At 71.0% G+C, this 55,503-nt stretch carries 59 protein-coding genes, 1 pseudogene and 1 riboswitch (3 of these 61 running past the window's edge); of the genes and pseudogenes, 39 read left to right on the forward strand and 21 right to left on the reverse strand.

Annotated features, from left to right (window positions below):
• The 18 genes and pseudogenes from ACYVIP_RS22580 to ACYVIP_RS22665 form a co-directional block, all read left to right on the forward strand.
• Positions 1-105, forward strand: the end of a protein-coding gene (locus tag ACYVIP_RS22580) for an AMP-binding protein (protein ID WP_460399455.1). It extends 1,596 nt beyond the left edge of the window; the window shows 105 of its 1,701 coding nt (coding positions 1,597-1,701); its start codon lies beyond the left edge, outside the window; it ends in the stop codon at positions 103-105.
• Positions 106-268: 163 nt separating this feature from the next.
• Complete coding sequence (locus ACYVIP_RS22585; RefSeq protein ID WP_460399457.1) at positions 269-1,015, forward strand: class I SAM-dependent methyltransferase; 747 nt, start codon at positions 269-271, stop codon at positions 1,013-1,015.
• 33 nt (positions 1,016-1,048) lie between these two features.
• Positions 1,049-1,657 (forward strand): CDP-alcohol phosphatidyltransferase family protein, encoded by a 609-nt coding sequence (locus ACYVIP_RS22590; protein ID WP_460399459.1) that lies wholly within the window; start codon positions 1,049-1,051, stop codon positions 1,655-1,657.
• A 41-nt stretch (positions 1,658-1,698) separates the two neighbouring features.
• The gene (gene gcvH / locus ACYVIP_RS22595; RefSeq protein WP_460399461.1) at positions 1,699-2,079 is read left to right on the forward strand and encodes a glycine cleavage system protein GcvH; all 381 of its coding nucleotides are present in this window, start codon (positions 1,699-1,701) and stop codon (positions 2,077-2,079) included.
• A gap of 91 nt (positions 2,080-2,170) precedes the next feature.
• Positions 2,171-2,617 carry a glycogen accumulation regulator GarA gene (gene garA / locus ACYVIP_RS22600; protein ID WP_460399463.1) on the forward strand — a complete coding sequence of 149 codons (447 nt, stop codon included), beginning with the start codon at positions 2,171-2,173 and terminating at the stop codon, positions 2,615-2,617.
• A gap of 28 nt (positions 2,618-2,645) precedes the next feature.
• Entirely contained in the window at positions 2,646-3,383 is a 738-nt protein-coding gene (gene ftsR, locus ACYVIP_RS22605; protein ID WP_460399465.1) for a transcriptional regulator FtsR, read from the forward strand.
• A gap of 170 nt (positions 3,384-3,553) precedes the next feature.
• A complete protein-coding gene (locus ACYVIP_RS22610) occupies positions 3,554-4,027 on the forward strand; it encodes a bifunctional nuclease family protein (RefSeq protein WP_075127943.1) in 474 nt (157 codons plus the stop codon).
• A 180-nt stretch (positions 4,028-4,207) separates the two neighbouring features.
• Positions 4,208-4,774 (forward strand): MerR family transcriptional regulator, encoded by a 567-nt coding sequence (locus ACYVIP_RS22615; RefSeq protein ID WP_460399468.1) that lies wholly within the window; start codon positions 4,208-4,210, stop codon positions 4,772-4,774.
• Positions 4,775-4,818: 44 nt separating this feature from the next.
• Positions 4,819-4,920, forward strand: a riboswitch (glycine riboswitch).
• A 145-nt stretch (positions 4,921-5,065) separates the two neighbouring features.
• Positions 5,066-7,930, forward strand: coding sequence for an aminomethyl-transferring glycine dehydrogenase (gene gcvP, locus ACYVIP_RS22620; protein ID WP_460399470.1), 2,865 nt, complete (start codon positions 5,066-5,068; stop codon positions 7,928-7,930).
• Between the two features lie 46 nt (positions 7,931-7,976).
• A complete protein-coding gene (locus tag ACYVIP_RS22625) occupies positions 7,977-8,522 on the forward strand; it encodes an AAA family ATPase (RefSeq protein WP_460399472.1) in 546 nt (181 codons plus the stop codon).
• 60 nt (positions 8,523-8,582) lie between these two features.
• On the forward strand, positions 8,583-9,158 hold the full coding sequence (locus ACYVIP_RS22630; RefSeq protein ID WP_460399474.1) for a DUF4143 domain-containing protein: 576 nt from the start codon (positions 8,583-8,585) through the stop codon (positions 9,156-9,158).
• A pseudogene (locus ACYVIP_RS22635) lies at positions 9,119-9,292 on the forward strand (Scr1 family TA system antitoxin-like transcriptional regulator); the annotation flags it as partial. The gene ACYVIP_RS22630 and the pseudogene ACYVIP_RS22635, both read left to right, overlap by 40 nt.
• Positions 9,293-9,356: 64 nt before the next feature.
• On the forward strand, positions 9,357-9,509 hold the full coding sequence (locus ACYVIP_RS22640; RefSeq protein ID WP_460399676.1) for a hypothetical protein: 153 nt from the start codon (positions 9,357-9,359) through the stop codon (positions 9,507-9,509).
• Complete coding sequence (locus tag ACYVIP_RS22645) at positions 9,485-9,667, forward strand: DUF397 domain-containing protein (protein ID WP_460399678.1); 183 nt, start codon at positions 9,485-9,487, stop codon at positions 9,665-9,667. The genes ACYVIP_RS22640 and ACYVIP_RS22645 overlap by 25 nt, the downstream gene beginning before the upstream one ends.
• A 105-nt stretch (positions 9,668-9,772) precedes the next feature.
• Positions 9,773-10,165 (forward strand): hypothetical protein, encoded by a 393-nt coding sequence (locus tag ACYVIP_RS22650; protein WP_460399476.1) that lies wholly within the window; start codon positions 9,773-9,775, stop codon positions 10,163-10,165.
• Positions 10,166-10,798 (forward strand): DUF3558 domain-containing protein, encoded by a 633-nt coding sequence (locus tag ACYVIP_RS22655; RefSeq protein ID WP_460399478.1) that lies wholly within the window; start codon positions 10,166-10,168, stop codon positions 10,796-10,798. It begins immediately after the preceding gene.
• Positions 10,798-12,036, forward strand: a complete 1,239-nt coding sequence (locus tag ACYVIP_RS22660; protein WP_460399480.1) for a hypothetical protein — start codon at positions 10,798-10,800, stop codon at positions 12,034-12,036. The genes ACYVIP_RS22655 and ACYVIP_RS22660 overlap by 1 nt, the downstream gene beginning before the upstream one ends.
• A gap of 15 nt (positions 12,037-12,051) precedes the next feature.
• On the forward strand, positions 12,052-12,816 hold the full coding sequence (locus tag ACYVIP_RS22665; protein WP_460399482.1) for an ESX secretion-associated protein EspG: 765 nt from the start codon (positions 12,052-12,054) through the stop codon (positions 12,814-12,816).
• Here the strand turns inward: ACYVIP_RS22665 and ACYVIP_RS22670 are convergent.
• The 6 genes from ACYVIP_RS22670 to ACYVIP_RS22695 all read right to left on the reverse strand — a co-directional run bounded on the left by ACYVIP_RS22670 (position 12,803) and on the right by ACYVIP_RS22695 (position 17,771).
• Positions 12,803-13,282 (reverse strand): SecDF P1 head subdomain-containing protein, encoded by a 480-nt coding sequence (locus tag ACYVIP_RS22670; protein WP_460399484.1) that lies wholly within the window; start codon positions 13,280-13,282, stop codon positions 12,803-12,805. The two genes, ACYVIP_RS22665 and ACYVIP_RS22670, sit on opposite strands and share 14 nt — an antisense overlap.
• A gap of 2 nt (positions 13,283-13,284) precedes the next feature.
• Complete coding sequence (locus ACYVIP_RS22675; protein WP_460399486.1) at positions 13,285-14,094, reverse strand: 3-methyladenine DNA glycosylase; 810 nt, start codon at positions 14,092-14,094, stop codon at positions 13,285-13,287.
• A gap of 89 nt (positions 14,095-14,183) precedes the next feature.
• Positions 14,184-15,233 (reverse strand): hemolysin family protein, encoded by a 1,050-nt coding sequence (locus tag ACYVIP_RS22680; RefSeq protein ID WP_460399488.1) that lies wholly within the window; start codon positions 15,231-15,233, stop codon positions 14,184-14,186.
• Complete coding sequence (locus ACYVIP_RS22685) at positions 15,230-16,558, reverse strand: hemolysin family protein (protein WP_460399491.1); 1,329 nt, start codon at positions 16,556-16,558, stop codon at positions 15,230-15,232. Before ACYVIP_RS22685 ends, ACYVIP_RS22680 begins: the two co-directional genes overlap by 4 nt.
• A gap of 55 nt (positions 16,559-16,613) precedes the next feature.
• Positions 16,614-17,180, reverse strand: a complete 567-nt coding sequence (locus ACYVIP_RS22690) for a TIGR03086 family metal-binding protein (protein WP_460399493.1) — start codon at positions 17,178-17,180, stop codon at positions 16,614-16,616.
• Positions 17,181-17,195: 15 nt separating this feature from the next.
• A complete protein-coding gene (locus ACYVIP_RS22695; protein ID WP_460399495.1) occupies positions 17,196-17,771 on the reverse strand; it encodes a TetR/AcrR family transcriptional regulator in 576 nt (191 codons plus the stop codon).
• A gap of 139 nt (positions 17,772-17,910) precedes the next feature.
• Here ACYVIP_RS22695 and ACYVIP_RS22700 point away from each other — a divergent pair, with 139 nt between their 5' ends.
• From ACYVIP_RS22700 to ACYVIP_RS22720, 5 genes are read left to right on the forward strand one after another with little or no spacing between them, the layout of a single operon-like run.
• Positions 17,911-19,134, forward strand: coding sequence for a glutamate-cysteine ligase family protein (locus ACYVIP_RS22700; RefSeq protein ID WP_460399497.1), 1,224 nt, complete (start codon positions 17,911-17,913; stop codon positions 19,132-19,134).
• Positions 19,131-20,456: an ergothioneine biosynthesis protein EgtB gene (gene egtB / locus ACYVIP_RS22705; protein ID WP_460399499.1), complete on the forward strand. Its 1,326-nt coding sequence runs from the start codon at positions 19,131-19,133 to the stop codon at positions 20,454-20,456. The genes ACYVIP_RS22700 and egtB overlap by 4 nt, the downstream gene beginning before the upstream one ends.
• Positions 20,457-21,230: an ergothioneine biosynthesis protein EgtC gene (egtC, locus tag ACYVIP_RS22710; protein WP_460399501.1), complete on the forward strand. Its 774-nt coding sequence runs from the start codon at positions 20,457-20,459 to the stop codon at positions 21,228-21,230.
• Positions 21,227-22,201, forward strand: a complete 975-nt coding sequence (egtD, locus tag ACYVIP_RS22715) for an L-histidine N(alpha)-methyltransferase (protein WP_460399503.1) — start codon at positions 21,227-21,229, stop codon at positions 22,199-22,201. The genes egtC and egtD overlap by 4 nt, the downstream gene beginning before the upstream one ends.
• Before the next feature lie 40 nt (positions 22,202-22,241).
• Complete coding sequence (locus ACYVIP_RS22720; RefSeq protein WP_460399506.1) at positions 22,242-23,159, forward strand: DNA-3-methyladenine glycosylase family protein; 918 nt, start codon at positions 22,242-22,244, stop codon at positions 23,157-23,159.
• Positions 23,160-23,298: 139 nt separating this feature from the next.
• On the opposite strand, the gene ACYVIP_RS22725 is transcribed toward ACYVIP_RS22720, so the two are convergent.
• Positions 23,299-26,103, reverse strand: a complete 2,805-nt coding sequence (locus ACYVIP_RS22725) for an aconitate hydratase (protein WP_460399508.1) — start codon at positions 26,101-26,103, stop codon at positions 23,299-23,301.
• Between the two features lie 78 nt (positions 26,104-26,181).
• Here ACYVIP_RS22725 and ACYVIP_RS22730 point away from each other — a divergent pair, with 78 nt between their 5' ends.
• Complete coding sequence (locus ACYVIP_RS22730; RefSeq protein ID WP_460399510.1) at positions 26,182-26,568, forward strand: VOC family protein; 387 nt, start codon at positions 26,182-26,184, stop codon at positions 26,566-26,568.
• 62 nt (positions 26,569-26,630) lie between these two features.
• Here ACYVIP_RS22730 and ACYVIP_RS22735 read toward each other — a convergent pair whose 3' ends face one another.
• Positions 26,631-28,103: a flagellar basal body protein FliL gene (locus tag ACYVIP_RS22735; RefSeq protein ID WP_460399512.1), complete on the reverse strand. Its 1,473-nt coding sequence runs from the start codon at positions 28,101-28,103 to the stop codon at positions 26,631-26,633.
• Positions 28,104-28,406: 303 nt separating this feature from the next.
• On the opposite strand from ACYVIP_RS22735, the gene ACYVIP_RS22740 reads away from it, so the two are divergent.
• Positions 28,407-29,744: an NlpC/P60 family protein gene (locus ACYVIP_RS22740; RefSeq protein ID WP_460399514.1), complete on the forward strand. Its 1,338-nt coding sequence runs from the start codon at positions 28,407-28,409 to the stop codon at positions 29,742-29,744.
• A gap of 12 nt (positions 29,745-29,756) precedes the next feature.
• On the opposite strand, the gene ACYVIP_RS22745 is transcribed toward ACYVIP_RS22740, so the two are convergent.
• The 3 genes from ACYVIP_RS22745 to ACYVIP_RS22755 all read right to left on the reverse strand — a co-directional run bounded on the left by ACYVIP_RS22745 (position 29,757) and on the right by ACYVIP_RS22755 (position 31,664).
• Positions 29,757-30,002 (reverse strand): hypothetical protein, encoded by a 246-nt coding sequence (locus ACYVIP_RS22745; protein WP_460399516.1) that lies wholly within the window; start codon positions 30,000-30,002, stop codon positions 29,757-29,759.
• Positions 30,003-30,010: 8 nt separating this feature from the next.
• Complete coding sequence (locus ACYVIP_RS22750; RefSeq protein WP_460399518.1) at positions 30,011-30,958, reverse strand: VOC family protein; 948 nt, start codon at positions 30,956-30,958, stop codon at positions 30,011-30,013.
• 82 nt (positions 30,959-31,040) lie between these two features.
• On the reverse strand, positions 31,041-31,664 hold the full coding sequence (locus ACYVIP_RS22755; RefSeq protein ID WP_460399520.1) for a TetR/AcrR family transcriptional regulator: 624 nt from the start codon (positions 31,662-31,664) through the stop codon (positions 31,041-31,043).
• Between the two features lie 46 nt (positions 31,665-31,710).
• Here ACYVIP_RS22755 and ACYVIP_RS22760 point away from each other — a divergent pair, with 46 nt between their 5' ends.
• Entirely contained in the window at positions 31,711-32,154 is a 444-nt protein-coding gene (locus ACYVIP_RS22760; protein ID WP_460399522.1) for a DUF6640 family protein, read from the forward strand.
• Here ACYVIP_RS22760 and ACYVIP_RS22765 read toward each other — a convergent pair.
• Entirely contained in the window at positions 32,144-33,367 is a 1,224-nt protein-coding gene (locus ACYVIP_RS22765) for an oxidoreductase (RefSeq protein ID WP_460399524.1), read from the reverse strand. The genes ACYVIP_RS22760 and ACYVIP_RS22765 overlap by 11 nt on opposite strands.
• Positions 33,368-33,427: 60 nt before the next feature.
• Between ACYVIP_RS22765 and ACYVIP_RS22770 the strand changes: the two genes are divergently transcribed.
• Entirely contained in the window at positions 33,428-33,994 is a 567-nt protein-coding gene (locus ACYVIP_RS22770) for a TetR/AcrR family transcriptional regulator (protein WP_460399526.1), read from the forward strand.
• Here the strand turns inward: ACYVIP_RS22770 and map are convergent, their stop codons facing one another.
• Complete coding sequence (map, locus tag ACYVIP_RS22775; RefSeq protein ID WP_460399528.1) at positions 33,995-34,789, reverse strand: type I methionyl aminopeptidase; 795 nt, start codon at positions 34,787-34,789, stop codon at positions 33,995-33,997. It lies immediately after the preceding gene.
• A gap of 86 nt (positions 34,790-34,875) precedes the next feature.
• On the opposite strand from map, the gene ACYVIP_RS22780 reads away from it, so the two are divergent.
• From ACYVIP_RS22780 to ACYVIP_RS22810, 7 genes are all read left to right on the forward strand, one after another.
• A complete protein-coding gene (locus ACYVIP_RS22780) occupies positions 34,876-35,142 on the forward strand; it encodes a helix-turn-helix transcriptional regulator (RefSeq protein WP_460399530.1) in 267 nt (88 codons plus the stop codon).
• A gap of 79 nt (positions 35,143-35,221) precedes the next feature.
• The gene (locus ACYVIP_RS22785; protein WP_460399533.1) at positions 35,222-36,286 is read left to right on the forward strand and encodes an AAA family ATPase; all 1,065 of its coding nucleotides are present in this window, start codon (positions 35,222-35,224) and stop codon (positions 36,284-36,286) included.
• A 59-nt stretch (positions 36,287-36,345) separates the two neighbouring features.
• Entirely contained in the window at positions 36,346-37,245 is a 900-nt protein-coding gene (locus ACYVIP_RS22790) for a DUF58 domain-containing protein (protein WP_460399680.1), read from the forward strand.
• 9 nt (positions 37,246-37,254) lie between these two features.
• On the forward strand, positions 37,255-38,238 hold the full coding sequence (locus ACYVIP_RS22795; protein ID WP_460399682.1) for a VWA domain-containing protein: 984 nt from the start codon (positions 37,255-37,257) through the stop codon (positions 38,236-38,238).
• Between the two features lie 132 nt (positions 38,239-38,370).
• A complete protein-coding gene (gene fabG, locus ACYVIP_RS22800; protein ID WP_460399684.1) occupies positions 38,371-39,075 on the forward strand; it encodes a 3-oxoacyl-ACP reductase FabG in 705 nt (234 codons plus the stop codon).
• A gap of 51 nt (positions 39,076-39,126) precedes the next feature.
• The gene (gene fabI / locus ACYVIP_RS22805; RefSeq protein ID WP_460399535.1) at positions 39,127-39,894 is read left to right on the forward strand and encodes an enoyl-ACP reductase FabI; all 768 of its coding nucleotides are present in this window, start codon (positions 39,127-39,129) and stop codon (positions 39,892-39,894) included.
• Complete coding sequence (locus tag ACYVIP_RS22810; protein WP_460399537.1) at positions 39,894-40,919, forward strand: ferrochelatase; 1,026 nt, start codon at positions 39,894-39,896, stop codon at positions 40,917-40,919. Before fabI ends, ACYVIP_RS22810 begins: the two co-directional genes overlap by 1 nt.
• Here ACYVIP_RS22810 and ACYVIP_RS22815 read toward each other — a convergent pair.
• Genes ACYVIP_RS22815 through ACYVIP_RS22825 form a run of 3 tightly spaced genes read right to left on the reverse strand, consistent with a single transcriptional unit; the run spans position 40,901 to position 42,837 of the window.
• Positions 40,901-41,479 (reverse strand): hypothetical protein, encoded by a 579-nt coding sequence (locus ACYVIP_RS22815; protein WP_460399539.1) that lies wholly within the window; start codon positions 41,477-41,479, stop codon positions 40,901-40,903. The two genes, ACYVIP_RS22810 and ACYVIP_RS22815, sit on opposite strands and share 19 nt — an antisense overlap.
• A gap of 5 nt (positions 41,480-41,484) precedes the next feature.
• Positions 41,485-42,282 carry a hypothetical protein gene (locus ACYVIP_RS22820; protein WP_460399541.1) on the reverse strand — a complete coding sequence of 266 codons (798 nt, stop codon included), beginning with the start codon at positions 42,280-42,282 and terminating at the stop codon, positions 41,485-41,487.
• Positions 42,283-42,342: 60 nt separating this feature from the next.
• The gene (locus ACYVIP_RS22825) at positions 42,343-42,837 is read right to left on the reverse strand and encodes a YcxB family protein (RefSeq protein WP_460399543.1); all 495 of its coding nucleotides are present in this window, start codon (positions 42,835-42,837) and stop codon (positions 42,343-42,345) included.
• Positions 42,838-42,949: 112 nt separating this feature from the next.
• On the opposite strand from ACYVIP_RS22825, the gene ACYVIP_RS22830 reads away from it, so the two are divergent.
• From ACYVIP_RS22830 to ACYVIP_RS22845, 4 genes are all read left to right on the forward strand, one after another.
• Positions 42,950-44,353, forward strand: a complete 1,404-nt coding sequence (locus tag ACYVIP_RS22830) for a sigma 54-interacting transcriptional regulator (protein ID WP_460399545.1) — start codon at positions 42,950-42,952, stop codon at positions 44,351-44,353.
• A 202-nt stretch (positions 44,354-44,555) separates the two neighbouring features.
• Positions 44,556-46,499 (forward strand): vWA domain-containing protein, encoded by a 1,944-nt coding sequence (locus ACYVIP_RS22835; RefSeq protein WP_460399547.1) that lies wholly within the window; start codon positions 44,556-44,558, stop codon positions 46,497-46,499.
• A 35-nt stretch (positions 46,500-46,534) separates the two neighbouring features.
• Positions 46,535-47,737, forward strand: a complete 1,203-nt coding sequence (locus ACYVIP_RS22840) for a nucleotidyl cyclase domain-containing protein (protein WP_460399549.1) — start codon at positions 46,535-46,537, stop codon at positions 47,735-47,737.
• Positions 47,738-47,806: 69 nt separating this feature from the next.
• A complete protein-coding gene (locus ACYVIP_RS22845; RefSeq protein ID WP_460399551.1) occupies positions 47,807-48,001 on the forward strand; it encodes a DUF397 domain-containing protein in 195 nt (64 codons plus the stop codon).
• Here ACYVIP_RS22845 and ACYVIP_RS22850 read toward each other — a convergent pair.
• The 4 genes from ACYVIP_RS22850 to ACYVIP_RS22865 all read right to left on the reverse strand — a co-directional run bounded on the left by ACYVIP_RS22850 (position 47,986) and on the right by ACYVIP_RS22865 (position 54,063).
• Positions 47,986-49,011, reverse strand: a complete 1,026-nt coding sequence (locus ACYVIP_RS22850; protein ID WP_460399553.1) for a 5'-methylthioadenosine/S-adenosylhomocysteine nucleosidase family protein — start codon at positions 49,009-49,011, stop codon at positions 47,986-47,988. The genes ACYVIP_RS22845 and ACYVIP_RS22850 overlap by 16 nt on opposite strands.
• Before the next feature lie 22 nt (positions 49,012-49,033).
• A complete protein-coding gene (locus ACYVIP_RS22855) occupies positions 49,034-49,894 on the reverse strand; it encodes a helix-turn-helix domain-containing protein (protein ID WP_460399555.1) in 861 nt (286 codons plus the stop codon).
• 234 nt (positions 49,895-50,128) lie between these two features.
• Entirely contained in the window at positions 50,129-51,073 is a 945-nt protein-coding gene (locus ACYVIP_RS22860; protein ID WP_460399557.1) for an ABC transporter permease, read from the reverse strand.
• 116 nt (positions 51,074-51,189) lie between these two features.
• Entirely contained in the window at positions 51,190-54,063 is a 2,874-nt protein-coding gene (locus ACYVIP_RS22865; RefSeq protein WP_460399559.1) for an alpha/beta fold hydrolase, read from the reverse strand.
• A 281-nt stretch (positions 54,064-54,344) separates the two neighbouring features.
• On the opposite strand from ACYVIP_RS22865, the gene ACYVIP_RS22870 reads away from it, so the two are divergent.
• Positions 54,345-55,503 carry the 5' portion of a TerC family protein gene (locus ACYVIP_RS22870; protein ID WP_460399561.1) on the forward strand. 11 nt of this gene lie beyond the right edge of the window, so the window shows 1,159 of its 1,170 coding nt (coding positions 1-1,159); the start codon lies at positions 54,345-54,347; the stop codon falls past the right edge of the window.
• On the reverse strand, positions 55,499-55,503 hold the end of the coding sequence (locus tag ACYVIP_RS22875; protein ID WP_460399563.1) for an RES family NAD+ phosphorylase. It continues 649 nt past the right edge of the window; 5 of the gene's 654 nt are visible here — the last part of the coding sequence; the start codon falls outside the window, past its right edge; the stop codon is at positions 55,499-55,501. The two genes, ACYVIP_RS22870 and ACYVIP_RS22875, sit on opposite strands and share 16 nt — an antisense overlap.

The following is a 55,503-nucleotide window of genomic DNA, read 5'->3' on the forward strand; positions in this document are numbered from 1 at the left end:
AAGATCCGCCGGGTCGAGCTGCGCGGCCGCGAGCACGAGGTGCACGCCGACCCGGCCGCCACGGTGCAGGGCGAGTACCGCGACGAGGACTTCGACCTGCGCTGACCCGCGAGTCCAACGCTCCTGACATGTCCGGAGCGTCGGACTCGCGTGCCGGGAGGGTTGGACTCGCGGGTTGGGCCGAACGACTTGTGTGTGGGGTGCGGGTGTAGCGGCTGGGGGCCCTCGGCGATGCATTCGGTGAGGGGGCGGTGGTGGGAGGCCGGGGATGGCTTCGACGGCGGTTGGCGGGGCGGTACCTGATGCGCGGCGGCAGGACTGGCCGCCGCTGCCGGAGTTGGCCCACCGGCCGTTACACCGGGCGATGCTGGGCGCGCTCGGCTCGGTCCGTGGGGCTCGGCTGCTCGACGTCGGCTGCGGCGTCGGGCTGCTGCTGTGTCTGGCGGAGAGCCGGGGCGCGCGGGTCTCCGGCGTCGACACCGCCGGCGAGCTGCTGGAGATCGCCCGGTGGGCGCTGCCGGACGCGGACCTGCGGGTCGGCGACCCCCGGGCGTTGCCCTTCGCCGACGACGCCTTCGACGTGGCGACCGCCGGGAGTTGGGCGGAGGTCGCCGAGTTGGTCCGGGTGGTACGGCCGGGAGGCAGGCTGGTCGTCGGCGGCCGGGCGCGGCCGGCCGACGGCTGGGCCAGGGAGTTCGGCGCCCGGCTGGGGCTCGTCCCGGGCACCGACCAGGGCCAGGGCGCCGGGCCGGCCGCCGGGCTGCGCGCGGCGGGCCTGAACGTGCTGGCCACCGGCGAGGTCGGCTGCCGGACGGCGTATCCGACCGTGGCCGCCGCGTGGGGCGCGGTGCTGGGCAGTGAGCGGGTGTTGGTGGCCATCCGGGTCGCGGGCGAGCGCGCGGTGCGGGACGCGTTCGCCTCGACGGTGGCCGGATCGGTCGAGCAGGACGGCTCGGTCCAGCTGGGCGGGGCGGTCCGCTACGCGGTCGCCGCGGTGCCAGGTCATCGCCGGTGACCGGGCCGCTGAGCCGGCGGATAGGGTCAGCCCATGGTCGAGAGTGTCCGGCCGGCCGAGGCCGAGGAACTGCCTGACCGGCTGTTCACCATCCCCAACCTGCTGAGCGTCATCCGGCTCGCGGGTGTGCCGGTGTTCCTGTGGCTGCTGCTCGGGCCGCAGGCCGACGGCTGGGCGCTGGCAATCCTCGTCTTCAGCGGCATCTCCGACTGGGCCGACGGCAAGATCGCCCGCTGGCTCAACCAGACCAGCAAGCTCGGCGCGCTGCTCGACCCGGCCGCCGACCGGCTCTACACCTTCGCCACGGTCATCGCGTTCGTGGTGCGCGACATCGTCCCCTGGTGGATCGCGGCGATCCTGGTCGGCCGCGACCTCATGGTCGCCATCTGCATCTGGGTACTCGACCGCGGCGGCTTCTCCCCGCCGGAGGTCACCTACATCGGCAAGGCGGCCACCTTCAACCTGATGTACGCGATGCCGCTGCTGCTGCTCGCCCAGGGCGGCTCCACCGCGGCCACGCTCGCCCGCCCGGTCGCCTACGCCTTCGCCATCTGGGGCGGCGCGCTGTTCGTCTGGTCGGGTCTGCTCTACCTCGTCCAGACACGCGCCGCGCTGCGGCCGGCCGGCCAGCCGGCCATCTAAACTGCCGCCGACACATCGCGTCGATCGTGGAGGACGGGCCTGTGACCCCGGAGGACCGCAAGTACACCGAGGAACACGAGTGGCTGGCCGGCGAGGCCAAGACCGTGCGCGTCGGGATCACCGACTACGCCCAGCAGCAGCTCGGTGACGTGGTGTTCGTCGAGTTGCCCGAGGTCGGCCGCACGGTCAGCGCGGGCGACCCGGTCGGCGAGGTCGAGTCGACCAAGAGCGTCTCGGAGATCTACGCGCCGGTCACCGGCGAGGTCAGCGCCGTGAACACCGCACTCGACGAGTCGCCGGAGCTGATCAACAGCGATCCGTACGGCGACGGCTGGATCCTCGAGCTGACCGTCGCCGACACCTCGGCGCTCGACTCGCTGCTCGACGCGCAGGCATACCAGGCGCTCACCGAGAAGGACTGATCGGCTCCAGGGGGAGTCACCGTCTGGCCTGCTGATCGCGCACGGTACGTTGGCACAGGTAGAAGTCAGCACCAGCAGGAGGAGAGCTCAGGTGAGCACCAACGACGGGCCCGGCGTCCCGCCGGAGCAGTCTCCGGAGCGGACTTCCGTCTTCCGGGCAGACTTCCTCGCCGAGCCGGAGCAGGCAGGCCCCCCCGCGGAACCAGCGGTGGCCGGGGTCGACGCGTTGCCGGCCGGATCAGCGCTCCTGGTGGTCAAGCGTGGACCCAACGCGGGTTCCCGCTTCCTCCTCGACCGGGACACCACCAGCGCCGGCCGGCATCCGGACAGCGACATCTTCCTCGACGACGTCACGGTTTCCCGCCGGCACGCGGAGTTCCGCCGCGAGGGCGGCGAGTTCGTGGTCATCGACGTCGGCAGCCTGAACGGCACCTACGTCAACCGGGAGCCGGTCGACCAGGCCGTGCTCGCTGGCGGCGACGAAGTACAGATCGGCAAGTTCCGCCTGGTCTTCCTCACCGGTCAGGACCCCTCGTAGTCACGGCACGAGTTTCGCGGGGGCAGGTGTGACGGCTGCCGGGCGGCCACGCGGCGAGCAGACGAGTGCCGGCCTGAGCATCGGTGTGGTGCTCAGCCGGCTCCGTTCCGACTTTCCGGACGTCACCATCTCCAAGATCCGGTTCCTGGAGGCGGAAGGGCTGATCCGGCCGGCGCGGGCGGCGTCCGGCTACCGCCAGTTCACCGAGGTTGACATGGCGCGGCTGCGGTTCGTGCTGTCGGCACAGCGCGATCACTACCTTCCGCTGAAGGTGATCAAGGAGCAGCTCGATGCCGCGGATCGTGGGGAGTCCGACCACCAACTGTCCCGGCCGGCGTTGATGTCGGTACCGCAGGACGGTTTGCCAGGCGCCGAGCAGTTCGTCGACGGGCCGGTGCGCCGGCTCACCCAGGAGGAACTGCTCGACCAGGCTGGCATTGACGCCGCGACGCTACGGGAACTGGAGCAGTACGGACTGGTCCGTTCGGGCGCGGCCGGGTTCTACGACTCGGAATCCGCTCAGATCGCGCGCATGGCCAAGGCACTGGGCGGCTACGGCATCGAACCGCGCCACCTGCGGGCGTTCCGCGCGTCGGCCGACCGCGAGGTCGGGCTCCTCGAACAGATCGTCACCCCGATGCTGCGCCACCAGGACAGCGAGGCGCGACGCAGGGCCGACGAGGCGACCCGCGAGCTCGCGGCGTTGTCGGTCGGGCTGCACACCCTGCTCGTGAAGGCCGGGTTGCGCCGGATTTCCAGCAGGTAAGGTGAAGTAGGGCCGGCGGCCTGATTACCCGCTGTTCTCGCATCGTGACGTGGATCGCTGCGACAGAACACGAGCATCGGAACCGGATGGCGGGTAGCGTCGAGGCCAGCGATGAGCGATCCTCGAACGATAGGGTGTCCTCGCTGAGCGAGCGAAGGGAGGCGAACCCGATGAGCGAGATGCGCGTCGTGGGCGTGCGGGTGGAACTACCCGCCAACCAACCGATCTTGTTGCTGCGCGAGACCGACGGCGAGCGTTACCTCCCGATCTGGATCGGCTCGGTGGAGGCCACCGCGATAGCCCTGGAGCAGCAGGGCGTTCGACCGGCCCGACCGCTGACCCACGACCTGCTCAAAGACGTGATCGGCGCGCTCGGCCGAGAGCTCGAGCAGGTGCGGATCACCGATCTGCGGGAAGGCACCTTCTTCGCCGAGCTGGTGTTCGACGGCGACGTGCGCGTGTCGGCCAGGCCAAGCGACTCGGTCGCGCTGGCGCTGCGTATCGGTGTGCCCATCCACGCCGAGGACTCCGTCCTGCAGGAGGCCGGGTTGATCATCCCGGACGAGCAGGAGGACGAGGTCGAGAAGTTCCGCGAGTTCCTCGACTCGGTCTCGCCCGAGGACTTCCGCGGCGCCGACACCTGAGCCGCCCCTCCCCGTCGATGATCTCGCCGCGGTCGCGGCTAGGCCATGCGGAGGTTTGCCCCCGCTTGTCCGCGCGTCGCGTTGACCGCCAACCGCGCCCGACTTACCGTCGAGTCGAGCGAATCGCGCGGGTGTCATCCGCTGTCGTGACTCGCGGGTGGCTGGAGAGCGGAGGCAGGCGTGGTCGAGGAAGGTCCCGTCGAGGCCGTGACCGGTGAGCAGGGAGAGCTGTTTCCTGACGAGACGGCGCCCGACGAGCTCGTCGGCTACCGTGGCGCGGCCGCGTGTCAGATCGCCGGCATCACCTACCGTCAGCTCGACTACTGGGCACGGACCGGCCTGGTCGGGCCGAGTATCCGCAGCGCCCAGGGGTCTGGCTCGCAGCGGCTGTACTCGTTCAAGGACATCCTGGTACTGAAAGTGGTCAAGCGACTACTGGACACCGGGGTCTCGTTGCAGAACATCCGGGTCGCGGTCGACCACTTGCGCCGCCGGGGCGTGCGGGACCTGGCCAGGATCACCTTGTTCAGCGACGGCACGACGGTCTACGAGTGCACCTCACCCGAGGAGATCGTCGACCTGTTGCAGGGCGGCCAGGGCGTGTTCGGCATTGCCGTCTCCGGCGCCATGCAGGAGATCAACGGCACGATCCACGAGTTCCCGGCCGAGCGCGCCGACGGCGTGGTCATCGAGCCGCGCACCGAGGACGAGCTGACCGCGCGGCGCAACGCACGCAACGCCGGCTGACGCGATTCTCCACCGGCACCGGGTAAGCTCGCCCGGGTAGTCGTAGATCCCGCGCGGGAGAGTCCGGCACGGCCGATGGGCCGGGTCGGCGCCGAAGGAGCAAATCCTCCCCGGAACCTCTCAGGCACCCGAACCGCACGGGAGAGACGCCTCTGGAAAGTGGGTGGCAGCCCCACCCCGCCGAAGGTGCAAGTCCGCCAGGACGAAGCTCTCAGGCGCACGTCGGCGTGCGGGGACAGAGGGGGAGGGTAGTTTCGCTCTGCCCACCTCACACCGGAGGCGTCGACAATCATGGACCGCATCCCGCTCGCCGCCCTCGAAGACGGCGTGCAGTTCGCCGACCGGCACATCGGACCCCGCCCGGCCGAGCTGGCCGCGATGCTCGAGGTGATCGGCGTCGGCTCGCTGGACGAGCTGGTGGACCAGGCGGTGCCGGACTCGATCCGGGACACCGGCGAGCTCGACCTGCCGCCCGCGGTGCCCGAGCACGTCTCGCTGGCCGAGCTGCGCGCGCTGGCCGGGCGCAACGAGGTGCACACCCAGATGATCGGCCTCGGCTACTACGGCACGCTGACCCCGCCGGTGATCCGCCGCAACGTGCTGGAGAGCCCCGCCTGGTACACCGCGTACACGCCGTACCAGCCGGAGATCTCCCAGGGCAGGCTCGAGGCGCTGCTGAACTTCCAGACGATGGTCGCCGACCTGACCGGCATGGAGCTGGCCAACGCGTCCATGCTCGACGAGTCGACCGCGGCCGCCGAGGCGATGACCCTGGTCCGCCGGGTCGGCAAGGCGCGGTCGGCGCGCTTCCTGGTCGACGCGGACACCTTCCCGCAGACCATCGCGGTGATCGAGACCAGGGCGGAGCCGCTTGGCATCGAGGTCGAGGTGGTCGACCTGTCGGCCGGCCTGCCCGACGGTGACTTCTTCGGCGTGCTGCTGTCCTACCCGGGCGCCTCCGGCGCGGTGCGCGACCACACCGAGCTGGTGGCGGCCGCGCACGAGCGGGGCGCTCAGGTCGTGGTGGCCGCCGACATCCTCGCGCTGACCCTGCTGCGCCCGCCCGGCGAGATCGGCGTGGACGTGGTGGCCGGCAGCACCCAGCGCTTCGGCGTGCCGATGGGCTTCGGCGGGCCGCACGCGGGCTACCTCGCGGTCCGCAAGGGCCTGGAGCGCCAGCTGCCAGGCAGGCTGGTCGGCGTGAGCGTGGACGCGGACGGCAACCGCGCCTACCGGCTCGCGCTGCAGACCCGTGAGCAGCACATCCGCCGGGAGAAGGCGACCAGCAACATCTGCACCGCGCAGGTGCTGCTGGCGATCGTGGCGTCGATGTACGCGGTCTACCACGGCCAGGACGGCCTGCGGATGATCGGTACCAGGACCCATCGGATGGCCGCGGTGCTCGCCGCCGGGCTGCGCGCCGGAGGTGTCCAGGTCGGGCACGAGCACTTCTTCGACACGATCACCGTGGCGGTCCCCGGCCGGGCCGACGAGGTGGTGGCCAACGCCCGCGACCGCGGCATCAACCTCCGCCTGGTCGACGCCGATCATGTCGGCGTCGCCTGCGACGAGACCACCACCCGCGAGCACCTGAAGAAGCTGTGGGCGTCGTTCGGGGTCACCGGTGACGTCGACGCGCTGGACACCGTGACCGCCGACGCGTTCCCGGCGGCGCTGGCGCGGACCTCGCCGTACCTGACCCATCCGGTGTTCTCGACGCACCGCTCGGAGACCGCGCTGCTGCGCTACCTGCGCGCGCTGTCGGACAAGGACGTCGCGCTCGACCGGAGCATGATCCCGCTCGGGTCGTGCACCATGAAGCTCAACGCCACCGCGGAGATGGAGCCGATCACCTGGCCGGCCTTCGCCGAGCTGCACCCGTTCGCCCCGGTGGCCGACGCGGCCGGGATCCTGCGCGTGGTGTCCGATCTGGAGGGTTGGCTGGCCACGCTCACCGGTTACGACGCGGTGAGCCTGCAGCCCAACGCCGGCAGCCAGGGCGAGTTCGCCGGCCTGCTGGCGATCCGCGCCTACCACCGCGACCGCGGCGAGGCCGCGCGCAACGTCTGCCTGATTCCCGCCAGCGCGCACGGCACCAACGCCGCGAGCGCCGCGATGGCCGGCATGCGGGTGGTCGTGGTTCGCTGTGACGACAACGGAAACGTCGACCTGGGCCACCTGCGGTCCACTGTGGACGAACACCGCGCGGACCTGGCGTGCATCATGATCACCTACCCGTCGACGCACGGGGTCTACGAGGACACCGTGCGCGAGGTGTGCGCGCTGGTGCACGACGCCGGCGGTCAGGTCTATGTGGACGGTGCGAACCTGAACGCGCTGATCGGTCTCGCCAGGTTCGGCAAGTTCGGCGCGGACGTGTCCCACCTGAACCTGCACAAGACTTTCTGCATCCCGCACGGCGGCGGCGGTCCCGGGGTTGGCCCGATCGGCGTCCGGGAGCACCTGGCGCCGTTCCTGCCCAACCACCCGCTGCAGCCGACGGCCGGTCCGGCGACCGGTGTCGGCCCGATCAGCGCGGCACCGTGGGGCAGCGCGTCGATCCTGCCGATCTCGTGGGCCTACGTGCGGATGATGGGCGCGGCCGGCCTCAAGCGGGCCACGATGACCGCGGTGGCCACGGCGAACTACGTCGCGGCGCGGTTGGCCAAGCACTTCCCGGTGCTCTACACCGGTGCGCACGACCGGGTGGCGCACGAGTGCATCCTGGACCTGCGCGGCATCACCAAGGCCACCGGCGTGACGGTCGACGACGTGGCCAAGCGCCTGGCCGACTACGGCCTGCACGCGCCGACGATGTCGTTCCCGGTGGCCGGCACCCTGATGGTGGAGCCAACCGAGAGCGAGGACCTGGCGGAGCTGGATCGCTTCTGTGACGCCATGATCGCCATCCGGCGGGAGATCGACCGGGTCGCGGCCGGCGACTGGCCGGCCGAGGACAACCCCCTGCGCAACGCGCCACACACCGCGGAGTCGATCGCCGGCAAGTGGGAGCACGCGTACAGCCGGGAGGAGGCCGTCTACCCGACCGGCGCGGCCGGCCCGAAGGTGTGGCCCCCGGTCCGCCGGATCGACGGCGCGCAGGGCGACCGCAACCTGGTGTGCTCCTGCCCGCCCATCGAGGCCTACCAGTCCTGACCGTCCAGCTGCCCATTGAGCGTGTTCCTGTGGAACACCGGGCGGCATGCCCGAGCCCTTCGCGCTGCTCCCACGACGTGCCGAACCGCTGGTCGCCGAGGCGCTCGAGGACACGCGGGTGGTATTCGTCAACGGCGCGCGCCAGGTCGGCAAGAGCACGCTGACCAGGCTCGCGACCGGGCGCCGGCCGGCGGTGGTCCGTCTCCTCGACGACCCGCCCACGCTGCGGGCCGCCAAGGACGACCCGACCGGGTTCGTCGAGCACGACCGCCTCATGCTCATCGACGAGATCCAGCTGGTCCCGGAACTGCTCGCGCCGATCAAGGTCGCCGTCGACCTGGATCCGATCCCCGGCCGCTACCTGCTGACCGGCTCATCCCGGATCCTCCCAGGGAGAGTTGCACGGCGGTCCGGACGGGTTCGTGGACGCCGCTTTCCGGCACGGTCCCGGGTATCGACCATTCATCCGACCTGCGCCGCTGCGACTATCTGGAGCGGCTCCGCGCCGTCGAACCGCTTTTCTGGACTCCTACCTGTCGACCCTGATCGAACGCGACGTCCTGGAACTGACCAATATCGAGCGCCGAGGTGATTTGCTCAAGCTGATCGCCCTGCTCGCCGGTCTTTCCGGTATTCCGCGAACCTGGCGGCGGTGTTTCTCATCAAGAGCATTCCCGCCTGGTCGTCCGGACAGACGCGCCGGGCTGTCGGTACGCCAAAACTCGCGTTCGTGGATACCGGAATCGCCTGCCATCTCATCGGCCAGGATCCGGCACGGCTGGGTGAGCCCGGCGGCGCCGCCGGACCGATGATGGAGAACTTCGTCGTCATGGAACTGGCCCGCCAACTCACCTGGTCGACAGAACGCGCGCGGTTGTACCACTACCGCACCAAGGACAAGCAGGAAGTCGACGCGGTCATCGAGACTCCCGATGGCAGGGTCATCGGGGGTCGAGGTCAAGGCGGGCGCGACGGTAGGCACCGAAGACCTGGCCGGTCTGCGCAATCTGACCAAGCTCCTCGGCGATCGGTTCGTCGTCGGGCTATGTGCTCTACACCGGCCAGCAAACGCTTCCGTTCGGCGAGAAACTCAGGGCCGTGCCGGTGGACGCGCTGTGGCGGTTGGCTCCGTAACCAGGTGTCGGCAGGCAGAGCACTCGCCGGTCACGGCTGTCGGGTCGTTAGGTGGTGCTGGATTCCGAGGAGCCGTCGTGGTTGTGGGCAGTGATCGACGAGCAGGTGCTGCGCCGCGAGATCGGTGGTCCCGAGCTGATGGCGGCGCAACTGGCGAAGCTGGTCGAGTTCGCCCTGCGGCCGCGCGTCACCATCCAGGTGGTCTCCGCCGCCTGTGCGCGCACTGCGCTGGCCGGTGCTTTCGTCCTTGTGGAGGTTGGCCCGGCAGCCGGCGGTGGCGTGTTTGGACAGCGTGCTGGACGGCCAGACAGTGCAGGACCCGGCCGTGGTGGAGACGGTGGCGGTAGTGTTCGACACGATCCGGACAGACGCGTTCTCCGGCGGCGAGTCCCTGGAACTCATCGAGGAAGGTGTGCGGCAATGGAAGCAACGGATCATGTCGTGACCTGGCGCAAGTCCAGCCGCAGCGCGGGTAACGGCAGCGCCTGTGTGGAGATCGGCCGGACAGTCGCGGCGGTCCTGGTGCGGGACACCAAGAACCGGCCCGGTGGCACCCTGGCGTTCGCTCAGGGCACCTGGAGCCGATTCCTCAACACCCGCTGAGCCCGTTCTCCAGTGGCCACACCCCACGTTTAGCGTTCCGGCGGTGGTCGGCTGGTCACTTAAGGTAAGGTCGGGCGAGTCTGAGTCTCTGGGGAGGGATTCGTCGTGGCAGGTGATGGTGGGCCGAGCCCTTTGGGGCAGGCCGGGTATGCCTACGAGGGTAGTGGCGGTGGCGGCGCGGGTGGCCGGTACGTATTCGCCAGCCTGGAGGAGTTCGACGGCATCATCACCGAGTGGGAAGCTCTCGTTGTCCGAATCAAGCTCAGAGGCGAGAAGCTTGCTCGAGCGATCGGGATGATCGAGCCGCCTGCTGTGGACCTAATGAGTCGGTGGCAGGCGGCGGCCGCTGTCTGGTCGCTGGAGCAGGCGGAAGCGCATCGTCTGGCGATGGAGATCTACGCCTCCGAATATGTGGAGAAGTTGCGTGCGGCCAGGGCGGAGTACGCGACGACTGAGGCGGAGAATGTTGCTGCGATTCGTCGTGTTGGTGGGGAGTGAGTGGTCGAATTGCGTGTGCTGACCAAGGCGGCGATCCTCTTTGTTCTGCTCGTGATGGTGGCTGGTTGTACGTCGGAGCGACCTGGGACAGCGGTTGGCGTCGACGAGTCTGGGACGGCGACGTCGGAGGCGTCGGCTGAGGAGGAGACATATGGTGCGCCTCGGGTGTCTGATGCGTTGGACGTTGACAGATTTGTGAAACAGCCGTGTTTGGTGCTGACGCAGGCGCAGTTGACGGAGTTTCGCGTTGTGAAGCCGGGTGTGTCGGACACCGACAGTGAGATCGCGAAGCACTCTGGTCCTGGATGCCACTGGGAGAGGGAAGATGTGCAGCCGTCGGCCAGCATCATTGGCATGAGTTTCCTGGTGGGAAACAAGAATGGATTGTCCGACACGTATCGGGGGCGGAGTCGGTTCGATTTCTTCGAGGAGACCACGGTTGATGGTTTTCCGGCGGTGTTCAACGATCTCAGTGATGGTCGCGAGAATGGAAACTGCAATATCACTGTGGGGATTTCGGACACGCTCACGTTCCGCGCTCGTGAGGGGGGCGGACCGCACGGGCAGATCGTGTGCGACCGGACCAAGCAGTTGGCTTCGGCGATTCTCGACACGTTGAAGGCGGGTGCGTGATGTTTCTGACCGGTCAGAAGATCTACGAGAACTTCACCGAGGGCATCGGGCCGGGTGGTCTGTCGGGTAGTGCGGCGATGGTGCGGGAGTTGGCCACCGAGTACCTGGAAGAGGGCAAAGCCGTTCGGCAGCTGCTGGTGAAGATGGAGTCGGTGTGGGAGGGGGACGCGGCGGGCGTGGCCCGGCGTGGCGCTGGGCCGTTGGCGATCGAGCACGAGTTGGCCGAGCCACACATGGCCACCGCGCAGGATCTGAACGGTCGGCAGGCCGGGTCGTTCGTCGACGCGCGGAACGCGGTGGTGCCGGTGCCGCCGGAGCCGGGTTCGCTGGACCCGTGGGCGGCGTTCACCTCACTCGACGGTGCCTTGACCTACCGCCAGCAGGTGATCGACCACAACACGGCCAGCCAACACAACGTGGACGTGATGCGGGGCTACGCCGATGCCGCCGCCCACAACACCGTCAACATGCCGCAGACGTACGGGGGCCTGGCCAACGATCAGGCGGGGATCGCGGTCGCACCCGGCCCTTCGGACACCGGCAGTGACAGCGGCGGTGGGTCGGCGGGCGGCGACGGATCGCGGGCCGGTGAGTTGGGTGTTGCCGAGCGGTACCGCGAGACCGGGTCGACGGGTGCCTCGCCCGGTGCCGGTGATCGCTCGCCGAACACCGGCGGCGCGGCGCCGGTGGACGGTCAACAATCGCCGCAGGAGACCACCCCTGGCGGGTTCACGTCGCCGGCCGGGCCGGCCGTACCGACCCCGGTGGGGATGGGCGGTGGCCTCGCGTCCAGTCCGCCGCCGGGCAATGGACCGGTGCTGGCGGGTGGTGGGTTTGTCCCGGTCGGCGGTGGACCAGGCGGCGGCCCAGGTAGTGGCCAGGGTGGCGGGTTCGGCGGGCGGGGGACCGGCGGTCCTGGCCTCGGGTCCGAGACGCGCGGTCCGGGCGGCCGTGGCGGTGAACCGCACGGTCGGGTCGGTGCGAACCAGCCGTCGGTCGTGCAGCCGAACGCGGCCGGGCGTGCTGGCGCCGGCGGTGCGGCCGGGCGTGCTGGCGGCATCGGCGGGATGCCGTTGGCCGGGGGCGGTCGTGGTCAGGGCGCCGAGGACGCCGAACGGCGGACGCCAACCTATCTGCAGGAGGACGATCCGGAGGCGGTGTTCGGCACCGACGAGGCCACCGCGCCGCAGGTGATCGGCGAGGACTCGGACCTGCCGGAGTACTTCAGTGCTCGCTGACCGGAGAGTGGCCTGATGGTGTTGCCGGGCCCGGCGCGGCTCTCGGCGCGCTCGTTGGCGTGGTTGCTGGAGGTCGAGCAACTCGGGGAGCCGCATGCGGTGCTGGAGCCCGCCGCGGTCTGGCGGCCGCCGACGGCGGCGGACGAGGCGCGGCGGGCCGCTCGCGCTGAGATCGCCGCGCTCGGCTGGTATGACCGGTCCCACCAGCTGGCGGCCGAGGTGGCCGTCGCGCTGACGAGGCTGTGCCGGGGCGAGTCGGAGTTCTTCGGCTGGATCACCCGGGACCGGACCACGATCGGCGTGTTGGCCACCGGGTTCGGCCGGCACGGACTGCTGGCGATCCGCGACGGCGATTCGGTGTGGCTCAGGCACGTCGGTCGCGGTGCCCTGGCGGAGAGTCTGGTCGCGCAGACGCCGGATGTGGCGGCTGGCCTGGGAAAACCGGTGACCGTGTCGCGGGCGGAGTTGCGCGGCCCGGCACGCCGCCGGCAGATCACCGAGGCCGTGACCAAGGTCAGCCCGGCCAGTTCGGCGGCCAGGCAGGTCCGTCGACTCATGAGCCTGCCACAGACCGGGGCGGGGGAGCTGTACGCGGCGGCGCGTGACGAGGTCGGCCGGTACCGGATCAGTGCGCCGGTGCGCTACGCCGACACCCAACACGGCCGGTACCTCAACCTGTCCACCGGACCGGACCAGGTGCTGGTGGCGCCGGCCCGGCCGGCGGATCTGGTCGCTCGGCTGACCGGGTTCAAGGACGAGCGGGCCTTCAGCGGCCGGTGATCTTGTGCAGGAGCGCCTCGGCCTCCGACTTGGTGTACGAACCGGAAATGCTGACCTCCCGGCCGGGGATGGCCTGTTGGATCACCGGCGCGGACACGATCTCGTCGTCGACGATCATCGCCACCTGTTCGCCGGTGTGCTCCTCGGTCCAGCGGGAGAACACCTTCCCGTCGTCCTCGGTCAGTGTGATCGCCAGGCCCCAGGTGGTCTGTTGCAACTGTGCGGTGGCCTGCTCCAGCCGGGTGATCGTCAGGAACGGCTCCTCGACGTGCAGCGTCGTCCCGTCCGGGTCGGGCAGTTCGGTCGTGCCGGGGCCAGCCGTCGGCGCGACCCTGGCCAGTTCGATGGGCGCGGACAGGTCGGCCGCTCCGGTCGGTGGCTCGGTGCGCTCCGACGCGCCGCCGACGCGCTCCGAGCAACCGGCCAGCACGAACAGGACGACCAGTAAACCGCAGAGCCGCCGCACGCTCATCCTCCCGCGAGAAGTCCGTTGCACAATGAGATCAACCGTTCGCGCAGTGGTGCCGCGCGCTCGGTGAAGGCCGCCTGCCGGCGCACGTACTCGGCTCGCCCCTCGGCCGTCTCGATCTCCACCGGAGCGTAGCCGAGTTCGCTGAGGTCATAGGGGCTTGCGCACATGTCCAGCACCCGGATGTCGAGCGCCAGCTCGAAACAGTCGGCCACCAGGTCCGACGGCGCGTACGGGTCGAGCTTGTAGGCCCACCGGTACAGGTCCATGCCGGCGTGCAGGCAGCCCGGCTGCTCGGTGGCCACCTGGTCCGCGCGGGTCAGCTGCACGGCGTTCAGCGGCCGCGCCGAGGGCGTGAAGAACCGGAACGCGTCGAAGTGCGTGCATCGCACCGGAAGTGACTCCACCACCTGGTCGGTCCGCGCCGCGCCGAGCCGCAGTGGCCAGCCGGCGTGGCGCACGGCCTGCGCCTGGTAGACCATCGCCCACTCGTGCAGTCCGAAACAGCCGAACCTCGGCGCCCGCGCGGCCGTCGCGGACAGCAGCGTGTGCACGAACCGGACCGTCTCCGCGCGCGCCTCCGGTAACGGTCCCAGCGTCACCCCGTCGGGCACCGCGCGGTAGGCGGGCCACCGTAAGTACGCCCGCGCCGCCTGCCCGGTGAGCACCACACCCGGCCCGGGATGCCAGCGCAACAGCTTCGACGGCCGGTGTGAGTAGTAGCTGAACAGGAAGTCCAACACCGGATGCGCGGTCCCGGCCGACCGCCGCTCCCGCAACGGATCCGTCCACACCCGTACCCGCCGCACATGCGCGTCCCTGCTGGCCTCCCAACCGCAGCGAAGGGTCCCTTCGCTGCGGCCAGTGCAGTGAAGGGACCCTTCGCTGCGTTGCGCGCTCATGTTGTCGGGTCCCGGTGGGTGGCGTCGCGGACGGTGCCCACGTATTCCTCGACGAGGTCCTCCAGGGCCACGATGCCCAGGACCGTGCGGTCGGGGGAGACGGCTTTGGCCACGTGGCTGCGTGCGCGGCGTAGGGCGGCCAGGGCCTCGTCGAGGCGGGAGTCCGCCGGGACCTCGGGCAGGCCGCGTACGCGATGGGTCGGTACCGGGGTCGACGGGTCGTCGTCGACCTGGTCGAGCACGTCCTTCACGTGCAGGTACCCGTTGAGCCGCCCGTCGGGCATGCGCACCGGATAGCGGGAGAACCCGGTCCGCACCACCGCGGCCTCGATGTCCCCGACCGTCGGCGGATACGGCACGGTCTCCACCCGCGCCAGTGGCACCAGCACGTCGGCCACGACCCGCTCGGCCGAGTGCAGCGTGTTGGTCAGCCGCCGGTGCTCGGCCTGGTCGAGCAGCCCCTCCCGGCGCGAGTCCGCGATCAGGGTGGCCAGCTCGTCGGGCGTGTGCGCGCTCTCGATCTCGTCCCTCGGCACGACCTTGAACAGCCGCAGCACCGCGTTGGACGTCGCGTTCAGCAACGAGATCACCGGGCGGATCATCTTGATCCACACCACCAGCGCCGGGGTCAGGATGACCGCCGTGCGCTCGGGCGCGGCGATGGCGATGTTCTTGGTGACCATCTCACCGAGCACGATGTGCAGGATCGACACGATCAGCAGCGCGATCGCGAACGCGACCGGATGCAGCACGGCCGCCGGCAGCCCGAGCGGATGCAGCAGGAACTCCAGGAACCGCGCCACCGTCGGCTCGCCGAGCGCGCCGAGGCCGATCGTGCACAGCGTGATCCCCAACTGCGCGCCGGCCATCATCAGCGACGTGTGCTCCGCGGCCGCCATGACCTTCCGCGCCCGCTCGGTGCCGCTCTCCGCCAGCGCCTCCAGCCGGTCGCGCCGCGCGCTGACCAACGCGAACTCCGCACCGACGAAGAAGGCGTTCGCGGCGAGCAACACCACCGCCACCAGTACCGCGACCCCACCGGTCATGAGGGGATCACCGCCTCGGGGATTTTGGCTACTCTCAGTTCGGCCACCCGGTGGCGGTCCATGCGCATCACGGTGATGCGCCAGCCGTCGACCCGGACCTCGTCGTTGACCTCCGGGATCCGGCCGAGCCGGGCGAGTACCAGGCCGGCGAGGGTCTCGTAGTCGCCATCCGGCATCCGGAAACCGGTCGCCTCGGCCAGCTCGTCGTCGCGCAGCAGGCCGGAGACCATCCAGCTGTCCCGGCCGAGCGGGCGCACCGGGTTGACCTCGCCCCGGTCGTGCTCGTCACGTACGTCGCCGACGATCTCCTCGACCAGGTCCTCCAGGGTGACCATGCCCGCGGTGCCGCCGTACTCGTCGACCACCATCGCCAGCTGCAGTCCCGCGCTGCGCAACCGGTCGAGCAGGGTGTCGCCGTCCAGACTCTCCGGCACGGTCTGCACCGGGCGCATCAACCCGCTGATCCGCGTCCCCGCCCGCCGCGATCCCGGCACGTTGAACGCCTCCTTGACATGCACCACGCCCCGCACGTCGTCCAGATCACCGTCGTGCACCGGGAAGCGGGAGCGGCCGGTCCGGCGGGCCGCCTCGATCAGGTCGGGCACGGTCGCGTCCGTTGGCAACGACTCCACCTGCACCCGCGGGGTCATCAGCTCCCCGGCGGTCCGCTCGCCGAAGCGCAGTGACCGGTTCAGCAGCGTGGCCGTGCCGGGGTCGATGGTGCCGTGCTCGGCGCTGCTGCGCACCAGTGAGCCGAGCTCCTGGGGCGACCGCGCGGAGGCCAGCTCGTCGGCCGGCTCCACGCCGAGCCGGCGCACCAGCCAGTTCGCCCAGGCGTTGAGCAGCGCGATGAACCAGCGCAGGACCGAGGAGAACCGCACCTGCCACCCGGCGACCATCCGCGCGGTGGGCAACGGCCGGGCGATGGCCAGGTTCTTGGGCACCAGCTCGCCGAACAGCATGGAGATCACGTTGGCCAGCAGCAGCGCCACGCCCAGCGAGATCGGGGTCGCCGCCGAGGCCGGCACCGACAGCGCGGACAGCACCGGGGAGATCCAGCCGGCGATGATCGGCTCGGCGAGGTAGCCCATGGTCAGCGTGGTGATCGTGATACCGACCTGCGCGCCGGAGAGCTGGAAGGACAGCGTCCGGTGGGCCCGGCTGACCTGCCTGGCCCTGGCGTCGCCGACCCGTTCGAGGTGGTTGGCGACCTGGCTGGGTTCCAGCGCGGTCAGCGAGAACTCGGCCGCGACGAAGATCGCGGTGCCGAAGGTCAACGCGAGGACCGCCAGTACCCCGAGGGCCTCAAGCAGCACGTCGGTCATCGAGGGTCAGGTCACTCCTCGCGGATCAGGTCTGGTCGCCGGCAGTCTAGCCCCGCTACCTGGGCCGACGTCCCAGCATGGCGATCAGCTCGCGCTGCGGGTCGGCGGGCGACCCGGGATCGACCGGCTCGGCGAACAGGCCGCTGCCCTGCCAGGCGGCGGCTCTCGGCTCGATGTAGCCGAGCAGCATGCCGGCCAGCTCGTCGCCCATGCCGGCGTCCATGTCCAGCGCGGTCGCCAGGTCCCAGCCGTGCACGGCCAGGTCGATGGTCATCTGCCAGCAGTACTCGCGCCCGTCGGTGTCGCCGAAGCTCAGGTGCACGTCCCGGTCCAGCGTGCCCGGCGCCAGCCAGGCGGCCCGCGCGGCCTGGGACGCGGTGGTCCAGGTGGCGACCGGGTCGTGGCCGAGCACGTCGCCGTCGTAGGCGTCGCCGATCGCCTCGACGGTGCGCCCGGCCAGCAGCTCCGGCACCCACAGCTGTTCGCTGACGATGTGGTTGGTCAGCGCCCGGACGTCCCAGTCGGCGCACGGGGTCGGGGAGCGCCAGTCGCGGTCGCCGACCTTGTGCACCGCACGGTCGAACACGTCCATGGCCCGGCCGTGGGCGTCGAGGAGATCCATGTCTACAGGATGCCCCTAGGCGCCGGGGGCCGCGCGCCGCACCGACGACTCGACCAGGTCCAGCACCGGCTCGAGGTCGTCGGCCGGCAGGCCCATCGCCAGGTGCGACACCAGCCCTTCCAACACCAGCTCGAGGTAGGCGGTGAGCACGCCGACATCGATGTCGTCACGCAGGTTGCCGGCCTCGCGCTGGCGCAGCAGCCGCTGGCGGGTGGCCTCGGTGAGCCGCTCGGACCGCTCGGCCCAGCGGGCGCGGAACTCCGGGTCGGTGCGCAGCCGCCGTGACAGCTCGAGCCTGCTGCCGAGCCACTCCGCGCCGTCCTTGGTGGCCAGCAGGTCGCGCATGACCTGGACCAGACCCTCGCGGGCGACGACGTCGGCCATCCGGTGCGCGTCGTCCTCGGCCAGCGCGAGGAACAGCGACTCCTTGTCCCGGAAATGGTGGAAGATCGCGCCGCGGGACAGGCCGGTAGCCTCTTCCAGCCGGCGTACGGTCGCGCCCTCGTAGCCGTAGCGGGCGAAGCACACCCTGGCGCCGTCGAGGATCTGCTGGCGACGCGCTTCGAGATGGTCCTGGCTGACCCGTGGCATCCGATGATCGTGTCAGCAGCGGGGCCATCATGCAATCCGTACGTACGTCTTGTGGCGGCACCGTGGCGCCTTCCACTCGTCACGAAATTGTCGGTGCTCGCGGGTACCGTCGAAATCGAACGAGATGGGAGGCGCCATCGTGACCGCTTTGTCCAACAGACACGGAAACGCGCGAATCGTGGAGTCGGCTCGCCGACGGCTGCGTGACCGCGTGGAGGCCGAGGCCTACGTCGCATCGGTCTGCTTCAAGCACGGACCGCCGAAACTACTCGGCGTCGAGCTGGAATGGATCGTGCACCACGCCGACGATCCCCGGCGGCCACTCGACGCGGGCCTGCTGACCGCCGTGCTGGGGCCCTACGCCCCGCGCACCTTGCACAACGAAAGTCCAGAGCTTCCTCTTCCGGCCGGCTCGCCGTTGAGTCTCGAACCCGGCGGCCAGGTCGAGATCTCCACCCTTCCCCAGCCGTCGCTGCGCCAGGTGTTCGACGCGGTCGAGACCGACCTGGCGTTCCTCAACGACCTGCTGGCCACCGCGGGCCTGGTGCTCGGCGACCGCGCCACCGACCAGCACCGCAGGCCGAAACGCCTGCTGAACACCCCTCGCTACGCCGCGATGGAACAGGTGTTCGGGCCGATCGGCCCGCACGGCATCACGATGATGTGCGCGACCGCCGGTTTACAGGTGTGCCTGGATGTCGGCGAGTCCGACGACGTGGCCGCCCGGTACGCGGCGGTCTCCGCGCTGGGCCCGGTGCTGCTGGCGGCGTTCGCCAACTCGCCAGGCGACGGGTGGGCCTCGGCGCGGATGCGCGCGGTCCTGGGCACCGACCCGCCGCGCAGCGCACCGTCGCGGATCGTCGACGACCCGGCGGCGGACTGGGCGCGCCGGGTGCTCGACACGCCCGTGCTGTGCGTGCGCGACGACACCGACCACTGGGTCACCCCCGCCGGGATGAGCTTCGCCGACTGGGTGAACGGCGCCTGGCCGCAGGCGCCGACCACCGACGACCTCGACTACCACCTGTCGACGATGTTTCCCCCGGTTCGCCCACACGGATACCTGGAGGTGCGATACCTCGACGCGCAGCGTGGCGACAGTTGGCGGACGCCAGTCGCCCTGCTCACCGCGCTGCTGTCCACCCCGGGCACGGTCGACGCCGTGCTCGACGCCTGTCTGCCGGTCGGCGACCGGTGGCTGCCGGCGGCCAGGGAGGGCCTGGCCGACCGCGCGCTGGCCACTGCGGCCGCCGAGGTGCTCGACCTCGGCGCGCGCGCTCTGCCCGGCATGGGCCTCGGCCACGACCTGACCGAGGCCCTGCTCGCCGACCTGGACCGCCTACCCCACAGGAGCACGCCATGACCACGGCCGATGCCGGCACCGAGGCGCTGCGCACGCGCCTGGCCGAACAACTCGACCGCGCCAGGGCCCGCAGCGTCGCGCTCACCGACGCGGTGGACGACGGCGACCTGGTGCGCCAGCACTCCAAGTTGATGTCGCCACTGGTGTGGGACCTCGCGCACATCGGCAACCAGGAAGAACTGTGGCTGGTGCGCGACGTCGGCGGCCGGGAGCCGGTCCGCTGCGACATCGACAACCTCTACGACGCCTTCCAACACCCGCGCGCCGACCGGCCCGCGCTGCCGCTGCTCTCGCCGACGGAGGCCAGGGGATACGTGCGGGAGGTGCGGGACAAGGTGTTCGACGTGCTCGAACGCAGCCCGCTGGAGGGTCGGCGGCTGGAGCACGACGGGTTCGCCTTCGGCATGATCGTCCAGCACGAGCAGCAGCACGACGAGACCATGCTGGCCACCCACCAACTGCGCACCGGGGCGCCGGTGCTGGCCGCGCCCGCCCCGCCGTCTGGCCGCCCGTTACCGGCCACCGAGGTGCTGATCCCGGCGGGCCCGTTCGCCATGGGCACCTCGGTCGAGCCGTGGGCGCTGGACAACGAGCGCCCGGCCCACGAGGTGCACGTCGACGCCTTCCACCTCGACACCGCGCCGGTCACCAACGCCGCCTACGCCGCGTTCGTCGACGCGGGCGGCTACGACGACCAGCGCTGGTGGTCGGAGCGGGGCTGGGCCTACCGGTGCTCGGCGAACCTGACCGCGCCGAGGTTCTGGTCGCGGGACGGGGATCGCTGGCTGCGCAACAGGTTCGGCGTGGTGGAGCCGATTCCGCCGGACGAGCCGGTGGTGCACGTGTCCTTCCACGAGGCGCACGCCTACGCCACCTGGGCGGGCCGCCGGCTGCCGACCGAGCCGGAATGGGAGAAGGCGGCCAGGTTCGATCCGGCCACCGGGCGGTCGCGGCGCTTCCCCTGGGGCGACGACGATCCCGGGCCAGAGCACGCCAACCTCGGCCAGCGGCACCTGTCGCCGGCGCCGGTCGGCGCGTACCCGGCCGGGGTGTCACCCGCCGGGGTGCACCAGCTGATCGGCGACGTCTGGGAGTGGCTGGACACCGACTTCCACCCCTACCCGGGGTTCGCGGCGTTCCCGTACCGGGAGTACTCGGAGGTGTTCTTCGGCGGCGACTACAAGATGCTGCGCGGCGGCTCCTTCGGCACCGACCCGGCGATCGGCCGGTCCACGTTCCGTAACTGGGATCACCCGATCCGGCGGCAGGTCTTCGCCGGGTTCCGGTGCGCCCGCGACGCGACCCCCGCCGAGACCGCCTGAATGTGCCGGCATCTGGCGTATCTCGGTTCACCGGTGCGGTTGGCCGAGTTGTTGCTGACGCCTGCCCATTCGCTGCTGGCGCAGTCCTGGGCGCCAAGGGACATGCGCGGCGGCGGCACGGTGAACGCCGACGGCTTCGGTGTCGGCTGGTACCCCGACGCCTCGGCGGAGCCGGTGCTGGTGCGCCGCGCGGTTCCCATGTGGACCGACAGCGCGCTGCCCCGGCTGGCCGCCGAGGTGTCCTCGGGCGCGGTGCTGGCCGCGGTCCGCTCGGCCACCGTCGGCATGCCGGTGGTGGAGACCGCGGCCGCGCCGTTCACCGCCGGGCGGTGGCTGTTCAGCCACAACGGGGTCGTGCGCGGGTGGCCGTCGTCGATGGTGCCGCTGGCGTCCACGTTGCCGGTGGAGTCGCTGCTGACCATGGACGCGCCGACCGACGCGGCGCTGCTGTGGGCGCTGGTGCGCCACCGGCTCGACCGCGGTGAGCAGCCGGCGGCCGCGGTCGCCTCGTTGGTGGCCGAGGTGGCGCGGGCCGCGCCCGGTTCCCGGCTGAACCTGTTGCTGACCGACGGCCACACGATCGTCGGCACGACCTGGACCCATGCCCTCTGGGTCGCCAGCACCCCCGGCGGGGTGGTGGTCGCCTCAGAGCCCTACGACCAGGACCCGTCCTGGCGGGAGATCCCCGACCAGCACCTGGTGGTAGTCAACAAGTCCACCGAGGAGTCCACAGTGGACTTCACGGTGGACATCACAGAGATCGGAGCCCCATGAGTGAGGTTGACCTCACCGTCCTGCTGACCTCGGACGACATCGCCCGCGGCCTGCGGTCCGACGCCAGAGCCGGCCTGACCGCGATGCCGAAGTCGCTGCCGCCCAAGTGGTTCTACGACGCCAGGGGCAGTGAGCTGTTCGAGCGGATCACCCGGCTGCCCGAGTACTACCCGACCGCGGCCGAGCGGGAGATCCTCGCCGCCGCGGCCGGCGAGATCGCGGCGCTGACCGGCGCCGCCACGCTGGTGGAGCTCGGCTCCGGCTCGTCGGAGAAGACCAGGCTGCTGCTGGACGCGTTGTCGGACAACGGGTGCCTGCGGGAGATCGTCACTCTCGACGTGTCCGAGACCGCGTTGCGGGAGGCCGCCGACCTGCTCGCCGCCGCCTACGACCCGGTGCGGGTGCACGGGATCGTCGGCGACTTCACCCAACACCTCGCGCTGCTCCCCGGCAGCGCGCCGCGCCTGGTCGCCTTCCTCGGCGGCACCGTCGGCAACCTGCTGCCCGCCGAACGCGCCAAGTTCCTGTCCGAACTGCGCGACACGCTCGACGACGGCGAGTGGCTGCTGCTGGGCACCGACCTGGTGAAGGACCCGGCGGTGCTGGTCAACGCCTACGACGACGCCGCCGGGGTGACCGGGGAGTTCAACCGCAACGTGCTGCACGTGCTGAACCGCGAACTGGCCGCGGACTTCGACGTGGCCGCGTTCGAGCACGTCGCACTGTGGAACGCCGAGCAGGCGTGGATCGAGATGCGGCTGCGGGCGCGGCGGGCGATGACGGTGCACCTGCCGGTGGTCGGCCTGACCGTGCCGTTCATCGAGGGCGAGGAGCTGCGGACGGAGACCTCGGCCAAGTTCAGCCGGGAGCGGGTGACCGCCGAACTGGCCGACGCCGGCTTCACCCTGCGCCACTGGTGGACCGACGAGCAGGCCCGCTTCGGGGTGTCCCTCGCGCGGGCCGGCGCGTGATCGCCGGTTTCTGTCGGTGGCACCCGGCATAGTCATCGACATGACGTGGCACGACCTCACCTACCGGGGCCCCTTCGACCTGTCGGCGAGCACGCGCTTCCTGGAGGGCTTCGCCCCGGCCGCCCGCCCGGACGCCGCGGCGGTGGCCGGGGAGTTACGGCTGGCCTTCCCGGCCGCGCCGTCGTGGCGACCGGTCGGCGTGCTCGTGCGCCAACCCGAGCCGGACGGCCCGGTCCGCGCGCGCGTGTTCGGCGACCCGGCCGACGTGGCGCCGACGCTCGAGCACGTCCGCCGGATCCTGTCCCTGGACGTCGACGGCACCGGCTTCGCCGAGGTCGCGGCCGGCGATCCGGTGGTCGGCGCGTTGGTGGCCCGGTATCCGGGCCTGCGGCCGGTGAGCTTCCACTCGCCGTACGAGGCGGCGTGCTGGGCGATCATCGGCCATCGGATCAGGATGGCCCAGGCCGCCGCGATCAAACAGCGCCTGGCCGAACGGCTCGGCGAGGTGGTCGACGTGGCGGGGGTGGCGCTGGCGAGCTTCCCCGCGCCCGGCGCGTTGACCGAGCGGGTCCCGCTGGTCAGCGAGCTGAAGAGCGACCGCCTGCGCGCGATCGCGCGGGCCGCGCTCGACGGAGTGCTCGACGCCGCCACGCTGCGCTCGTCGCCGGATGCCCTGGCCACGCTGCGGGAGCTGCCCGGCATCGGACCGTTCTCGGCCGAGCTGATCCTGCTGCGGGGCGCGGGCGAGCCGGACGGCTTTCCCGCCACCGAGGGCAGGCTGCACGACGAGATGGCGCTGGCCTACGGCCTCACGGACCCGAAGCCGGCCGAACTCGCCACCATCGCGCAGCGTTGGCGTCCGTACCGGACGTGGGTGTCGCTCCTGCTACGCGCCAGCCGAGAGGAGGAGACCGCCGAGATCGCCACCGGCCGCCGAGTCAAACGCGCGGCGGGCTAGCGGCGAACGACTGCTGTGCTCGGCAACCGCGAATGGTCGCCTGGCCGGCGGGGCAGGCGCGTGGCCGCCAACGCGAACGGCCGCCGGACCCTCGGTGAGGGTGCGGCGGCCGTTCGGTCGGTGACTCAGCCTGGAACAGTTAGCGTTGGATCATCTTGCGCAGCACGTACTGCATGATGCCGCCGTTGCGGTAGTAGTCGGCCTCACCGGGGGTGTCGATGCGGACCACCGCGTCGAAGTCCACGGTGGTGCCGTCGGCGCGGGTCGCGTGGACCGCGACCGTGCGGGGGACGCCGCCGTCGTTCAGGGCCGTGATGCCGGAGATGTCGAAGGTCTCCGTGCCGTCGAGGCCGACCGACGACGCCGTCTGCCCGTCGGGGAACTGCAATGGCAGCACGCCCATGCCGATCAGGTTCGACCGGTGGATGCGCTCGAAGGACTCGGCGATCACCGCGCGCGCGCCGAGCAGCGCCGTGCCCTTGGCCGCCCAGTCACGCGACGAGCCGGACCCGTACTCCTTGCCGGCCAGGATCACCAGCGGCACGCCCGCCTCGGCGTAGGCGACCGACGCGTCGTAGATCGTGGTCTGCTCGCCGCCGGCGAGGAAGTTCCTGGTGAAGCCACCCTGCACGTCGTCGAGCAGCAGGTTGCGCAGCCGGATGTTGGCGAACGTGCCGCGGATCATCACCTCGTGGTTGCCGCGCCGGGAACCGTAGGAGTTGAAGTCCTTGCGGGCCACGCCGTGCTCGGTCAGGTAGCTGCCGGCGGGGGAGTCCTGCTTGATCGACCCGGCGGGGGAGATGTGGTCGGTGGTCACCGAGTCGCCAAGCAGCGCGAGCACCCTGGCGCCCGCGATGTCGGTCACCGGCGACGGCTCCCTGGTCATGCCGTCGAAGTACGGTGGCTTGCGCACGTAGGTCGAGTCGCCCGCCCACTCGAAGGTCTTGCCGGTCGGCGTCGGCAGCGACTGCCAGCGCTCATCGCCGGCGAACACGTCCGCGTAGCCCTTGGTGAACATCTCCGAGGAGATCGCCGAGGCCACCACGTCCTGCACCTCCTGCGGCTCGGGCCAGATGTCCCGCAGGTACACCGGCTCACCGTGCTGGTCGGTGCCAAGCGGCTCGGTCGTGATGTCCTTGTCCATCGACCCGGCCAGCGCGTAGGCGACCACCAGCGGCGGCGAGGCGAGGTAGTTCATCTTGATGTCCGGGTTGATCCGGCCCTCGAAGTTGCGGTTGCCCGACAGCACCGACACCACCGCGAGGTCCGCGTCGTTCACCGCCGCCGAGATCTCCTCCTGCAGCGGGCCGGAGTTGCCGATACACGTGGTGCAGCCGTAGCCGACCAGGTGGAACCCGAGCTTCTCCAGGTAGGGCATCAGCCCGGCGCGCGCGTAGTAGTCCATGACCACCTTGGACCCCGGCGCGAGCGTGGTCTTCACCCACGGCTTGCTGGTCAGGCCCTTCTCCACGGCCTTCTTCGCCAGCAGCGCCGCGCCGATCATCACCGACGGGTTGGAGGTGTTGGTGCAGGAGGTGATCGCCGCGATCGCGACCGCGCCGTGGTCGAGCTCGAAGGTCGCGCCGTCGACGGTGCACGGGGTCGGGCGGCTGGCCCGGCCGTCGGCGCCCTCGGCCGCGGTGTGCCAGTCGGTCGGCTTGCCGCCGTTGTCGTCGGCGGAGGACGCGGCCGGCGAGTCCGAGGCCGGGAACGACTCGGCCGACGCCTCGTCCACAGAGGACAGGGCGACGTCCTTGGTGTACGCGCCGAGCGCGCCGCGGAAGGCCGGCTTGGCGTCCGACAGCGCGATCCGGTCCTGCGGGCGCTTCGGCCCGGCGATCGACGGGACCACGGTGCCCAGGTCGAGCGTGAGCCGCTCGGAGTACAGCGGCTCCGCGCCCGCGTCGTGCCACAGGCCCTGTTCCTTGGCATACGCCTCGACCAGCGCCAGCTGCCCGGCCGAGCGGCCGGTGAACTTCAGGTAGTCCAGGGTCTGGTCGTCGATCGGGAAGATCGCGCAGGTGGAGCCGAACTCGGGGCTCATGTTGCCGATGGTGGCGCGGTTGGCCAGCGGCACCGAGGACACGCCGGCGCCGTAGAACTCGACGAACTTGCCGACCACCCCGTGCTCGCGCAGCATCTCGGTGATCGTGAGCACCAGGTCGGTGGCCGTCGCGCCCGGCGGCAGCTCGCCGTCGAGCTTGAACCCGACCACCCTCGGGATCAGCATCGACACCGGCTGGCCGAGCATCGCGGCCTCGGCCTCGATGCCGCCGACGCCCCAGCCGAGCACGCCGAGGCCGTTGACCATCGTGGTGTGGCTGTCGGTGCCGACCAGCGTGTCCGGGTAGGCCTGCCCGTTGCGGGTCATCACCACGCGGGCGAGGTGCTCGATGTTGACCTGGTGCACGATCCCGGTGCCCGGCGGCACGACCTTGAACTCGTCGAACGCCGACTGGCCCCAGCGCAGGAACTGGTAGCGCTCGCGGTTGCGCTCGTACTCGAGGTCGACGTTGCGCTCGAAGGCGTCCGGCCTGCCGAAGATGTCGGCGATCACCGAGTGGTCGATGACCAGCTCGGCCGGCGCGAGCGGGTTGACCTTCTCCGGGTCGCCGCCAAGCGCGGTGACCGCCTCGCGCATGGTGGCCAGGTCGACCACGCACGGCACGCCGGTGAAGTCCTGCATGACCACCCGGCCGGGGGTGAACTGGATCTCCGTGGACGGCTCGGCCTTCGGGTCCCACCCGGCGAGCGCGCGCACGTGCTCGTCGGTGATGTTGACCCCGTCCTCGGTACGCAGCAGGTTCTCCAGCAGGATCTTCAGGCTGTAGGGCAGACGCTGCGCGCCGCTGACCGCGTCGAGCCGGAACACCTCGTGCGAGGCATCGCCGACGGTCAGCGATTGGCGGGCGCCGAAGGTGTCCTTGCTTGCTGGTGCGGTCACGAGCTACTCCATCTGGCTGGTGGTGGCCTGGTCGGGAACGATCTCTCTGGCCCAAACAGTACGCTTGTCCTGTATTCGATGCCACGGGAGGTCGCCCTCATGCTGCACCACGTCCAGATCGCCGCGCCCGCTGGTAGTGAAGATCGGTTGCGCGAGTTCTACGTCGGCGTGCTCGGCTGGCACGAGCTGCCCAAGCCGCCGCCGCTGGTCGCGGCCGGTGGCTGCTGGTTCCGGGTGCCGGGGCGGGGTGGGCCGGACGGGGAACTGCACGTCGGCATCGAGGAGGACTTCCGCCCGGCGCGCAAGGCGCACCCGGCGTTCGTGGTCGACGTCGACGTCATCGCGGCCGCCGTCGAGCGTGCCGGCCACGAGGTCCGCTGGGCCGATCCGACCCAGATCCCGGGGCGCCGCCGCTTCCACACCAACGACCCCTGCGGCAACCGGCTCGAGTTCCTGGACGGCTGAGAAGCGAACGGCCCGGCTCCCGCGAACGGGAACCGGGCCTTCGCCGGGGTAGGACGTCGGGTTTACTGCTGCATGCTCACCAGGGCGAGCACGTCCTCGGCGGTCAGGTCGCTGATCGCCGACAGGCCCAGCTCGGTGTAGGAGCGGATCGGGCTGACGTACCACTTGCCGTCGAACTCGGTGGCGACCACGCCGGTGTTCTTCATGAACCCGGACATCAGGTTGGTGACCGCCTGCTGCTGCTCGGGCGTCAGGCCGCTCTCGCCGAGCTGCGTGGCGACGTCGTCGGCACACATCGGCTGGGACTCGCCCTGCATCTCCACGACGTAGCAGTCGCCGTCCTTGGCCACCTTGAGCGTTTCGCCCTCGACGGTGACCTCCAGCTCGGAGAGCAGCACCTTCTTGCCGCCGCTCTCCGCGTCGGTCACCTCGGTCTGCAGGTTCGCGATCTCCACGCCGGCGGCCGGTGCGGGCGGCGTGCCCATCATCTCCAGCAGCGCCGGGCCGGCGTCGTGCAGCGCGCCCATCTCGTCCGGCGGCAGCAGCTCGATCACGCGCTCGATGTCCGAGCTCATCGCCGCCTGCACCATCTCCTTGACCGCGGCCTCGGCGTCCTCGCCGCCGTTGTTGGCGATCGGCGTCTTCGGCCACTCCGCCCCGGCATCGAGCAGGGCGTAGTCCGCGACGCTGTAGAACAGGCTCGGGTACCACTCGCCGTCGACGTTCACCGTGGCGATCCGGATCGGCTCACCGGTCTCCCGGACGACCTCGGCGATGTCGACCTGCTCGTCGGTGGCCTGCCCCTGCACGCCCTCGGGGAACGCCGCGTTCATGAACTCCTCGGTGAACGGCAGCTCGCTGGCGTCCGCGTGTAAGGAGATCGTGCCGCCGACCAGCTTGGTGATGGTCAGGTGGTCGTTGACCTTCTCCGCCTTCTTGTCGTCGTACTTGAGGTCCTTGGCCTCGACCGACGCGCCGTGCAGCTGGTTGGGGTCGGCGTCCTGCTTGTAGACCTCGAGCTCCTTGAGCCGCTCGGTCGACTTGGCGTTGAAGTCGACCAGCAGCGCGGACTCCGCGGGCGTCAGGCTCTCCAGCACGCCGAGCACGTCGCCCTGGCTGAGGCTGTTGACCAGGTTGCTCGCCGCGTCGGTCGGGCTGGCCTGGCCGCCGGGGGCGCTGTCGCCGTCCCGGTTCAGCATGAAGATCGTCGCGCCGACGCCGACGGCGACCACCAGGACCGCGGCCACCGCGCCGATGATCGGGCCCTTGCCCCGCTTCTTCGGCGGGACCGGCGGCTGCGGGTAACCCGGTCCGAAACCCGGCGCCGGCTGGTAGCCGGGCTGGGTCGGCTGCGGGCCGGTCTGGTAGCCGGGTTGCTGCGGGTAGCCACCCTGCGCTTGACCACCCTGCTGGGGGTAACCCTGTTGGGGGTAGCCGCCTTGCTGTGGAAATCCCGGCTGCGCGGGGAACGGCCCACTGCCCGGCTGGTTCGGATCGTTTGGCTGCCACGCGCCGCCTGAACCTGGATAGGTCACGGTTCCCCTCCTGCGTCTCCGGCCGCGCACTCGCGTCGACCGGCGAGATCTGGCTCTGCTTCGCCATGCCTATGACGGTCCCTGGCAGGCCGATGGTTCCGCCAATTATCACTAATGCGGTGATTTCGGTAGCGGGCGACCCCCCGACACTCAGCACTTTCTTTCGTCACTCTCCGTGTTCCCTGTTTGTCCCATATGGGTGAATGTTGTCCAAAGTGGACGTGGTTCTGGTGTTGCGTTTGGTACGAAAGAGACCACAGCGACACCTGTGGTCGCGTTTAGGCGGGGGAGGTCGGTCCGGAGATGGGCGTCAGGCGGTTGGTGGCCACGGCCGCGGCAGTCGTGCTTGTGCTGGGGTTGGGTGGACAGCGCGCGGTCGCCGTGCCGCCACCGCCGCCGAACCCGAGCGACGCCGAGATCGGCGAGAGCACGGCGACCGTGGACGCCAGGGCCACCAGGGTCGGGCAGCTGACCAACGAGGTCGCCAAGGCCGAAGCCCTGCTGATGGCCATGCGGGCCGAGGCGGGACTCAAGCTGGAGGACGCCAACAAGGCCATCGTCGACCTGCGGATGGCCGAGGACGCGGTGGTCAGGGCGATGGCCGACGCGCAGGCCGCGGACCTCGCCGCGGACCTCGCCGCCGCCGACGTGGACAACGCCCGCCGGGCGCTCGACGAGTTCGCCGCCAGCAGCTACCGGCAGGGCAGCACGCTCGGCTCGCTGTCGGCCTACCTCGGCGCGACCTCACCCAGGGACGTCCTCGACCGCGCCCAGCTGCTGAACGCGCTCGCCGACAGCGAACTGGACTCCCTCGACGACATCGAGGTCGCCCGCACCGCCAAGGCCAACAAGGACTCCGCGGCCAGAGCGGCGCTCGCGGTCGCCGACGACCAGCAGGCGCGGGCCCGGCAGGCCAAGGCCGCCGCCGACACGGCGGTGGCCGCCGCCCAGCGGGCGCAGCGGGACCAGGTCGCCGAGACCGCGCGGATCGAGGCACTGGTCGCGCAGGCCGAGCAGCGGCTGGTCCAGGCACAGGCCGAGGTTGGTGGGCTGGAGACCCAGCGGCAGCGCTACCAGGAGTGGCTCGCGGCCAAGCAACGCGAGGACGAGGCTGCGGCCCTGGCCCTGGCCAATGCGCAGGCGGCCGACGCGCAGGAGACCGCCGAGGAGCCCGTCCAGGTGTCGGCGCCCCAGCCGGCGCCGACGCGGCCGTCCGCGCCCGTCTCGGTCAACACGGTGATCAACCGGGCGCTGTCCCAACAGGGTGTGCCGTACGCGTGGGGCGGCGGCGACGCCGACGGGCCGACCCGCGGCATCCGCGACGGCGGGGTCGCCGACGCGCACGGCGACTACAACAAGATCGGGTTCGACTGCTCCGGCCTGATGATCTACGCCTTCGCCGCCGCCGGTGTCACCCTGCCGCACTACAGCGGCTACCAGCACGAGGCGGGGCGCAAGGTGCCGTTGAGTCAGAAACGGCCGGGGGACATGCTGTTCTGGGCCACCGGCGGGCGGATCCACCATGTCGCGCTCTACCTCGGCTCCGGGCAGATGGTCGAGGCCCCGTACTCCGGCTCGCACGTGCGGGTCACCTCGGTCCGCTACGGCGGCATCGTCTCCCAGGTCACCCGCCTGCTCTGAACCGTGCGCGGGTCACTCCGCGCCCCACAGCATGAACGGCACCTCGCGCGCCCGCCGCCCGTGCTCGCCCGAGGTCTCCGCGATCCGCGCCAGCACCAGCCGGAACTCCGCCCGGTCGGCATCGCTCATGGCGCTCAGCTCGTGGCTGATCCCCTCGACGCCGCGCACGGCCGCGTCCGGGTCGATCTCGTCGTCCCCGGCGTGTTCGAGGAACATCAGCGCCTCGACGATCGCCCGCACCAGCGGCGTGTGGTCCATACCGGGACTCAACCCCGGAAGGCGATGGCGGCGCCGAACGCGGCGGTGGCCGAGACGAACGCGTCGCCGGCCGGGGTCCGGCGCAGCGGGATCCGGTTGTCCCGCAGAAGGACCGTGGTCGCGGCCAGGTCCTGGACGGCGACCGTGCACGCGACGATGGCGGGTAGCGCGGGGGCGTGCTCGCCGGGCAGCAGCGCGCGCAGCCCGGAGGCGGGTACGAGGGTGAGCGTTGTCCCGCCGAGGTCGAAGACCCGCGCGGGCCCTTCTTCTCGGGGTGCCCGGCCGAGGTAACGCTCGTAGCGCGCGCCGACGGCGTCCAGCTCGGTGTCGGCGACGCAGAGCGTGGCGTCGACGAGACCGACGGCGCCGTTGGGGTGGTCGGCCAGCCGGGTGGCCTGGATCCGTGGGTCCAGGTCCGCGACCAGGCCGATCCTGCCTTCGGCCACCACTCCCGGCGCCTCGCCGTCGATCTCCAGGTAGCGGACGGTCTCGACCTCGGTGCCGGCCGGGCGACGCACCGTGTGCACGCCGCCATGCCGCACCCCGGCGGTGGTCAGCCGCGCGGCGGTGGCGTCGATGTCGGAGGCGGAGAACATCAGGATGTGCAGGCCCTCGAAGCGCTCCAGGCATGTCGCCAGGTTCGCGCTGGTGGCGTTGATCCGCTCCAGCAAGGTCGGCAGCACGTCGGGCGGGGCCTGCAGCGGGACGAGCCGCGCGTCGGTCGGGACCCGACCGTCGGCGGGGACGACGGTGGCCAGCTCGAGGAAGTCGCGCGGGAAGTCGGCATGGGTGTTGGCGGCGCCGAACGGCTGGGGGTCGCCACCTTCTCTCGGCGCCATCGCGGGGTAGCTGGGCGCGGGCACGGTGAAGCCAAGGCGCCGGTAGCGGTCGAGCGCGGCGGGCAGGTCGCGGACGACGTGACCGACATGGTGCAGGCGGAGGTGTTCGGGAGCCATGGCGGGCACCCTAAGCGGATGCCGGGTTCGAGGGCGGACCCCGTTCCCGCGCGTCCGGCAGGCACCCAGCATGCGGGTCCGGTCAGTTCGGGGACAGGTGCCGGCGGGCGGTCTCGACGGTGTCGAACAGCTCCGCGGTCAACGGTGTCAGCGAGGCCCGGACCTCGTCGGCCGGCTCGCCGGCCAGCAGCCGGCGCTGGAACTCCCCGTCCAGCACCCGGTCGACGGCCGACGCGAAGCCCGCCACCAGCCGGGGGAGCGGCGCGTCGCTCTGCTCGGCCAACGTGCTGGCCAGCAGGTCCTCGCGGTCCCGGCGCAGCTCCAGCTCCCGGCCACGCAGCGCGGGGCTGGTGTCCAGCGTCCGCTGGTACTCGATGCTGTGGATGAGCAGGCCGGCGGCCTGGTAGTCGTCGAGTAGGCGCAGGTAGCCGCGGGCCAGGGCCTGTCCGATCGACTCGTCGGCGCGCCGCTCGCGGATCGCCGCGCTGGGCGCCGCCACGAAGCTGTCGCGCTCCTGGAAGAAGAGGTCCTCCTTCGTGGGGAAGTGGTTGAAGACCGTCTGCACCGCCACGTCGGCCTCCCTGGCGACCTCGGCGACGGTGACGGTGTCGAACCCGCGCGCGAGGAACAGCCGCATCGCGGCATCGCCGACGGCCTGTCGCGTCTGCCGCTTCTTGCGGTCGCGCCGCGTCGTCAGCTCACCCATGGGGTCAGCCTACTGGCACCAATAATGTAGTTACTACACTGATGTAGTGACTACAATTTCAAGGGTCCTGATCGGCCTGATGGCGGTCGTCACCGCCCTGGGTCCACTCCTGTTCGACCTGGTCCTGCACGACACCGCCCACGAGCACATCCACAACCCGGCCTGGCCCCCGCACGCCAAGTTCCACGACGCGCAGTACATGGTCATGGCGCTGCTCCTCGGACTGCTCGCGCTGGGCCTGCTCGCCCGCCGCCATGGTGATCCGCACGCCCGCCTGCTGCTGGCGGCCGGCATCGTGTCCGTGACCTGGGTCAGCATGTTTCCCGCGCTGCTGTTTCCCGACACCGCCACCTACGACCCGGAGTTCGTGCACGAGACCACGTTCGTCCTCGGCCTGCACGGGCAGCTGTTCATGGCCGTGGTCACCATCGTGGTCCTCGCCGTGGCGGTGGTCCTCGCCGTGGTGAGCCGCCGCAGGGTCAGCCGGTGAGCCAGCCGCGGTAGCGGCGCAGGGCGGCGCGCCGCCGCAGGCGTTCGCCGGCCAGCGCCAGGATCGGATGCGTGTGGCCGGCCGGGTCGTCCCTGCCCATTCTGGCCAGCCGGCACCGCACGCCTGCCTGGGTGGCGGCCGCCGCGAGCGCCTTGTCCCGCCAGCGCAGCGGCTCGACCTCGGCGGCGGCGTCCTCGCCGCGCAGCCAGCGTCGGGGCAGGTCGGGGTCGATGGCCAGCGCCGTGGCCATGCCGACCATGGCGGTGCCGCCGGCCAGCGCCCGCTCGGCCACCGGCCGGCGGCGGATGCCGCCGGTCACCATGATCGGCACGGTCGCGCCGGCGATGATCGCGGCCGCGGCGTCGAGGAAGTACGCCTCCCGCGCGAGGGTGCTGCCGTCGGCCGGGTGGCCGTGGGTGGCCAGGCTCTCCAGCGATCCGCCGGACAGCTCAACGAGGTCGACGGGGAACTCCGCGAGCATCGCCACGACCCGGGCGGCGTCCTCGGCGTCGAACCCGCCGCGCTGGAAGTCCGCGGTGTTCAGCTTGACGCCAACGGCGAACCGGTCGCCCACCTCGGCTCGGACGGCGGCGACGATGTCGCGCAGCAGCCGGGCCCGGTTGGCCAGGTCCCCGCCCCAGCGGTCCTGGCGCCGGTTGGTCAGCGGCGAGAGGAACTGGCTGATCAGGTAGCCGTGCGCGGCATGCAGCTGCACCCCGTCGAACCCCGCGGCCCTGGCCATCCGCGCGGTCGCGGCGAACCGCCCGACGACCTCGGCGATCCGCTCGGCGGTCATCGGCACCGGTCGCGGGTACAGCCGGGAGTAGCGGCCGACGTCCACCGCGACGTCGGAGGCGGACTGGACGACGCCGGGCATGTCGGCGGTCATCACCCGGCCGGGGTGGTTGAGCTGGAGCCACACCTGGCCATCGCCGGACCGGGCGGCGTTCGCCCACTGGCGGAACGGCGCCAGCGGCGTGTCCTGCTCCAGCACGATGTCTAAGGGATCGGCCAGCGCCCCCCGGTCCACCATGACGTGTCCGGTGATCATCAGACCGGCGCCGCCCCGCGCCCAGCGGCGGTAGAGCGTGGCCAGTTCGGCGCCGGGAAGCTGACCGTCGACGGCGAGGAACTCCTCCATCGCCGCCTTGGCGATCCGGTTGGGCAGGTGCTGGCCGCTGGCGAGCACCAGCGGGGTGTCGAGTGGGGTCACGAACGTCCTCCCGAATGTTGACACTGTCCATATTTACGGAACGATATGTACACTGTCAACATGAGTCGGTCGACCTACCACCACGGCGACCTGCGGGCGAGCCTGCTGACCGCCGCGCTGGACCTGGTGGAGACAGCGGGACCAGAGCAGCTGTCCCTGCGCGCGGTGGCCCGCCGGGCCGGGGTCTCGCCGAACGCGCCGTACAACCACTACGCGGACAAGGACGCCCTGCTCACGGCGCTGGCCACGCACAGCCTCGACCAGCTGCGGGCACGCATGCTCGACGCGATGGCCGCCGCCGAGCCCGGCGACGAGATCGTGGCCATCACCGTCGCCGCGGTGCGCCACGCGCTGGCCAACCCCGGCCTGCACCGGCTCACGGTCAGCCACCTGTGCGGCGACGATCCCCAGACCCGCGCGGCGGAGAACGCGGTGAAGGCCGTGGTGGCGGCCAGCGTGGCCACCAGCGAGGGCGACGCCGAGGCGCTCTGCACGGGTGTCTGGGCGCTGACCCAGGGCCTCACGCTGCTGCTGGCCGACGGCTCACTGAAGCCCCGGCCGGATCAGGACCTCGACGACCTCATCCGCGTGATCGTGACCACGACGCTCACCGCACGCGCCGGCTGATCACGCTGGGGTCGCGTCCGCGTGGCGGGGCAGGCGTTCGGTGAGGACCAGCGGGCCGTCGTCGGTGATCGCGATCGTGTGCTCGGAGTGGGCGGTGCGCGAGCCGTCGGCCGAGCGGATGGTCCAGCCGTCGCGGTCGAAGACGATCCGGTCGGTGGTGGCCGCGAACCACGGCTCGAGTGCCAGGGTCATGCCGGCGCGCAGCCGCAGGCCACGGCCGGCGCGGCCCTTGTTGGACACGTGCGGGTCCTCGTGCATCGTCCGGCCGAGGCCGTGGCCGCCGAACTCGGTGTTGACCGGGTAGCCGTGGCCGGTGGCGACCGCCTCGATCGCGGCGGAGATGTCGCCGAGCCGGTTGCCGGTTGTCGCGGCCGCGATACCGCTGGCCAGCGCCTCCTCGGTCGCGCGGAGCAGGCGCAGGTCCTCGTCGGCCGGGGTGCCGACGATGATGGTGCGGGCGGAGTCGGCGACCCAGCCGTCGATCCCGACCGCGAAATCCATGCTGAGGATGTCGCCGTCGCGCAGCACGTAGTCGTGGGGCATGCCGTGGAGCACCGCGTCGTTGACCGACAGGCAGATCACGTTGCGGAACGGTCCGTTGCCGAAGGACGGCGCGTAGTCCCAGTAGCAGGACTGCGCGCCGCGCTGGCGGATCCGGTCGCGGACGTGGTGTTCCAGGTCGAGCAGGTTGACGCCGACGTCGGCGAGGTCACCGAGCTCGGACAGGATGTGGGCGACGAACTGCCCGGTGACGTGCATCCGTTCGATCTCGGCCGGCGACTTCAACTCGATCATGAGCACCTTCACACCTCGTCCGTTGGTATAATAATACCCAACGTAGCACTTGCGGGTATTAAAATACCAACCGTACTCTGGGTGTCGTGGTTCGCAATCCGCTCACACCAGCACAGATCGAGGCCGGCAGGCGTCTCGGCGGGCTGCTGCGGGCAGCGCGCGCAGACCGCGATCTCGTCGACGTGGCGCAGGCGGCCGGCATGTCCCCGGAGACGTTGCGCAAGATCGAGACCGGTCGGCTGCCGACGCCCGCGTTCGGCACCATCGCCTGCCTCAGCGAGGTGCTCGACCTACCGATCCAGGACCTGGCCGCCGCCTGGCGCGACGGCCTACGCCTGGAAGCCGCCTCCTGACCACGGGCTTCACAGCCGTCATACCGTCAGTCCGGTTGGCTTGTACTCGGGAGAAGTGACGTTCACGAGGAGGTTGTCTGTGACCGAGCCGGCGGAGTCGGTGAACGGGAACGAGGCGAGTACACCCGCACGCGACGGCCAACTGCTCGAGCGCACCGTGTTCGAGGTCAAACGGGTCATCGTCGGCCAGGACCGGCTGGTCGAGCGGATGCTGGTCGGCCTGCTGTCCAAGGGACACCTGCTCATCGAGGGCGTGCCGGGCGTGGCCAAGACCCTCGCGGTGGAGACCTTCGCCAAGGTCGTCGGCGGCTCGTTCACCCGTGTGCAGTTCACCCCCGACCTCGTGCCGGCCGACATCCTCGGCACCCGGATCTACCGGCAGGGCAGTGAGAAGTTCGACGTCGAGCTGGGCCCGGTGGTGGCCAACTTCGTGCTCGCCGACGAGATCAACCGCGCGCCGGCCAAGGTGCAGTCGGCGATGCTGGAGGTGATGGCCGAGCGGCACGTGTCGATCGGCGGCCAGACCTTCCCCATGCCCAACCCGTTCCTCGTGCTGGCCACGCAGAACCCGATCGAGAACGAGGGCGTCTACCCGCTGCCGGAGGCGCAGCGCGACCGCTTCCTCTTCAAGATCATCGTGGACTACCCCTCCGCCGAGGAGGAGCGCGAGATCGTCTACCGGATGGGCGTCACGCCACCGGAGCCCCAGCAGGTGCTCAGCCCGGCCGAGCTGGTCCGGCTCCAGGACGTGGCCTCCCGGGTGTTCGTGCACCACGCGCTGGTCGACTACACCGTCCGGGTCGTGCTGGCCACCCGCACGCCGGTGGAGCACGGCCTGAGCGACGTCGCCGGCTGGGTCGCCTACGGCGCCTCCCCGCGCGCCAGCCTGGGCATCGTCTCCTCGGCCAGGGCACTCGCGCTGGTCCGCGGCCGGGACTACGTGCTGCCCCAGGACGTGGTCGACGTGGTGCCCGACGTGCTGCGCCACCGGCTGGTGCTGTCCTACGACGCGCTGGCCGACGGCGTGCCGCTCGACCACATCGTCTCCCGCGTGTTGCAGACCGTGCCGTTGCCGCAGGTCACCGCCCGGCCCCAGGCTGGCGGTGTGCAGCCGCCGCCGGTCGGAGTGGCCGGCATGCCGTGACCGGCAAGGACGGGTCCACGGCGACCGAGCGGGACCGGCCGGGCTGGGCGCCGCCGATCATGCAGGGCGAGCGGATGGAACACGGCCTGCGGCTGCTCGAGCTCGAGGTGCGCCGCCGGCTGGACGGTCTGCTGCAGGGCAACCACCTCGGCCTGGTCCCCGGGCCCGGCTCCGAGCCCGGCGAGGCCAGGGCCTACCAGCCGGGCGACGACGTGCGCCGGATGGACTGGGCGGTCACCGCCCGCACCACCGAGCCGCACATCCGGGAGACCGTCGCCGACCGCGAGCTGGAGACCTGGATCGTGGTCGACCTGTCCGGCAGCCTGTTCTTCGGCACCGCCGCGTGTGAGAAGCGCGACCTCGCGATCGCCGCGACGGCCGCGATCGCCCACCTCACCGGCGGCGGTGGCAACCGGCTCGGCGCGATCGTGGCCACCGGGGACAAGACCGTCCGGATCCCGCCGCGCGGCGGCCTCGCGCACGCTCGCGGCCTGATCCGCAAGGTCGCCGAGACCCCCCGCGCGCCCGAGGGTGTGCGCGGCGACCTGGCCGACGCGCTCGAACAGCTGCGCCGTCCACCACGCAGGCGCGGGCTGGCCGTGGTGGTCTCCGACTTCCTCGGCGACCTCGACTGGCAGCGGCCGCTGCGCGCGCTGTCCACCCGCCACGACCTGATCGCGGTCGAGGTGGTCGACCCGCGCGACGTCGACCTGCCCGACGTGGGCACCGTGGTGCTCGCCGACCCGGAGTCCGGGCGCCAACGCGAGGTGCACGCCTCGCCGTTGCTGCGCAAGGAGTTCGGCGCCGCGGCGGCCGAGCACCGGGCGATGGTCGCCGCCGGCGTGCGCCGGGCCGGTGGCGGGCACCTGGTGCTGCGCACCGACTCGGACTGGATCGCCGACACCGTTCGGTTCGTCGTCGCCAGGAAACGTCGCTGGTCGGGGGGAGGGGTGACCTGAGTGCTGAACCTGAGCTTCCGTAACTTCACCGCGCCCTGGTGGTTCCTGCTGCTGGTCGCGGTCGCGGTGATCGCCGTCGGCTACGTGGTCGTGCAGCGGATGCGCCGCCGGCGCACCATGCGCTTCACCAACCTCGAGCTGCTGGAACGGGTCATGCCCAAGCGGCAGGGCTGGGTTCGGCACGTGCCGCCGATCGTGCTGGTGATCTCGTTGATGCTGCTGACCACCGCGATGGCCGGGCCGACCGCCGAGCAGCGGGTGCCGCGCAACCGGGCCACCGTGATGCTGGTGATCGACGTCTCGCTGTCGATGGAGGCCACCGACGTCGAGCCGACCCGGCTGCGGGCCGCGCAGGACGCCGCGAAGGATTTCGTCACAGGGCTGACCCCGGGCATCAACCTCGGGCTGATCGCGTTCGCCGGTACCGCGACCGTGCTGGTCTCGCCGACGACCGACCGGGAGGGCGTGGCCAACGCGATCGACAACCTGCGCCTGGCCGAGTCCACCGCGACCGGGGAGGCCATCTTCGCCGCGCTGCAGGCCATCGACGGCTTCGCGCAGGTGATCAGTGGGGTCGAGGGCGCACCGCCGGCCAGGGTCGTGCTGATGACCGACGGCAAGCAGACCATCCCGACCGATGACGGCGACGACCCCCGGGGCGCGTTCACCGCGGCCAGGGCGGCGGCCGACGCGCAGGTCCCGGTGTCCACCATCTCCTTCGGCACCGAGACCGGCGAGGTGACCATCGACGGCAAGACCCAGCCGGTGCCCGTCGACGACGAGTCGATGCGCGAGATCGCCCGGCTCTCCGAGGGGGAGTTCTACCGGGCGGCCACCGCCGACCAGCTGCACCGGGTCTACGACACGCTGGGTGAGCAGATCGGGTACGAGACCAAGGACGCGGACGCCAGCAGACCCTGGTTGATGCTCGGCACGCTGGCCGCGTTGGCGGCGGCCGGGAGCGCGTTACTGGTCGGCCAACGGCTCCCCTGAGCACGCATACCAGTCGGTATGTAGGAAATGTCCGAAATCGATCAAGCGGCCGCTTGGCTCCCGCGCGCATGTGCGACTGCATGTGCCGATACCCTTGCGAGCGCACATATCGGCTTCCCGAGGAGTGGCGTGGTGGGACGTTCAGTGCTCGTTACCGGGGGTAATCGGGGAATCGGACTGTCGATTGCCCAGGCTTTCGTCGCGCAGGGGGACAAGGTCGCGGTGACCTACCGGGGCAAGCCCCCGCCGGACGGCCTGTTCGGCACTCGCTGTGACGTCACGGACACGGCCCAGGTGGACGCCGCGTTCACCGAGGTCGAGCAGCACCAGGGTCCGGTCGAGGTGTTGGTGTCCAACGCCGGCATCACCGACGACACGCTCCTGATGCGCATGGCCGAGGACCAGTTCACCCGGGTGCTGGACACCAACCTGACCGGTGCCTACCGGGTGGCCAAACGCGCCAGCAGGGGCATGCTGAAGGCCCGCTGGGGGCGGATGATCTTCATCTCCTCGGTGGTCGGCCTGACCGGCGGCCCCGGCCAGATCAACTACGCCGCCAGCAAGGCCGGGCTGATCGGCGTGGCCCGCTCGATCGTGCGCGAGATGGGCAACCGCAACATCACCGCCAACGTCGTCGCTCCCGGTTTCGTCAGCACCGACATGACCGACGCGGTGTCCGACGAGCGGCGGGAGCTGATCCTGGCCCAGGTCCCGGCCGGTCGCTACGGGCGTACCGACGAGATCGCCGCCTCGGTCACCTTCCTGGCCTCCGACCTCGCCGGCTACATCACCGGCGCGATCCTGCCGGTGGATGGCGGCCTGGGTATGGGGCACTGACCGGGCCTGACAGACTGATGCCCTCCATTTGACCTAACAGGAGGGACGGACGTGACCGGTCTGCTCGAGGGGAAGCGCCTGCTCATCACCGGAGTCATCACGGACGCGTCGATCGCGTTCCACGCGGCGCGGATGGCCCAGGAGCAGGGAGCGAGCGTGGTGCTCACCGGTTTCGGCCGGATGAGCCTGGTCGAGCGGATCGCCAAGCGACTGCCGAAGCCGGCGCCCGTGATCGAGCTGGACGTGCAGAACGACGACCAGCTCGCCACCCTGGCCGACCGGGTCCGCGAGCACACCGACGGGCTGGACGGCATCCTGCACTCGATCGCCTTCGCCCCGCAGACCTGCCTCGGCGCGCCGTTCATGGACGCCCCGCGAGCCGATGTGTCCACGGCCTTCGAGGTCACGGCGTACTCGTTCAAGTCGTTGACCGTGGCCCTGCTGCCGCTGCTGTCCGACCGCGCCTCGGTGGTCGGCATGGACTTCGACGCCAGGGTCGCCTGGCCGGCCTACAACTGGATGGGCGTCTCGAAGGCGGCGCTGGAGTCGGTCAACCGCTACCTGGCGCGTGACCTCGGCCCGCAGGGCATCCGGGTGAACCTGATCTCCGCCGGCCCGCTGAAGACCATGGCCGCCAAGTCGATCCCCGGCTTCGAAGGGCTGGAGGCGGGCTGGGACGGCCGCGCGCCGCTCGGCTGGGACGCCGAGGACGCGACCCCGGTCGCCAAGTCCATCTGCGCGCTGTTGTCCGACTGGCTGCCGGCCACGACCGGATCGATGATCATGGTCGACGGCGGTGTGCACATGTTGGGCCAGTGATGGACGCGCTGCTCTGGTTGTCCTTCGGCGGCCCGGACCGGCCCGAGGACGTGCGGCCGTTCCTGGAGAACGTGACGCGCGGCCGGGGCGTGCCGCCCGAACGGCTCGACGAGGTCGAACACCACTACCTGTCCTTCGGCGGTGTGTCCCCGATCAACCAGCTCAACCGGTCGGCGATCGCCGCCACCGAGGCCGCGCTGCACCGGCAGGGGATCGACCTGCCGGTGTACTTCGGCAACCGCAACTGGCATCCGCTGGTCGAGGACACCCTGGCGCGGATGCGCGCCGACGGGGTGGCCCGGGCGCTGGTCTTCCCGACCAGCGCCTACGGCGGCTACTCGGCGTGCCGCCAGTACGACGAGGACATCGAGCGCGCCCGCGCGGCGGTCGGCGACGGGGCGCCGGAACTGGTGAAGCTGCGGCAGTTCTTCGACCACCCGCTGTTCGTCGAGGCGTTCGCGGACGCGGTGGTCGCGGCGGCCGCCGGCTTCACCGACTACCGGCTGGTGTTCACCGCGCACTCGGTGCCCCTGGCCGCGGACGCCGCCTCCGGTCCGCCCGAGGAGGGCGGCGGGCGGTACTCCCGCCAGGTGGCCGAGGCGTCCCGGCTGATCGCCGAGGCGGTCGGCGCGCCCGACCACGACGTGGTGTGGCAGTCCCGGTCGGGGCCGCCGCAGGTGCCGTGGCTGGAGCCGGACATCCTGGACCACCTGGACGCGTTGGCGGGCAAGGGTGTCCAGGCGGTCGTGGTGTGCCCGGTCGGGTTCGTCAGCGACCACCTCGAGGTCGTCTGGGACCTGGACACCGAGGCCGCGGCGAAGGCCGCCGAGCACGGCATGGGCTTCGCCAGGGCGGCCTGCCCCAGCGGGGACGAGCGGTTCGCCGACCTCGTGGTCGAGCTGGTCGGCGAGCACATCGCGGACCGGCCGGCGCGGAAGCTGTCGGCGTTCCCGGCCGCGGGCTGCACGGTCAACGGCGCCCCGTGCGCGCCCGGCTGCTGCGCGCCTCAGCGCCGGGCCAGGTAGGCCTCGCCGCGCGGGGAGAGCCGGTAGCCGACCTCCAGGCTCAGGGTGAGGCCGAGGTTCTTGAGCTTGCGCACGTCCACCTTGAACGGGAGCATCTCGCGGCCGAACTCCTCGGCGAGGTCGCCCGCGCGCACCGCCGGCCTGCGCCGAATGATGTCCAATGTGGACTCCGTCCACGGGCCGTGGGTGCTGGCCGCGTCCAGCCTGGCCAGCCTGCGGGAGATCTCCTCGACGTCCGCTGTGGACAGCGCGGCGTCGGCGGCCAGCAGCGCGCGCGGGTCCGGCTCGTCGGTGTGGTGCAGCCGCAACAGGTACACCGGATCGCCGGCCGACCCGCGCAGGTCGGCGACCACCGCGGCGACCGAGGCGTACCCGGCGGCGACGGCGTCCTTCTTGCGGATCCGCGACGGCGGCACGACCTCGACCGAGTCGACCACCACCCGCCCGGCGGTGGTCCGGTAGACGTTGCCCGCGGTGACCTGCCGACGCCGCCAGCGCCGGAACATCACGGTGATCGACCCGTTCTGGATGCCCTCGTGCAGGCGCTTCTCGATCAGCACCGCGCCTACAGGCGGCCCGCGTGGTCGGCCAGCGTGCGCACGGCGTCCGCGACCGCGGCACACCTGGCGGTGCGCACCGCGTGGAACAGCGGACGCAGCGCCTCGGCCCGCTTGTGCGCGGCGGACGCGGACAGCGCGCCGCCCGGCTCGTCCTCCATCGCCAGCTCCAGGATCGAGGCCACCTCGGCGGCCCTGGCCAGCACCCGCACCGCGCGCTGGGGCATCGCCTCCGGCCAGCTGGCCTTGGTCCGCTCGGCGATCCTGGCCTGCAACTCCTCGCGCACGCCGGTGCGCTTCTTGGCCACGCCGAGCTCGATCAGCATGCCGGCGGCCACCCGCATCGCACCGGTCAGCTCGTGCTCGGCCTCGCCGAGCGGCACGTTCGCCGCCGGCGGCAGCTGGGTGATGTCGAACACCGTCCAGCGCATGATCCCGGTGTCCACCCGGCCGACCCGCTCCGGCACGATGCCCAGCCCGTCGAGCACGACCGCCTCGCCGGAGCGCAGCGCCTCGGAGGCGAAGGGGCTCGGCCCGCCGAGGCCGCGCACGTCGCCGGGCACCGGCATCGCCAGTTGGGCGGCGTCCGCGCCGGCTCTGCGCAGGGCGGCCAGCAGGGTGGCGAGTCCGGCGCCGGGGGTACCACGTTCGGGGAGCTCCAGGGAGGCCGCCAGCCGCTCGTCCGCGGCGACCACCTCGTGCGACTCGGCCCAGCACTGCAGGGCATCGAGCACATCATCGGCGGCGGCGGAGCCACTCAACCACGCCGAGGACCACACCGCCATTGTCGCGCTGGGTGATGACACGATCCAGAGATTACGCGACCAGGGTTACCACCCGTTCGGGGTGGGTGAGGAATGATCGCCCTACTTTGTGTGCATCGGACCGACCTGGCGGCCGAGCAGCTCACGAAATCGGAGCAACTCCGCCTGGTCGTCGAACGCCCGCAGTGGCACCGGGAACAGCGCGGCGGCCTCCTCGGTGCGCAACACGAAACTACGCCGGGTCTCCAGCCAGCCGGTCAGCGTCGACCAGCGCAGGTCGCTGTAGGCGGTGCCGTCCACGGTCATCACCCGCAGGGACTGCTCGTCCGCGGTCGCGGTCACCGTCGAGGCCGCCACCGGGTTGCGGCGGAACGACGAGTACACGCCGAGCACCGGCAACGCGCCGATGACCACCGCGCAGCCGACGCCGAACAGTCCGGGGACGGGTTCGCCGAGGAGCAACAGCACCGCGCCGAACACCGCGAGCGCGGCGGCGAACCACGGCGTCCACCGGTACAGCGGGGTCACCGCGCGCACCGCGTCGCTCCAGTCGGCCGGCTGCGGATTCCACCGCAGCTCGAGCTGGTTTTCGGCCATGGTTGGCAAACTAGTGCCATCGCCGGTCCCGTAGGGGTCCGGGTCGTGGACAGCCGGTAGCTGGAGTCGCTCCACGTCGACCCGTCGGCGGAGTTTGCGTAGCGTCAGGACCGTGACAGGACCCGAGAACCTCCCGCGGACCGCGGGAGAGCTGCGCGCGGCGGGGTACGCGCCGCGCGGCGTCAAGACCGAGATTCGTGAGAACCTGCTGACCGCGCTGCGTGCCGGGCGCAACCCGTGGCCGGGCATCGTCGGCTTCGACCGCACCGTCTTACCCCAGCTGGAGCGGGCGTTGCTGGCCGGGCACGACGTGGTGCTGCTCGGTGAGCGCGGGCAGGGCAAGACCAGGCTGTTACGCACGATCGTCGGCCTGCTGGACGAGTGGTCGCCGGTGATCGAGGGCGCGGAGCTCGGTGAGCACCCGTTGGACCCGATCACCCCCGCGTCCCGCCGCCGCGCGGCCGAGCTCGGCGACGCGCTGCCGGTGGCCTGGCGCCACCGCGACGAGCGGTACGCCGAGAAGCTGGCCACCCCGGACACCTCCGTCGGCGACCTGATCGGTGACGTCGACCCGGTGAAGGTCGCCGCCGGGCGCAGTCTCGGCGACCCGGAGACCATCCACTTCGGACTGGTGCCGAGGGCCCACCGGGGCATCGTCGCGGTCAACGAGCTGCCGGACCTGGCCGAGCGGATCCAGGTCGCGCTGCTGAACGTGATGGAGGAGCGGGACATCCAGGTCCGCGGCTACACGCTGCGGCTGCCGCTGGACGTGTTGCTGGTCGCGACGTCCAACCCGGAGGACTACACCAACCGGGGGCGGATCATCACCCCGCTCAAGGACCGGTTCGGCGCCGAGGTGCTCACCCACTACCCGCTGACCGTGGCCGCCGAGGTCGAGGTGATCAAGCAGGAGGCCGAGCTGCTCGCCGAGGTCGGCGACCCGCTGCTGGAGGTGCTGGCCAGGTTCGTGCGCAACCTGCGCGAGTCGCCGGCGATCGACCAGCGGTCCGGGGTGTCGGCGCGGTTCGCGGTGGCCGCCGCGGAGACGGTGTCGGCCGCCGCGCTGCGCCGGTCCGCGCTGATCGGCGAGGACCCGGCCGTTGCCCGCCCGATCGACCTGGACGCGGTGCCCTCGGTGCTGCGCGGCAAGCTGGAGTTCGAGTCCGGCGAGGAGGGCCGGGAGGTCGAGCACCTGGTGCACCTGCTGCGCCGCGCGGTCGCCGAGACGGCCAAGGACAAGTTCGCCGGCCTGGACCTCAAGCCGCTGGTGGACGCGGTCGTGGACGGTCACCTGGTGGCCACCGGTGAGCGGGTGCCGGGCAGCGAGGTGCTGGCGGCGTTACCGGAGCTGCCGGTGCTGCACGAGGTCGCCACGCGGCTGGACGTCCGGCCGACCGACCCGCCAGGCCGGATCGCCGCCGCCGTGGAACTGGCCCTGGAGTCGCTGTACCTGCGTCGCCGGTTGGCCAAGGACTCCAGCGAGAACGCCGACGGCACCACGGTGTACGGACCGTGAGCGAGAGCGGAGTCGCGTACTTCGAGGACAGTTCCCAACCTCGCCGGCGACAGCTTGGCGAGGTGGTTGCGACCCGAGCCGGCTCGTTGCCAACTGTCCTCGCCGCCTGGACTGACGAGCAGCGCAGGCGCGTCAGCGCCGAGCAGCGGAGGAGGGAAGGCGGCGTGTTAGCGACGGAGCGAAGCGAACCGAGGTCAACGCCATGAGTCTGCCGGATCGGTTCGATTACGGGCCGTGGCATGACGGGCCGGATCCGTTGGCGCCGCCGGTCGACCTGCGGGAGGCGTTGGACGCGATCGGGCAGGACGTGTTGGACGGCCGGTCGCCGCGCTCGGCGCTGGAGGAACTGCTGCGCCGGGGCACGCCGAACACCTCCGGTCTCGACGAGCTGACCAGACGGCTCTGGGAACGGCGCGCGCAGATTCAGCGCCGGCACAACCTCGACGGCACGCTGCGCGAGGTGCGCGAGCTGCTGGCCGAGGCGTTGCGCGCGGAGAAGGCGGCGCTGTTCCCCGACCCGGACGACGACGCCCGGTTCCGGGAGGCCCAGCTCGACGCGCTCCCCTCGGGCACCGCGGCGGCGGTCCGGGAGCTGGCCGAGTACGACTGGCGCTCCGAACAGGCCCGCGAGTCCTACCGCAAGATCCAGGACCTGCTCGGCCAGGAACTGCTGGAGTCGCGGTTCCAGGGCATGAAGGACGCCCTGTCGAACATGTCCCAGGAGGACACCGAGCGCATCCGCCGGATGATGGCCGACCTCAACGAGCTGCTGCTGGCCCACCTGCGCGGCGAGGACACCACCACCAAGTTCGGCGAGTTCATGCGCCAGCACGGCGAGTTCTTCCCGGAGAACCCGCGCAATACCGAGGAGCTGATCGACGCGCTGGCCCAGCGGTCGGCCGCCGCGCAGCGCATGCTGAACTCGATGTCCGACCAGCAGCGGGCCGAGCTGGCCGAGCTGATGGGCAACGCGTTCGGCGACCCGCGACTGGTCGAGCAGGTCGCCTCGCTGGACGCGAACCTGCGCGCGCTGCGGCCGGGGGAGGACTGGACCGGCTCGGCCCGCTTCCGCGGCAACCAGCCGCTCGGCCTCGGTGAGGGCGCGCAGGCGATGGCCGACCTGGCGGAGATCGACGCGCTGGCCGAGCAGCTTGGGCAGTCCTATCCCGGCGCGCGGCTGGAGGACATCGACCTGGAGGCGCTGGAGCGCCAGCTCGACGAGGACTCGTCGGTCGACGCCCGCAGGCTGGCCGAGCTGGAACGTGAGCTGCGCGCCCAGGGCCTGCTTGAGCGTGCCCCGGACGGCTCGCTTCGGTTGTCCCCCAAGGCATTGCGCCGGCTCGGGCAGAGCGCGCTCAAGGACGTGGTGAACGCCGTGCGCCGGCAGGGCCAGCGCGACGCCCGGCAGGCGGGCGCGGCCGGTGAGCCGACGGGTGCCACCCGGCCGTGGCAGTTCGGCGACACCGAGCCGTGGGACGTGCCCCGGACCGTGCGCAACGCGGTCATGCGCACCGCCTCAACGGGGCCGGTGTCCCTCGATGTGGTGGATGTCGAGGTGACCGAGACCGAGCAGCGGGCCAGGGCCGCGGTCGCGTTGTGCGTGGACACGTCGTGGTCGATGGTGCAGGACGGCCGGTGGGTGCCGATGAAGCGCACCGCGCTGGCGCTGCACCAGCTGATCACCACCCGGTTCCGCACCGACGCGCTGCAGCTGGTCACCTTCGGCCGGCACGCCCGCACGGTGGATCTCGCCGAGCTGGTCGGGCTGGAGGGGGTGTGGGAGCAGGGCACGAACCTGCACCACGCGCTGCTGCTGGCCGGCCGGCACCTGCGCCGGCATCCGGACGCGCATCCGGTGGTGCTGGTGGTGACCGACGGCGAGCCGACGGCCCACCTCGAACGGGACGGCGAGGCGGAGTTCAGCTACCCGCCGCTGCCGGCGACCCTGCGCAAGACGGTGGCCGAGGTGGACGCGCTGGCCAAGCTCGGTGCGTCGGTGTCGGTGTTCATGCTCGGCGAGGACCCCAAGCTGGCGGAGTTCGTCAACCTGATCGCCCGGCGCAGCGGCGGCCGGGTGGTGAACCCGGATCTGGACGGGCTCGGCGCCGCGGTGGTCGGCGACTACCTGCGCAGCAGGCGGGTGTGAGCGGGCCGGGAACGGGCGCTGCCTAGAGTGAGTCCGTGGCGTTTCGCCCCGGGCACACCTACGACAACGTCTACCTGCTGGTGGTGGACGCGTCTGGCTACTCCAGCGTCGTGCGGCACAACCCGCTCGACCGGGCGGCGCACGCGTTCGATCTGCTGCGCGAGCGCACCGTCGCCCGGGTCAGCGAGCTGGCCGCGGCGCACGGCTGCGCCCGCGCCGACCTGTGGTCGTGGCGCGGCGACGGCGGGATGCTCGCCGTGCACGACGAGAGCGAGAGCGTCGCGCGGGACGTGGCGCTGGCCGCGGCCAGGGACATCCTGCGGGTCGACCTGCCGGCCGTGCGCGAGGAGCTGAGCCACACCGAGCTGCGCGGGGAGCTGCGGCTGCGGGTGGCCGTGCACAAGGGCACCATCCGCTACACCGAGGACGGCCGGACCGGCGCGATCCACTCGCCGGTGATCAACCTCGCGGCGCACCTGGAGGAGCTGACCCCGCCGGACTGCCTCGCGGTGTCCGAGGCGGTGTACCAGGTCGCCGGCCCGCATGCCGAGCACTTCGTGTTCGTCGGCGACCACGAGCGCAGCAACGTCTACCTGATGACCCCGTCCGGCACGGCGCGCGACGCCCGCCGGGCGTGGCTGGCCAAGGCCGGGCTTGCCGGAAGCACGCCGGTGTTCGCCCAGCCCCAGCGGCCAAGCCAGCTGGAGAAGGTGCGCTTGGTGCGCGCCGCGCACGCCGACGTCCTCGACCTGGGCACCGGGTTGCGCACGTCCTCGGGTTACCTGACCACCGCGGAACGTCCGGCGCACTACCGGGACGAGGTGCTGGCGTTCCTCGCGCGCGGCGGCACCTACCGGTGTGTGCTGTTGGATCCGGACTGCGCGGCGACGGCGACGCTCGCGGAATATCGCGGCGAGGACCTGCCGGCGAAGATCAGGAATTCGATCGTCGCGTTCGGACGTTTCAAAGAACGCCACGGCGCGGTGACCGATAATCTGCACGTGTACCAGACGCGCGCCTTTCCCGGATTCGCCGCGATTGCCGTCGACCTGAACTCGGCGGACGCCATGATCCTCTATTCGCCGTACCTGATGAGCATGAAGATCCCCGGTATCCACGTCGAACACGGTGATTCCCCGCATTACCTGGCGACCACGTCATCGGGCCGGCTGCTGCCCGACATCGCGGCGCTGATCCAGGCCGTGGTGACCCCGGCGACCCTGGAACGGGTGCTGTAGTCAGTTACGCTCAGGTCAGAGCTCTTCACCAGCCGGCACGTTCCGGTGCCCGCGACCTGGGAGGTGCGCATGGCCGTATGGCGGAAGAGCAGCGCGAGCAACAGCAATGGCGGGGATTGCGTCGAACTGGCCGCGATACCGGGCGCGGTACTGGTGCGCGACTCCAAGGACCGCGCCGCCCGGCCGCTGCGATTCCCCAGCGCGGAATGGCGGATGTTCCTCGCCGGCCCGCCCACCGGAAAACATCACTACGAGTACGCGTAGCCGTTGGGCAGTTCCAGCGGCAGGCATTTGCTCAGCATCGTGCGCACATAAGCCGCGGCGGTGAGCGAGGCGTACCGGCGCCAGGCGTCGTCGCGGTGTCCGTCGCCGTAGTCGCTGATCCCGCGGACGACGAACCATTCCTTGCCGTTGAGGAAGCTGCTGCGGCCGATGCCGGCGCCCTCCATCTCCACGGCGAGAAAACCGTGTCTGGTGGCGAGTTCGTCGCGGGTGGCCACGTCCCGCAGCGAGATGTCCGCGCTGCCGATCGATCCGTAGTGCACCTTGGGCATGCCGCCCCGGGGGTGCCCGCTGAGGTTGCGCCGTGGGTGGGGGAGCGGGTCGCCTGCCCGGTCACGCAGCACGTCGGTGTGCTGTGGGGGCCTGCCGTACCCGGTCAGGTTGGCTGGCCGCCCTTTGCCAAGCCAGGTCTCCCACGGTCGTTGGCCACCGAGTTCGTCGGCCTTGAGGAGGTCCGCGCACCGGACGAACCGGGGTGACGGGCGGGGGAACTGCCGGCGTGGCTGGTCGCCGTCGGCGACGCTGCGCACGTGGCCGTAGTCGACGACTCCCTGGGTGGCCACCACGACGTCACCGAGCCGGACGTGGTGGTCTGGCCGTTGCCGGTTCGGGATGCCGGCCGCGATGCCGACCATGAGCACGGCGGTGACCGTCGGAAAGCTGCGCAGCAGATGCGTACACCCGGCGGCCGCCGCGTCGGTGGCGGTCTCGCCGAGCAGGGTCAGCGCGGCGTGGTGGCGCTGCCCGGCCTCCCGGCTGGGGACCGAGCCGAGTACGTAGGTCGCGGGGTCCCTGGCGACGTAGTGCTCGGTCGGGGCGTCGAGCAGCGCGCGCATCGCGGCGAACTCCTCGGGGATCGCCGTGACGAGGCCGATGGTCGGGCAGGCGTGCGCGTCGACCGACTCCGGGGACCGTGGTTGCGGAAGCCGGTCGGTCCCCGACGTCGGGGTGACCGTCTGCTCGGCCTGGCTTCCGCTGTCTAACGTGGTCATCGCACGGCTGCGCCTCCTTCGTTCAGGTGCCGGGGCTGATGCCCGCCAGCACCGAGTCGATGATCTTGTCGAGGTCCTCGTCCTGGGTCGCGACCTCCTGTAGCGAGTAGAAGGCCTCCACGAACTCGCTGGTGGTCTGGAGATCGTCGCGCACGAGTGCCTCGCGGTAGGGGTCCTCGATGTTGACGATGAGGTCCTCGTCGGACGGGAACTCGAGCAGGGTGAACGACGCCCGCATCCCGATGTGCATGCCGGCGGAGAACGGGATGACGCGAATGCTGATGTTGGGCTGCCTGGCCATCTCCTTGAGGTGGACCAGTTGCGCGCGAGCCACCGCCGGCCCGCCGATCCAGCGGTGCAGGGCGGCCTCGTCGATGATGAACCAGATCTCGCGGCCCGCGTCCGGGTCGAGGATCTGCTGGCGGCGCTTGCGGATGCGGACGCTGCGCTCGATCTTCTCCTCGTCGGACTCGTAGCCGCGGATGATCGCCCTGGTGTAGTCCTCGATCTGGAGCAACCCCGGCACGACGTAACCGATGAACTGCCGGACCCGCAGGGCGGAGTCCTCGTAGGCGATGAACTCGAGGAACTGCTGGCTGTGCACGCTGCGGTAGGCGTCCCACCACGACTTCTCCTTGGCGCGGGTGACGTCGAGCAGGCGCGTGGTCGTGTCCTGGTCGCTGACGCCGTAGAAGTGCAGCAGCGCCATCACGTCGGAGGTCGACACGTGCACGGCGCCGGTCTCGATCCGGATGACCTTGGAGACCGACCAACCGAGGGAGTCCGCGACCGCCCGCTGGGTGTGGCCGGTGGTGTCCCGCATCCGGCGCAGCTCGGCGCGAAGCCGTCGCTGCTGCATCACCTGGCTGGCGCCCTCTGCCATGACATCTCCCTCGACGCGCGTCCTGCCGGAATGCCACTAGCAGAACGCCACGTGGCAGAATGATACCTCCGAAAAGGCATGCGGCACCGTAGCAGCTGTCAAAACGATAGGCGCGGAATGTCGACTGGCATTCACTCGATCAGGCAGCGGTGCTCGAGCACGGGTGTCGACACACTCGTACGCCGTGGCGGCAGGCGCCACCACGGCGTACGAGGTCAGCTGTCGGCGGTCGGGCTACGAGGTGACGTCCTTGGTGCGGAACCGCCGGGCCGCGAGCAGTCCGAAGATCGCCGCGTAGGTCACCGCGGAGAACGCGCCGGCCGCCATGTTCGACCAGTCGATGTCGGTGGAGATCAGGTCGGACCAGGCGAACGCGTAGTGCGTCGGCAGGTAGTCGCGCAGCCCCTCCAACGCGGTGATCTGGTCGAGGATCTGCGACAGGATCGCCACCAGCACCGTGCCGCCGACCGCGCCGAGCGGCGCGTCGGTCGACACCGTGAGGAACAGCGCGAGGCCCGCCACCCACAGCAGGTGGATCGCCAGGTAGATGACCGTGAACAGCAACGCGAGCATCGCCTGGTCGAACGAGATCGCGTCCCCGGTCGGGCTCACCGCCTCGCCCGTGCCGTAGAAGAGCACGCCGACCAGCAGCGACACCGCCGGCAGCAGGATCACCGCCAGCAGCGACAGCAGCCCGGAGGTGATCGCCTTCTGGCGCATCAGCCGGTGCCGGGGGATCGGCATCGCCAGCAGGTACTTCAGGCTCGACCAGGACGCCTCGCTGGCGATCGTGTCGCCGAAGAACAGCGCCACGATCATCGGCAGCAGGAAGCTCGACACGGCGAACAGCACGAACACCACGAAGTTCGGCGCGCTGGAGGTCGCCAGGTCGACGAAGCCGCCGGAGCGCTGCCCGGTCGCGTCGGTGCCGAACTCGAAGGCCGCCCACAGGATCCACGGCAGCAGCACCAGGAAGCCGAGCACCAACTGCACCCGCCGCCGCCGAAGCTGGCGAGCCAGCTCGACCCGCAGCCGCAACGTCCGCCGCGCCTTGTAGCCGACCACCGACCCGTCCGGCGCGACCTCGATCTTCTCGTGCGCCGCCGCATCCGTCAGCTGCGCAAGCGCAGCCGGATCGGTATGGACGTCCGCCTCCCCGGATTTTTCCCTTGTGGTCACGTTGTGTGAATCCCGTTCGGTATGGTGCGTACCAGTGGCTGGGTCGCGTCCCGTTCCCCTTGGGTGCGGCTGTTGAGCACTCGGTTCGTGCTGGCTCTCTTCGCGGGGTCCAGTGTTCATGGTCGGCTTTCCTCTCCGACCAGTTGCAGGAAGGCGTCTTCCAGGCGGCGGCGGGGGCCTGCCTGTTCGACCGCGACGCCGGCCCGGACCAGCGTGGCCAGTGCCTCCGCGCGCGGCAGACCGTTCAGGTCCGCGTGCACCAGCGGCCCATCGACCACCACGTCGTGGACGCCGTCGGCCTCGCGCAGCAGGTCGGCCGCGTCCGTCGGGCGGTCGACCCGGAACGTCGCCTCGCTCGCGCCGCCGACGATCGACTCCACCGGGCCGCTCGCGACCAGCTTGCCGTGGTGCATCACGACCACGTGGTCACAGGTCTGCTCGACCTCGGCCAGCAGGTGCGAGGACACCAGCACCGTGCGGCCGGCCGACGCGTACCGCTGCAGCACCTCGCGCATCTGGTGGATCTGGGGCGGGTCGAGCCCGTTGGTCGGTTCGTCGAGTACCAGCAGGTCCGGCAGGCCGAGCATCGCCTGCGCGATCGCCAGCCGCTGGCGCATGCCCTGGCTGTAGGTCCGGACCCGGCGGTGCACCGCGTCCCCGAGGCCGGCGATCTCCAGCGCCTCGGTGAAGTGCGCCTTGTCGGTCGGCCGTCCGGTGGCCGCCCAGTACAGCTCCAGGTTCGCCTGTCCGGACAGGTGCGGCAGGAAGCCGGCGCCCTCGACGAACGAGCCGATCCGGGACAGCACCGGCGCGCCGGCGTACACCCGGTGACCGAACACCCTGATGTGGCCGTCGGTGGGCCTGATCAGCCCCATCAGCATCCGCAGCGACGTCGTCTTGCCGGCGCCGTTCGGGCCGAGCAGCCCGAGCACCTGCCCGCGCTCCACCCGGAAGGACAGGTCGTCGACCGCCTTCACCTTGCCGGGGTAGGACTTCGACAGGTTCTCGATCACCAGCGGCACGTCGTCCAGCGCGGTGTCGTGGTCGACCGACCGGCGACGCCGGATGGCGCCGACGATGCTCGCCAGCACGACCACCCCGAGCACGATCCCGATCCCGACCAACGGACCGGCCGGCGGCCCGGTGTCGGAGTTGGTGCCGGTGACCACCGGCGCCTCGATGGCGGCCGCGTCCTCCACCAGCGACACCCGGTAGGCGGCCGCCTGGGCCGGTGTGGCGTAGGCCTGGTCGGTGGTGCTGACCACCAGCTCGACCCGGCGGTCGGTCTCGATCGGCCGGACGATCCCCGGCAGCGTGACGGTGACCTCGACCGGGCTGCCGTCGGCCGGCAGCGCCGGGATCCGCAGCGGCGAGACCGCCGAGCCGGGCAGCAGCCGGATCCCGTCCTTGCCGACGTCGTAGAGCTTCGCGAACAGCACCGCGCCATCCGGCGCCGGCATTCCCGGCATGCCGGCGACCCGCAGCCGGACCGTCGGCGAGCCGGCGATCAGCAGCTGGTTGTTCACCGGCCGGCTGGCGAACCGCGCGGCCTGGCCGGGTAGGTCGATCGCCAGCCTGCCGGCCAGCCGCGACGAACTGCCGATCACCGCGCCGAGACCGGGCATGCTGCTCACCGACGCCGGGTTGCCGCCCGGCGGGTTGATGATCGTCTGCTCCGGGCCGTAGAGCGGCACCCGGCGGCGCTCGGTCTCGCCCGCGCCGTCGATGCCCGGGTAGGTGCCGGTCGACACGGTGCGCACCGAGGGCGCGCCCTGCACCCGCAGCGCACCCTGCACGGCGTACTCGAAGCCCGCGCCGGGGTCGGTGCCCCGGCCGCGCAGGTGGAAGTCGAACCAGTCGGCGATCTTGCCGCGCAGGCCGGGGCCCGGCTGGCCGCCGTCGTGCCCGCCGGTGTACCAGATGACCCGGACCTTGCCGCCGGCTGCCGCGATCTGCCGCGCGGTCGCGTCGGACTGGTCGAGCCCGAACAGGGTGTCCTGCTCGCCCTGCACCAGCAGGGTCGGCTGGGTGATGTTGGCGGTCACCGTGCTCGGCGAGACCGAGCGCAGCAGGTCGACGGTCTGCTGGCTGGCCCGGCCGGTGGTGGCCACCTCGGCGTAGGCCGCGCAGAAGTCCTCGCGGAACTTGCCGCACGGGTCGCCGGGGTCGATGCCGCCGCCGGTCGGGGCCCCGCCCTGGGGAGCCGCGCCGTCCTCGGCTGGCGCCTCGGCCGGTGCGCCGCCCGGGTTCGCCGGCGCGTCCGCGTCGTCGTCCTCGTCGCCGGCCTCGACCGCGTCGGTGCTCGGGTCGAGCCCGGAACCGCCGACCCCGGCGGCGAAGAAGATGCCCGCCCAGGACCGCTTGAACACGCCGTTGTCGGCGAAGGCGTTGGCCGCCGGGGTGTTGGGCAGTGTGCCGGTGGTGGCCGAGTTGGGCAGCAGCGCCTGACTCAGGTCGTTGTAGGTGATCGTCGGCGCGAGCGCGTCGACCCGCTCGTCGGTGCCGGCCAGCAGCAGCGACAGCGCGCCGCCGTAGGAGCCGCCGGTGACGCCGACCTTCGGGTCGCCATCGGCGTCGGTGACCACTTCCGGCTGTTCGGCGAGCCAGCTGACCAGCTCGCTCGCGTCGGCGACCTCGGCTTCGGGGGCGTTCAGCGCGATCTGGCCGGAGCTGCGGCCGAACCCGCGGGCCGAGTAGGCCAGCGTGACGAACCCGCGCTGGGCGAGTTCGCGGGCCTCGGCGTCGACGCTGTCCTTGCTGCCGCCGAACCCGTGCGCGACGATCACCGCGGGCGCCGGGGTCTGTTCTGGCAGATAGAGTGTGGCGTCGAGGCGGATGCTGGCGTCCGCGCCGGTGAGGGTTTCGTCCCTGGTACGGACTTGGGCCGGCTCGTCGCCACTGTTGAGCCAGACCACGCCGCCTGCGGCGACGACCGCGACGGCCACGCCGAGCAGGAGCCATCGCAGGACGGAACGGGAGATTCGGGGCACGGCATGACCGTATTCGACCGATCCTGAGAGTAGCTGAGAGCCCCCGCAGCGTTCCCGGACCGATTCGTCCTCAATGTCCGCAAATGTGATCTAGGACAACTGGTGCCGACTGGTGTGTTCGCGATCAGCACGGGACAATGACGGAGTTGTGGAGGGGAGTATTCCTTCGCGTCGACGTCGTCAACACGGATCTTCCGTATGGATCCCGGCGTCGGCGGCCAGTGACCCGCTGGCGGGAGAGACCTCCGGTCGTCAACGACGTTGGACCGGAGGTTCCCTGTATGAACGTGCCCGTATGGATCTGGCTCGCCACGGTGGCTGGGCTGATCGTGTTGCTCGTCATCGACCTGGTGATCGTCGATCGCAAGCCACACGAGGTCACGGTCGGCGAGGCAGCCAGGTGGGTGGCCTTCTACGTCGCCTGCGCCCTGCTGTTCGGCGTCGCCATCTGGACGTTCTCCGGCGCTACCTTCGCCGGTGAGTACTTCGCTGGCTACATCACCGAGTACTCGCTGTCGGTCGACAACCTGTTCATCTTCCTGGTGATCATGTCGGCGTTCAAGGTGCCGGCGATCCACCAGCACAAGGTGTTGCTGATCGGCATCGTGCTCGCGCTGGTCCTGCGCAGCATCTTCATCGCGGTCGGCGCCGCGGCCATCGCGCAGTTCAGCTGGGTGTTCTACGTGTTCGGCGCGTTCCTCGTCTACACCGCGGTCAAGCTGTCGAAGTCCAACCTCGGCAAGGAGGACGACGAGGACTACGAGGAGAACCGGGTCACCAAGTGGGCCCGCAAGCTCTTCCCGGTGACCGAGGACTACCAGGACGCCAAGATCTTCACCAAGATCGACGGCCGGCGCTTCGCGACCCCGATGTTCGTGGTGATGATCGCGATCGGCTCGGCCGACCTGATGTTCGCGGTGGACTCCATTCCGGCGATCTTCGGGCTGACCAAGGAGCCGTTCCTGGTCTTCGCGGCGAACGCGTTCGCGCTGATGGGCCTGCGGCAGCTGTACTTCCTGCTCGGCGGGTTGCTCAGGCGGCTGGTCTACCTGTCGATCGGGTTGGCGGTCATCCTCGGCTTCATCGGCGTGAAGATGGTGCTCGAGGCGTTGCACACCAACACGCTGGGCTTCATCAACGGTGGCGAGCCGCTGAACGTCCCGACCGTCGGCATCGAGCTGTCGTTGTCGGTGATCGTCAGCGTGCTGATCATCACCGCGGTGGCCAGCCTGCTGAAGACCCGCAAGGACGGTCGCGCGCAGACCGAGGCGTCGGCGCCGGCCGTCGGCGAGTCCGCTGGCGAACACCCAGGCGAACACCCAGGCGAACACCCAGGCGAACACCCAGGCGAACACCCAGGCGANACCCAGGCGAGCACCCCGGTGAGCCCGTTGGCGAACCGGCGGTGGAGGAGCCGGCTGACCGGCGTCCGTAGTCAGA

The organism is Actinophytocola sediminis (assembly GCF_054779715.1).

Bases quoted from the DNA above. Each gene is read 5' to 3' on its own strand.
- ACYVIP_RS22665 (WP_460399482.1), top strand. From the start codon at position 12,052: ATGGTGTTGCCGGGCCCGGCGCGGCTCTCGGCGCGCTCGTTGGCGTGG.
- ACYVIP_RS22695 (WP_460399495.1), bottom strand. From the start codon at position 17,771: ATGCCACGGGTCAGCCAGGACCATCTCGAAGCGCGTCGCCAGCAGATC.
- ACYVIP_RS22685 (WP_460399491.1), bottom strand. From the start codon at position 16,558: ATGACCGACGTGCTGCTTGAGGCCCTCGGGGTACTGGCGGTCCTCGCG.
- ACYVIP_RS22790 (WP_460399680.1), top strand. From the start codon at position 36,346: ATGCAGGGCGAGCGGATGGAACACGGCCTGCGGCTGCTCGAGCTCGAG.
- ACYVIP_RS22730 (WP_460399510.1), top strand. From the start codon at position 26,182: ATGCCACGGGAGGTCGCCCTCATGCTGCACCACGTCCAGATCGCCGCG.
- egtD (WP_460399503.1), top strand. From the start codon at position 21,227: ATGAGTGAGGTTGACCTCACCGTCCTGCTGACCTCGGACGACATCGCC.
- ACYVIP_RS22810 (WP_460399537.1), top strand. From the start codon at position 39,894: ATGGACGCGCTGCTCTGGTTGTCCTTCGGCGGCCCGGACCGGCCCGAG.
- map (WP_460399528.1), bottom strand. From the start codon at position 34,789: ATGATCGAGTTGAAGTCGCCGGCCGAGATCGAACGGATGCACGTCACC.
- ACYVIP_RS22755 (WP_460399520.1), bottom strand. From the start codon at position 31,664: ATGGGTGAGCTGACGACGCGGCGCGACCGCAAGAAGCGGCAGACGCGA.
- ACYVIP_RS22850 (WP_460399553.1), bottom strand. From the start codon at position 49,011: ATGACCACGTTAGACAGCGGAAGCCAGGCCGAGCAGACGGTCACCCCG.
- ACYVIP_RS22690 (WP_460399493.1), bottom strand. From the start codon at position 17,180: ATGGATCTCCTCGACGCCCACGGCCGGGCCATGGACGTGTTCGACCGT.
- ACYVIP_RS22660 (WP_460399480.1), top strand. From the start codon at position 10,798: ATGTTTCTGACCGGTCAGAAGATCTACGAGAACTTCACCGAGGGCATC.
- ACYVIP_RS22845 (WP_460399551.1), top strand. From the start codon at position 47,807: ATGGCCGTATGGCGGAAGAGCAGCGCGAGCAACAGCAATGGCGGGGAT.
- ACYVIP_RS22680 (WP_460399488.1), bottom strand. From the start codon at position 15,233: ATGACCGGTGGGGTCGCGGTACTGGTGGCGGTGGTGTTGCTCGCCGCG.
- ACYVIP_RS22745 (WP_460399516.1), bottom strand. From the start codon at position 30,002: ATGGACCACACGCCGCTGGTGCGGGCGATCGTCGAGGCGCTGATGTTC.
- ACYVIP_RS22835 (WP_460399547.1), top strand. From the start codon at position 44,556: ATGAGTCTGCCGGATCGGTTCGATTACGGGCCGTGGCATGACGGGCCG.
- ACYVIP_RS22720 (WP_460399506.1), top strand. From the start codon at position 22,242: ATGACGTGGCACGACCTCACCTACCGGGGCCCCTTCGACCTGTCGGCG.
- ACYVIP_RS22610 (WP_075127943.1), top strand. From the start codon at position 3,554: ATGAGCGAGATGCGCGTCGTGGGCGTGCGGGTGGAACTACCCGCCAAC.
- ACYVIP_RS22750 (WP_460399518.1), bottom strand. From the start codon at position 30,958: ATGGCTCCCGAACACCTCCGCCTGCACCATGTCGGTCACGTCGTCCGC.
- ACYVIP_RS22645 (WP_460399678.1), top strand. From the start codon at position 9,485: ATGGAAGCAACGGATCATGTCGTGACCTGGCGCAAGTCCAGCCGCAGC.
- ACYVIP_RS22590 (WP_460399459.1), top strand. From the start codon at position 1,049: ATGGTCGAGAGTGTCCGGCCGGCCGAGGCCGAGGAACTGCCTGACCGG.
- ACYVIP_RS22825 (WP_460399543.1), bottom strand. From the start codon at position 42,837: ATGGCCGAAAACCAGCTCGAGCTGCGGTGGAATCCGCAGCCGGCCGAC.
- gcvP (WP_460399470.1), top strand. From the start codon at position 5,066: ATGGACCGCATCCCGCTCGCCGCCCTCGAAGACGGCGTGCAGTTCGCC.
- ACYVIP_RS22855 (WP_460399555.1), bottom strand. From the start codon at position 49,894: ATGGCAGAGGGCGCCAGCCAGGTGATGCAGCAGCGACGGCTTCGCGCC.
- ACYVIP_RS22770 (WP_460399526.1), top strand. From the start codon at position 33,428: ATGAGTCGGTCGACCTACCACCACGGCGACCTGCGGGCGAGCCTGCTG.
- egtC (WP_460399501.1), top strand. From the start codon at position 20,457: ATGTGCCGGCATCTGGCGTATCTCGGTTCACCGGTGCGGTTGGCCGAG.
- ACYVIP_RS22625 (WP_460399472.1), top strand. From the start codon at position 7,977: ATGCCCGAGCCCTTCGCGCTGCTCCCACGACGTGCCGAACCGCTGGTC.
- ACYVIP_RS22585 (WP_460399457.1), top strand. From the start codon at position 269: ATGGCTTCGACGGCGGTTGGCGGGGCGGTACCTGATGCGCGGCGGCAG.
- egtB (WP_460399499.1), top strand. From the start codon at position 19,131: ATGACCACGGCCGATGCCGGCACCGAGGCGCTGCGCACGCGCCTGGCC.
- ACYVIP_RS22740 (WP_460399514.1), top strand. From the start codon at position 28,407: ATGGGCGTCAGGCGGTTGGTGGCCACGGCCGCGGCAGTCGTGCTTGTG.